This is a genomic window from Parafrankia elaeagni (assembly GCF_000374165.1).
Lineage (GTDB): Bacteria > Actinomycetota > Actinomycetes > Frankiales > Frankiaceae > Parafrankia > Parafrankia elaeagni.
This window is the reverse complement of the sequence record NZ_KB893794.1, coordinates 1-57,671: the sequence shown is the minus strand read 5'-3', so window position 1 is coordinate 57,671 and position 57,671 is coordinate 1. Positions and strand designations below refer to the sequence as shown.

Here is a 57,671-nt window from a genome sequence, read left to right as displayed (position 1 = left end):
ACGGCGAACTCGTCCGCGCCGACCCGGGCGACCAGGTCGGACGTCCGCACACAGTGCCGCAGCCGATGCGCGACGGTGCGCAGCAGGTGGTCGCCGGCAGCAGGCCCGAGGCTGTCGTTGAGGACGCTGAAGTCGTCCAGGTCGCAGTAGAGGACGGCGATGTCGGCGCCCGGGGCCGGAGCGCCGGAGCGCCGGCTGTCGGTCAGGGCACCGCGCAGCCGGTGGTGGAACAGCGCCCGGTTGGCCAGCTCGGTGAGCGGGTCGTGGAACGCCCGGTGGTGCAGCTCCCGCTCGGCGGCGTCGACACGCAGCACCAGCCGCCGCCCCGTGCGGGCGGCGGCCAGCCGGTCCGCGACCATGCCGGCGACCAGGGCGGCCGCCAGCCCGGCCTCGACGCCGTCGAGACGGTGGCCGCTGACGACGCCGGTGAGGACCACCGCGGCCGCGGCGCCGGCCAGCAGCGTGGGGACGGCCAGGAACGCCCGCCGCTCGGCCACCTTCGTGACAGCCGGGCGGCGGGTGGCGATGAGGATGAACGCGCACCCGGCGATCGGCACGACCCCGAGGAGGGCCGGGGGGGCGGCCGGCCCGGGGGTGCCCCGCAGCAGCGACGTCGACGCGGCGATCAGAACCAGCCCGACGGCCGCGGCGAGAATCCGGATCCGGTCGGTGAGCCGGCGCAGGGCGGACGCGTGGAAGGACGCGAGTACCAGCAGCATGGCGCCGGTCGGGTAGCCGAGCGCGACGGCGCGTTCCCACCCGTCCTGCGCCGTGGTCCGCAGTGCCGGGCGGATGCCCAGCGCCCAGCCGACGAGGATCACCGAGCAGGCCAGCAGAAACCGGTCCGCCAGCCCCCCGGCACCGCCGCCGGATCCTGGTGTCAGTGCGCCGAGAACGTTGGGGGCAGCGGGGGCGGAGCGGGCGGTGGCGGCGGTGAAGCCGCCGCCACCGTCACCGCGGCCACCATCGCCGGGAGGCCCGGCGGGCAGCGGGGGCAGATCCGGCTGGTCGGGCGGTCGGCGCGGTCGGGCGGTCGGCGCGGCCGCGAGCGCGGCCAGGGCAAGCACCGGCATGGTCAGATAGCCGGCGTCGGCGGGGGTGGGCCGGTGAGGGCGCTGGCCGTCCCGCCCGTCGATGACCCAGGCCGACTGGCCGGCGGCCCAGGCGACAAGGGCGGCCGCGACCCAGATCAGCCATCGGCCGCGGGCCCGTCCGAGCCGGCGGCCCGTCCAGACGCAGCCCGCCGCGGCGGCCAGACCTGCCGCGATCGCGACACCGTCGAGCAACAGCGGCACGCCCGCCCTCCTCCCCTGCGATCCGGTGGCCCGACCGGCTGTCCGGCCAGTCGCCCGGCCAGTCGCCCGGCCTCGGGCAGGCTCCCCCGCGCACGCCGGCCGGGCAGGGTCGGCCAGCTGCGGCGGAGGTCATGGCGGCTGGTCGGGGCTGACGGCGCGTCGCGGGCCGGCACCTCGGAGGTGATCCGGCCACTGCGAGGGGTCACTGACCGCGGCAGCCGGCCGCGGCACGCTCGTCGAAGTACTCCCGCGAACCAGGACATCCCATGCGTGGTCGACCATTCGACGCTGAGACACCAGCTCGGCGGAGAGCCCCACGCGTCACCGTATCTTGTGATCGGCCAAACACAAAGAGTGTCCACCTGTGGTGCGCGCGGCGCGTCGGTCCGCCTTCACCCCAGGTCACGGAGCTGGGGACCCCCAGATCGGACATCGCCTGCAGACATCCAGATCGGACGCCCGAACGAGAGGTGCGCGAACCGGCTGACGAGCTGCCCGTCACCAGCCCGTCCCCGACGCACCCCCGCCCCGCCGACGCACCTCGAGGACGTCCACCCGCTGGGTCGCGGTGAGGACGCCGCGGCCCGCGCCGACGTAGCGGCCCGAGGTGGGGGCGACGTCGTGATAGTCCCGGCCGACCGCGACCGTGACGTAGCGAAGGTCCGCGACCCGGTCATGGCAGGGGTCGAACGCCACCGCCGCCGCGGCCGCCCCACCGGGCGTCACCGCCGCCGGCCCGGACACCGGCACCGGCGAGGCGTCGGCCCAGGCTCCCAGCGGACCCACTCCTCCCGCCCGGAGGATGCCGGCCGGCACCACGACCTCCACCCAGGCGTGCGAGGCACCCTCACCGAGCATGTGCCCCGAGACGTAGCGGGCAGGGATCCCGACTGCCCGGCACATCGCGATCATGACGTGAGCCTGGTCCTGGCAGACCCCGCGGCCGCCGGTGAGAGCCTGGGCGGCGGTCGTACCCACATCCGTGCTGCCCGAGACGTACTCGATCCGCTGGTGCACCCAGCCGCAGACGCGGCGGGCCGTGGCCACCGGGTCGCCGCCGGCCAGCGAGCGGGCCGCGTCGATCATGGTGGTGGTGGGTGTCGTGAGCGGGGTGGGGGCGAGCAGCCGCCGGCTGCTCAGCACGGACGCGGGCAGCTCGGGCCAGCCGAGGCCCGCGAACCGTTCCACCACGAGGGTGATGTCGAAGTCCAGCGTCGGTGGGACCACGTCGACGCTGACGGTGGCGATCTGGAGGCCGTCGGGCCCACGAGCCCAGGTCGTCCGGGCGTCCGGGGCGGAGACCCGCAGGTCGACGGAGCGCCGCAACTGCCCGCCGTGGCGGGGCGGCGGCACGGCTATGAGGCGGTGTTCCAGGTCCGTCGCGAGGCCGTCGTAGGTGTAGCGGAACCGCTGGCGAACCCGGTAGGTGACCTGCTCGGCGCTGTCGAGATCACCTGGTTCGGGGGCGGCATCCCCCGCCGCGACCGCCTCGGATGCTCGCGCCACGCCCTCGATCGTCGCCCGGTCCTGTTTCCCGCCCGTTAACGGAAACCGTGCCGGTTCCGCCGTGTCACCGGACAACGCCAACACGGAACATCATCACTGCCCGGACGACACGCCTCATCCGCACGAAAACCTCACTTCGTCACACATCGCGGCTGCCGAGTTCATCCGAAGCTGGCAGCATGAGCAACCATGAGCGACCTCGTTGCGACCCGGCCGGACCAGCCGCAACGAAAAGCGCGGAGTGCGCTGCTGGAGCCCCTGGAGGCACCTCGGGCGCCGGCCCCGTCGGATCTTCCGCCGGACCGGTACATCAACCGGGAGAAGTCCTGGCTTGATTTCAACTCCCGTGTCCTCGCACTCGCCGAGGACGTCGCCACTCCACTGCTGGAACGGGCCAAGTTCCTGGCCATCTTCGCCAGCAACCTGGACGAGTTCTACATGGTGCGGGTGGCCGGACTGATGCGCCGGGACGCGACACGGCTCGCGGTCCGCTCCGCGGACGGGCTGACCGCCCGTGAGCAGCTCGACCTGATCAGCCGCACGACCGCCGAGCTGACCGCGCGGCACTCCCGCTGCTTCACCGACGAGGTCGCGCCGTCGCTCGCGCATGCGGGCATCACGATCAAGCTGTGGCATCAGCTCGGGCCGTCACAGCGGGAGGGGCTGCGGAACTACTTCCACGAACAGATCTTCCCGGTGCTGACGCCGCTGGCCGTCGATCCCGCCCATCCGTTTCCGTACATCAGCGGCCTGTCCCTGAACCTCGCCGTCGCCGTCCGTGCGCCCGGCGGGGCATCCGAACGCTTCGCCCGGGTGAAGGTTCCGCAGAACGTTCCGCGGCTGATCCGGGTGGGCCCCGACGAGCCGGCGGGCGAACGCCCCGGCGGGGAGATGCTCCGGCCCGCGCAGGACGACTCCGCCGCCTGCTTCGTGCCGCTCGAGGAGGTCATCGCGGCCCATCTCGGGCAGCTTTTCCCGGGTATGGAGGTAGTCGACTCGCACCTGTTCCGGGTCACCCGCAACGCGGACCTGGAGGTCGAGGAGGACGAGGCCGAGGATCTGCTGCAGGCGCTGGAACGCGAGCTGGCACGGCGCCGTTTCGGGCCCGCCGTGCGCCTCGAGGTCGACGCCGACATCGACGAGGACCTTCTCAGCCTGCTGATGCGCGAGCTGGAGGTCACCGACCGCGAGGTCCACCGGGTACGCGGCCCGCTGGACATGTCCGTGCTGTGGGCTCTCTACGATCTCGACCGCCCGGAGCTCAAGGACGCCCCGCGGGTGCCCGTCACCCATCCCCGGCTGCTCAACGACGAGGGCGAGCCGTCCGACTTCTTCAGCGTGCTGCGCGAGGCCGACGTCCTCGTGCACCATCCGTACGACTCGTTCACGACCTCGGTACAGCGGTTCATCGAGCAGGCGGCGGCCGACCCGCACGTCCTGGCCATCAAGCAGACGCTGTACCGGACGTCCGGCGACTCGCCGATCGTCGACGCGCTGGTCGCCGCGGCCGAGGCCGGCAAGCAGGTGGTCGTCCTGGTCGAGATCAAGGCGCGGTTCGACGAGAGCGCCAACATCCGCTGGGCCCGCGAGCTCGAACGGGCGGGATGCCATGTCGTCTACGGCCTGATCGGTCTCAAGACACACTGCAAGATCTGCCTCGTGGTGCGCCAGGAACGCGGTGGCCTGCGCCGCTACTGCCATGTCGGCACCGGGAACTACAACCCGAAGACCGCGCGGCTCTACGAGGACCTGGGCCTGCTCACCGCCGCGCCGGACGTCGGCGCCGACCTGACCGACCTGTTCAACGTCCTGACCGGGTACAGCCGCCAGACGGAGTACCGGTCGCTGCTCGTCGCGCCGCAGCACATGCGGGACGGGATCATCGAGCGCATCGAGGCCGAGGCCGAGGCCGCCCGCGAGGGCCGCGAGTGCGGAATCCGAATCAAGGTCAACAGCCTGGTCGACGAGAAGATCATCGACGCGCTGTACCGGGCCTCGATGGCCGGAGTGCCGGTCCACTGCCTGGTCCGCGGGATCTGCTCGCTACGGCCGGGGGTCCCCGGACTCTCCGAGACGGTGCATGTCCGATCGATCCTCGGACGGTTCCTGGAGCACAGCAGGGTCCTGGAGTTCGCCTCGGCCGGTGAGCACTGGATCGGCAGCGCCGACATGATGCACCGCAACCTCGACCGGCGGATCGAGGCGCTCGTGCGGGTTCCGCACGCCGAACGCCAGGCCACGGTGCGCGGGATGCTCGACCGCGCCTTCTCCGACGGCGTCTCCGCCTGGGTCCTCGCAGCCGACGGGCGCTGGGAGCGGCACACGACCGGTCCGGATGACGCGCGCCTGGCGGACTACCAGCAGGACCTCATGGGCCAGGCACACGAGCGCGGCCACCGCTGACCCGCCGGCAGGGTCCGCCCGCCACCGCCACCGAGCCGCTCCTCGCGCCGGCGCGTCCCGGCACGGCCTGTTCGGCCCAGGGCCGCGCCGGAACGCGGCCGCGCGAGGGCACGGCCGCGGCGTCGGTTTCAGTCGCTGCTCGTCGAGACGCTGGCCTTGAACTCCGAACCGGGACGGAACTTCGGCACCACGGACGCGGCGACGTGCACGGGCTCGCCGGTCGCGGGGTTGCGGCCGGTGCGGGCGGCACGCTCCACGCGCTCGAACACACCGAAACCGGTGATCGTGACCTTCTCGCCGCCGGCCACGGCTTCCTGGATCGCGTCGAACACCGCGTCGACGGCCTTGGTGGCGTTCGCCCGCCCGCCCTCGATCTGCTGAGCGATGCGGTCAACCAACTGGGACTTGTTCACAACAACCTCCGGACGCCCCCGCGCTTGACGGGGTGGGGAGCAGATCGGGCATCACACTGCGCTGCACCGTAGGCATCTCCACTGTCGAGGGCAATTCCCATGAGCGTGTCGCGTCACACAAACCCGCACGTCAGCGGGTTCGCGTCGAGTGGCTACCGCTTGCGCACTGTTCGACGAGCCCGTCGCATCCTGCAACTTCGTCACCTTGAGTAACTTTTGTCCGATGGCGATTCGAGCCGAAAGTCACGAATTGATAGCCCGCAGACGCCGGCCGAGAGGCGTCCTTACCCCAACACACCGGGGCACTACCCCACGCGGATGTGAGATCACACTCAGCATCGCGGCGACCACTGCGAGACGGGGCGGCCCGAACGGGTGCACCACCCCCCTGGGCGCGTGCGCCCGATGGCCGGTGATGTGATCAACGCAACATCGCCGCGGCACCCCCGGGCCGGCTCCCAGTAGCCCGAAAAGCCCTGTGCCGGGCCAGGTCACCCCGGCCCGGCACAGGTCCCGTCCGGCTCAGGCGGTGGTCGGCAGCCAGGCCGGCCGCTCCGCCTCGAAGACGGTGATGCGGTCCTCGTGCCGCAGCGTCAGGCCGACGTCGTCGAGACCTTCCATCAGCCGCCAGCGGGTGAAGTCGTCAAGATCGAAGCCGACGACCTGGCCGGCGCCGCGGACCTCCCGCGCCTCCAGATCGACGGTGATCTCCGTGGCCGGGTCGGCCTCCACGGCGGCCGTCAGCGCCTCGACGACGTCCGCCGGCAGCACGACCGGAAGCAGGCCGTTGCCGAGCGCGTTGCCGCGGAAGATGTCGGCGAAGCGGGGTGAGAGCACCGCGCGGAAGCCGTAGTCCTGCAGGGCCCAGACGGCGTGCTCACGGGAGGAGCCGGTGCCGAAGTCGGGCCCGGCGAGCAGGATCGACGCCCCGGCGTGAGCCGGGTCGTTCAGCACGAACGAGGGGTCGGCCCGCCATTCGGAGAACAGCCCGGCCCCGAAGCCGGTCCGCTCGATGCGCTTGAGCCACTCGCTCGGGATGATCTGGTCGGTGTCGACGTCGCTGCGCCGCAGCGGCACCGCCCGACCGGTGTGGATGGTGAACGCCTCCATCGAGGGCACGTTCCCTTCGGCGTCGTGGGAGAAGGTCCCGGGGAGAAGGTCCCGGAGAGCCCCCGGGAGAGGGTCTCCGGGGCAGGTCGTGGAGCGGAGTCGGTTTCGGCCGCGGCCGCCGGCCGCGTTACAGGTCGGCGGGCGCGGTGAGGCGACCCGTGACCGCGGTGGCGGCGGCGACCGCCGGAGAGACCAGATGCGTGCGCCCACCCGGGCCCTGCCGGCCCTCGAAGTTGCGGTTGGACGTCGACGCGCTGCGCTCCCCGGGGCGCAGGGTGTCCGGGTTCATGCCCAGGCACATCGAGCAGCCGGCGCTGCGCCAGTCCGCCCCGGAGGCGCGGAACACCTCGTCGAGGCCCTCCGCCTCGGCCTGGGCCTTGACCTCCATCGATCCCGGGACGACAAGGACCCGCAGGCCGTCGGCCACCTGCCGCCCGCGCAGGACGTCGGCGGCGGCCCGCAGGTCGGAGAGCCGGCCGTTGGTGCAGGAGCCGATGAAGACCGTGTCGACGGCGACGTCGGTCAACGGCGCGCCGGGGGTCAGATCCATGTAGGCCAGCGCGCGCTCCACCGAGGCGCGGGCCGCGGGGTCGACATAGCCGGCCGGGTCGGGCACGGCCGAGCTCAGCGGAGCAGCCTGGCCGGGGTTGGTCCCCCATGTGACGTACGGGCTCAGGCTGGGCCCGTCGATGACCACCTCGTGGTCGAACACCGCGTCGGCGTCGGTGGCCAGGGTCCGCCAGTAGGCCACGGCGGCGTCCCACTCGGCGCCGGTCGGTGCGTTCGGGCGCCCCTTCAGGTACTCGAAGGTCGTCTCGTCCGGTGCGATCATGCCGGCCCGGGCACCGGCCTCGATGGACATGTTGCAGACCGTCATCCGGCCCTCCATCGACAGCGCGCGGACGGCCTCGCCGCGGTACTCGATGACATAGCCGGCCCCGCCGCCGGTGCCGATCCGGGCGATCACGGCGAGAATGAGGTCCTTGGCGGTCACGCCGGGCGGCAGCTCGCCCTGCACCGTGACAGCCATCGTCTTCGGCCGGCGCTGCGGCAGGGTCTGGGTGGCCAGCACATGCTCCACCTGGCTGGTGCCGATGCCGAACGCCAGCGCGCCGAAGGCGCCGTGCGTCGACGTGTGGCTGTCGCCGCAGACGATCGTCATGCCCGGCTCGGACAGGCCGAGCTGCGGGCCGACGACGTGCACGATCCCCTGGCCCGGGTCGTTCATCGGGAACAGCCGGACGCCGAACTCTGCGCAGTTCTTGCGCAGAGCCTCCACCTGGGCCCGCGACACCGGGTCCGCGATCGGCAGCAGGGTGTCCGCCGTGGGCACGTTGTGGTCCTCGGTGGCGAGGGTCAGGTCGGGGCGGCGGACCGGGCGCCCGGCCAGCCGCAGCGCCTCGAACGCCTGTGGCGAGGTCACCTCGTGCACGAGGTGCAGATCGATGTAGAGCAGGTCAGGTTCCCCGTCGGCACGGCGGACGACGTGCGCGTCCCAGACCTTCTCCGCGAGTGTGCGCCCCATTGGCCCCACTCCCTCTCTCGCGCGGGCCGGGCCCACGCAGTCGGACATGCGGTTCGAACATCGGTGTCGTCACAGGACTGCCACCCCGAACGGCTGCGCCGCCCGAACGGCTGCGCCGCCCGAATGGCTGCGTCCCAAGGTTTGGGATGGCAGTATCAGACTATGGAACATAGTAGCGGCGTCGGCGTCCTGGACAAGGCCGCCCTTGTGCTGAGCGCCGTCGAGCACGGCCCGGCCGGCCTCGGCGAACTGGTCGCCCGCACCGGGCTGACCCGGGCCACCGCCCACCGGCTCGCCAGCGCGCTGGAGACACACCGCCTGCTCGCCCGCGACGCGGCGGGCCGGTTCGTGCCCGGCCCGCGGCTGGCGGCGGGCAGCCCCGCCGCGCTGCCCTGGGAGATGCTCGACGCGGCCGGGCGGGTTCTCACCGCGCTGCGGGACGACACCGGCGAGAGCACCCAGCTGTACGTCCGACGCGGCCCGGTCCGCGTGTGCGTCGCCGCCGCGGAGCGCTCCGCCGGCCTGCGGGACACGGTGCCGGTCGGCGCCGCCCTGCCGATGACCGCCGGCTCCGGAGCCCAGGTACTGCTCGCCTTCACCGACGCCACCGGGCCCGGGTCCGGGCCCGAGTCCGAGTCCGGGCTGCCAGCGCACACGGCGTTCACGGCCGAGGCGTTGGCCCGGGTTCGCCGGCGCGGTTGGGCGGAGAGCGTCGGCGAGCGGGAGCCCGGTCTCGCCTCGGTCTCCGCGCCGGTGTTCGGTCCCGCGGGCGTCGTGGCGGCGATCTCCCTGTCCGGCCCGGTCGAGCGGCTCACCCGGTCGCCGGGGCGGCGGCACGGGGCAGTGGTCGTCGCCGCGGCCCGCCAGCTGTCGTCGCAGGCCGGGCCCGTGATGACACAACCCGGCCCTCGCGTGACGGTTAACGACACAGTCGCACCTTCTCGAGCCGAAGGAGGTGTCGCAGGTCACTTCACATGAACGGGAATTGCCGCACGCGGAGCAGGCAAAAACGCCGCCCGCTTACCCGCCTAAACACCACTTCCTGACGCCCTGAAACACAATGCTTCCGCACCGGCCATCCGTACCGGCACCCCGGCGCGGCCAGGCAGGCTACGACGTCGTAGCCTTTGTCCTGTCACCAGAGCAGGATCGACGTACCGAGCAGTTGTTCACGTACAGGCACGGCGTGGCTGGTCCAGCGCTCCGCGTGGCTAGGCCGGTCACACCACGTGGCGTAGTCCGGCCAGACCGCCGATCTGCGGTCACCGGTCGGGCAGGGGCGCATTACCTGCACGTGTGGTCGACCCGCCGGGTGCTGTGCCAGCCGGCCTCACCACCCGCCGACGGGAGGATCCGCCGGAGTCCTCCGGCTTCCGCAGGCCCCGCCGCGGCAGCGTCACAGGCTCGCGCCGCAGGAGTTCCGACGGCGCTCAAAGGGGGAAAGGCGCAGTGCGCAAACTGGGTTCGCGGTACGTCCTGCACGAACTACTCGGGCAGGGAACGGCCGGCCAGGTCTGGCGCGGAGCCCACGTCTCCGACGGGGAGCCCGTTGCCATCAAGGTGCTCCGCCCGGAACTCGCCCACGACCCCGAGGTCGTCGACCGTTTCCTGCGCGAATGCGATCTGCTGGTCCAGCTCGACAGCCCCGACCTGGTGCGGGTCCGCGAGCTGATCCAGGAGCCCGGCACCCTGGCGATCGTCATGGACCTCGTCGAGGGCATCGACCTGCGGGCCCACCTCGACCAGGCTGGCCCGCGCCCGGTGACCGAGGCCGTCCGGCTCGTCGTCGGCCTGCTCTGGGCGTTGGACAGCGTGCACGGCGCAGGCATCATCCACCGTGACGTCAAGCCCGAGAACGTCCTCATCGACACCTCGGACCCCCGGCGGCCCTACGTGCGGCTCACCGACTTCGGGGTGGCGCGCATGATCCACACGCCGAGCCGGGCGTCCCTGACCGGCCCCATCGGGACCCCGCTGTACATGGCGCCCGAGCTGGCGGACGAGGTCCCACCGACGCCGGCCGTCGACATCTACGCCGCCGGCGTCGTTCTCTACGAGCTCATCGCCGGCAGCCCGCCGTTCGACGCGTCGCACCCGGCGGACCTCATGCGGGCGCACCGCGAGGACGTGCCGCAGCCGATCCAGGGCGTCCCGCCCGCGGTGTGGGACGTCCTGGCCGCCATGCTGGCGAAGTCGCCGCAGCAGCGCCCGGCGAGCGCCGCCGACGCCGCGGAGGACCTGCTCGACGCGATTGAGGACGAGGACCGGGACCACGACCTCGGCGAGGGCGACGACGATCAGCGCTGGGAGCGCGAGCAGGACCGCCGCGCCGATCCCCGCGACACCGGCGCCTCCCGGCAGCACGGCGGCCCCGGCCGCGGCGCGCCCCAGGGCAGCCCCGAAAGCCGGGACTCCGACTTCGACACCGCCCAGACCCGGATCGACCGGGACCGCGCGACAACGGGCGCGCCGCAGCGTGACCCGGCCCGTTCCGGCACGGCGGTTCGTCAGCCCGCAGTCGTCGGAGCCGGAGCTCTCGGAGCCGCAGCTCTCGGAGCCGGGGCCGCCTCCGGCGCGACCGCCGTGCTCTCCAGCGGGGACGCCACCGGAGCACACGGCGGTTGGGACGACGCGGCCCACACCCAGGTGGGGGGAATCCCCGCCACCCAGGCAGGCAGCCCACCCTCGGGCCGGGCCGGCTGGAACGACGACGCGCACACCCAGGTCGCCGGCATTCCCCCGGTCCGGCCGGGGCGGGGCGGGGCCGATCAGACCTGGGCCGGGCAGGCGCCCGGCGGCTGGAGCGACGGGGCGGACGCAGCCACCGGGGCCCAGCCCGCGGTCCGTGTCCCCGCCCGTTCGGCCGGCTCCGCCGCCGACCGCAACACGGTGATCTCAAGCAGCAAGGACTCGGCCCCCGCCGGCACGGTCAGTGGGCCGGGCTCCCCCGCAGCCCGGTCCGCTGCCGACCGGCGGCGACGCAGCCGCATCGCGGCTGGCGCCGGACTGGTCGTCGCCCTCGTCGCCGGTGCCGGCGGCTGGGCTCTCGCCGCCGCCGGTGACAGCGAGAGCGGGCTGACGGCGGACGGCCAGACCCAGACCCTGATCGACCCGTCGATCACCGCGACTCTGCCCGGAGGCCTCCCGATGCCGCCGGGAATGGATCCCGCGCAGGTCGGCCCCAGCGGCGATCCCAGCGGACCGGCCCGCACGAACCCGGCCGCGAGCCCCGGCCAGAGTGCCTCGCCGGGCGCCACGCCCACGCAGAGCGGGCCGGCCACCGCCAGCCCGAGCGCCACGACCTCGCCATCACCGACGCCCAGGGACGCGACCGTGCCCGACGTCCAGGGCCAGAGCCAGTCGGCGGCGTCGAACACACTGAGCGACAAGGGCTTCACCAACGTGTCGTCGAGCGAGAGCTGCCAGAAGGGCAAGAACGGCGGGGTCGTGCTCGACCAGAACCCCAACCCGGGCAGTGTGGTCCCCGTCTCCACGAAGGTGACGCTGACCGTGCAGGCCACGAACTGCGCCGAGGTCCCCAGCGTCGCTGGAAGCTCACTCGAGGCGGCGCGCAGCACCCTTGTCAGCAAGGGGTTCGGGGTCCTGAACGGCTCGGGCAACTGCTCGTACGGGCCGGGGCGCAACGCGGCCGGGACCAATCCCGCGGCCGGGACGATGATGCGCAAGGGTGAGAGCGTCTGGCTCGAGCCGTCCTGTGCCGCGTCGCCCGCGCCGGCACCGCCGCCGAGCTCCGCGCCGCCCGCCTCACCTGCCAGCTAGCAGGCAGACAGCGGCGGGCCGCTCGCGGTCGGCCCGGGCGGCCTGCCGCCCGGGCCGACTTTCACCGCTCCGGCCGCTCGGCCACCGCACAGCCACGGCTGCCGAGACCACGCCGATCCTGCGGATCCCTGAAGAGCCCGTGCGCCGCGCCCGGCACGACTCCGGTGAGAGCCCCGTGTCAGCCCTGCGCCCGAGGCGGCCCTCGTGCGTGCCTCCGCCCGCCGTGCCCGGGGGCTCGGGCATCGGCCGGTGTTTCCCGTGCTCGCCTGACGCGCAGCGCCTGTCACGTGAGCACGTGAGGGCGGCATTGGTCCGGCTCCGAGGAGCTCGTGCCCACGGCGGTCCAGCCGGGTCGGGTGGTCAGAGCAGCCTGTTGACCGTGGGTCCGGCGTGCACTTCTACCGCCAGTCCTGGGACTGGGAGACCGCCGCCGACCACGGGTCCCGGGCGGGCGCCGCGTGGGGCAGCCGGGCCGGAGCGGCGGCCGGCTTGGGGAAGTTCGCCGGTGTCGGCGTCGGTATGGCCGAGCCCGCGCCGTCGCCGGACGGCCCACCGCGGGGGTGCAGCAGCGCACCGGTGCCCGCCGGCAGGGCGGGCGGGTCAGGCAGGAGATCACCCCGTGTGCGCAGGCTGCGCGGGAGCGGCATCGGGACGGGCATCGGCGCCGGTTCGTCCGTCGCGGCGGTCGCCGTGGCCGTGGAGGCCGCCCACAGGTCGACCTCGACGATGATCTCGCCGTTCTCAGAGGACATCCGCAGGCGGCCGCCGTGCACCTCGACCAGCCGGCGCACCACATAGAGCCCCATCCCGGCGCCGTCGGTCTGCCGGGTCGCCGTCCCGTCCCGCTGGGTGAACGGCTCGAAGAGCTGGCGGATGGTGGCCGGGTCGAGGTCGGGGCCGGGGTTACGCACCCGCAGCACCACCTCGTCACCGACCCGGCCGGCGATGAGCCGCACCGGCGCACCCGGCCAGGAGTGCACCAGCGCGTTGTCCACGAGGTTCGCGACGACCTGGTGCAGGGCCTGGCGCGCCATCCGGACGGTGAGCTGGGGCGGGAGGTCCACAGTGACGCTGTTGCCGGCGTAGGACAGCCCGTCGATGACGTCCCGCACGACCTCGGGCAGGTCGGCGACCGTGTTGTCGCCGGTACCGGTGGCGGTGGCGGCCGTCAGCATGTTCTCCAGCAGCCGGGACAGCCGGTCGGAGTAGGTGACGGCGGAGTCGAGCATGCCGTCGAGCTGGGCGTCGGAGAGGCGGTCGCGGCGACGCCTGATCGTGAGCAGGGTGCCGCGGATGCCGGTCAGCGGGGTGCGGAACTCGTGCGAGACGGTGGCGACCAGGTCGCTGCGGATGCGGTCGGTCTCCTCCAGCCGGGCCATCAGGCTCTGCTGGCCCTCGTAGAGCTGCTGGCGGTAGTCCTCCACCCGGCGGCGGGACTGCTCGTTGTAGTGCCAGAAGACCATCTGGGCGCCCGCCAGGGCGCAGATGAAGCCCGCGTGCAGACCGGCCAGCAGCAGGGCGTTCTCGTCCATCCTGGAGGCCGCCTCGGCGGTGATGATGTCACCGATCGCGAGACTGGCCAGGAAGACGAACGCGATGGCCAGGAGGTAGACGCTCCAGTCCTCGTAGAGGGCGATGAGCGCCACCACGACGAAGAAGTGGAAGTACATGGGCGTCAGGCCGTCGGAGAGGTGCACGAAGACGACCGAGCAGCAGAGCAGACCCAGGCTCGCCGCGAGCGCCCGCACCCGGCGCATGCCGGGGGCCAGCGCGGCACCGAACAGCAGCGCCGGCGGAGTGGCCGCCAGCAGGCCGTGCGGCAGGCTGTGGTCACGCCACAGGCCGTACGCGACGATCACCGGCAGGTGCATCGCCAGCACCCAGCACATCAGCGCGTGGCGGGCGGCCCAGTCCTCCGTGGGCAGGCCCCGCCCGCGCGGGAACCAGGCGACCGGCCCGCGGGACGTCACTTCGGCGCTCGACGCGGCCAGGCCGGAGTCCGCCGCGAGGGTCCGGGCGGGCCGAGGCTTCTCGGGCCGGCGGGCGGCGCGCCCGACGTGGGCGCTGCCGTGACGGCGGCGCGCCCGTTCGGGCATGGAGGGTCGGGCGGAGGACATCCGAGCAAGTTTCTCCCGTTCCGGGCCCGGAGCGCCATGGCTGTCAAGGGTGGTGTCGTATGACGACTATGCCCAGCTTTGACTAGGCCATCAGTACCACTCGGTAAGGGGCTCAAAGAAGCATGGCGCAGTTGCCCGCATTCCCGACAGGCTGTGGTCCGCGAGGTGGCCCCCGGACGGCCGCCCGCGGAGGAGGACACGTGCCCCCAGTTGCCCTGACGACCGCGACCGCCGCCGCCTTCACCGTGCAGACAACGCCTCAGCCTGCGGATGTTCCGACGGACGGCGGTGTCTCGCTCGCGCTGGCGGCCCGCCCCGTGCTGCGCCTCGTCGGCTCCGAGCCGGTCGACCCGTCCGGGGAGGCGCAGGAGATCGTCCACGGTTTCGGTGGACCCAGCACCTGCAGCTGCCGTCCGTGTGCCATGGCCCGCCACCCCTCGTTCATGCCCCGCCTGCGCGCCGTCGACTGAGGGCACGGCCGAGAACTAGTCCTGTGTACCTACCACCATCCGGCAGGTGCCACATCGCGGGCCGGCCCCACGAGCTGGTCGGCCCCGCCCCGCCGCTGTGATCCGTCGCGATCCGACGTGATCCAGCCGCCGCCAGGGGCACCCGCATCAGTGATTCCGCAGTCAGCCGCACCCGTGCTCAGACAGGTCGGACCGGCGCTGCCCGCGCCGGTCGCCGGCAGACAGACCCCTTCCGGACGAAGCGCCGCATGTCCGCGGGCCGTCCGGTTCAGGTACGGGATGTGAGGTCAGTGCGCGGAGATGCGCGCCAACGCGTCACAAGGCCCGCCGGCCACAAAAGAAAAACGCCAACCTCGGAAGGTTGGCGCCATGAGATTCAGATGTAGCCGAGATTCAGATGTAGCCCCGACCGGATTCGAACCGGCGCTACCGCCTTGAGAGGGCGGCGTCCTGGGCCGCTAGACGACGGGGCCAAGACCGTTTTTGCAATATACAGCATGTTCGTACAAGTGGTGCAGCTGGGGTACCAGGACTCGAACCTAGACTAACAGAGCCAGAATCTGTTGGGCTGCCAATTACCCCATACCCCATGGGTCCCTCGCGGGCGATGCCTACTGTACCCCATCCACCGACCCGGTCAGCGACCGTGTCCCCGGCGGGTCTCCGGCGGGTCTCCGATTCCCGGCCCCGGGCCAGCCGCAGTGGGGCGGGCGGGCCGGAACACCGCCGCCCGCCCGCACTCCCCTACCGCGCGGTGACCGGATTTGTCAGCGTGCCGATGCCGTCGACCGTGACGGCGGCCGTCTGCCCGGCCCGCATCGGCCCCACCCCGGCGGGCGTGCCGGTCAGCAGCACGTCGCCGGGGAGCAGCGTCATCGCTCGCGACATGAAGGCGACGAGCGTGGGCACGTCGTGCAGAAGGTGCCTGGTTCGCGAGTCCTGGCGGACCTCGCCGTCCAGCGTCGTCCGCAGGGCCAGGTCGGACGGGTCGAGCTCGGTCTCGATCCACGGCCCGAGCGGGCAGAAGGTGTCGTGGCCCTTGCCGCGGGTCCACTGGACGTCCGCCGCCTGCTGATCCCGGGCGGTGACGTCGTTGGCGCAGGTGAACCCGAGAACGACCGACAGCGCCCGCTCCACGGGAACGTCCCGGCACAGCCTGCCGATGACGATGGCCAGTTCGCCCTCGTAGTCCACCCGATCGCTGTCGGGAGGGAGCACGATCGGATCGCCTGGGCCGGCCACGCTGGTCGAGGGCTTCAGGAACAGCACCGGGCCAGCCGGTGGCTCGCCGCCCATCTCACGCGCGTGGTCCGCATAGTTCTTACCGATGCAGAGAATCTTGCTGGGCAGGACGGGAGCCAGCAGCCGGACCTCGGCCAGCGGCCGCCGCACCCCGGTGAACGTGAACGGCGCGAACGGATGCGGTGTGATCCCGGCCACAATCGCGGTCCCGTCCTCCGGAGACCCCTCCACCACGCCGAATGCCGGCTCTGACCCGTCAGTGAACCTCGCTATGCGCACTGGGCGACCGTACCGACCGCGCCGCGCATCCGGTTCACCCGGCGACGCACCGGACACGGATGGAACGCACCCGGCCGGATGCCAGCGCCGGCAACGGGCCGCCCGCTCGGCGACCGCGTTCCGGTCCGGACAAGGTCCGGTGCACCACGGCCGGGAGGGGACGCCGAGAATCAGGCAGGATTGCCGGGTAAGGGCCAGCGCCCGGTCGAGGACGGCGTGGCCCGCCAGGTACCGGCCCGCTCTGGAAGGAGCACGATGACCGAGATCGACTCGACCCCCGTCTACGAGATTGGCGCGCCCGAACCCAAGCCCATCGACGAGGAGCTCAGCGTCCAGCTCGGCCATCTCGCCGAGGACGCCATCCTGCGTGGCAAGCCAAACGGCGACGAGCGCTGCGACAACTGCCTGTACTACCTCGACACCGACAAGGACATCACCTACTGCTGGCATCCGAAGCTGCGGATCCTCGTCGGCGGCGACTGGTGGTGCCAGTGGTGGGAGGAGATCCCGGACGAGGACTGACCACCCTGGACGCCCACACCCTGGGCGTCCACAGCCTGGGCATCCACAGCCTGGGCATCCGGCCCCGGGGCCGCGGTCGCGGCCTCGGGGCGCCGACCTCGGTCCGGTTCCCCGTCCTGGCCGTCCCTGCCGGGGGTGGTGAACGGCCGGCGTAGCCACAGGTCGCGCAGGATGTCAGTCGCCGCCACGGTGACCAGGCCGCGCGCCCCGTCGAGGATCTCGGCCATTTCCGGCTCCTGGGCGCCGCGGTCCGCCGCGTGCGTCAGCTCCTCCGACTCGTGGCAGGCCGCCTCGACCAGCCAGCCCCGCTCCGTCGCCGCTGACAGCAGCCCGAGAAGGTCCGGGCGAGCGTCCGGCAGGCGGCTCGCCAGCCGCCGGCGCAGCGCCCACAGCGCGGCCCGATCCGTGGTACGCCCCCAGGTCACCCTGATGAACCGCCCCTCGCCCACCGCCACCGGGACAGCTGTCACCGGAACAGTCCCCACCGGGACGGATGCCACCGCGCCGGTCGCCTCGCTGACCAGGTGGACGTGGGGGTGGTCGGTCGTCGTCGCACCGTCGAGCAGCCCGCCGAGCCGCTCCCAGAAGGACTCCGCGGGCCGGCCGGCGCCACCGATGTCGAAGAGGCCGACGAACATCCCGCTGCCCGAGACTCCGGCGATGGCACCGGGCCGGTCCGGGTCGCCTGGCCCCTCGCCGGCCCCTCCCGCCAGCTCACGGCGCAGCGCGTGGGTGTCCCCCACCCGGCCCCGGATCGCCCGCAGCAGCAGCATCGCCGCCTCCCCCCGTGACGGGGAGACTAAGACGTGCCACCAGGTCGGGCCACCTCACGCCAACGGCGGCCTCGTCACCGGCAGTGCGCGAACGGGCGATGCCGACGGGAAGGAGCCGACGGGAAGGAGCCACCGGAAGTGCCGGTTCAGGCCTCCGGCGACAGCGGCACGACGTCGAACGGCAGCTCGTCCTCATCCCCTCCCGCGCCGGCCGGCGCGGCTTCCGCCGGTACGGCCGAGGCGGGCTCCGCCTGCGCCCGCAGCGCTCCGGCGACGTCCCCGAGGCCCGTCCGCGCGTCGACGGCGATCTCGCCGATCCGGATCGCCACGGCGAGCCGGTCGAGGAACCGCGCGAGTTCCACCGGAGTCCGCACGGCCCCGTCCCCCGCCGGCAGCGTGGCCAGCAGGTCGGCGGCAGCCGTCGGGGTGATGCGACCGGTGTCGCGGTAGGTCTCCAGCCGACGTCGGAGGCTGGCCAGCGTCGACGGCGCACCCGCGAAGTCCGCCGCGTCGATGCCGGCGACCCGGGCACGGGCCTCGACCGCCGGGCAGTCCGGACCACCCGGCACCACCCGGACGACCACGTCGAACGGGCCCCGGTCGGACGCCCGACCGATCGCGAGCCCGTCGATCCTGCCCAACGAGTGGATCTCGTCGCCCTCCGGAAGGGTACGGGCGCTCAGCGCCGTCGCCACCGTCGCGCCCGCCTTGTCGAGCAGGCCGAGCTCGATGGTCACGGTCCGGTCCGCGGTGCCGCCGACCCGGGCGCGGACGTCCAGTGACTCGAAGTCCGACCCGGTCAGCAGGTCGCCTCCGACGCCGCCGGCGCTGATGGAGCCTCCGTCGACGACCGGTGTCACGCAGCCACCGCCAGCCGGGTCGGCGAGCGGCGTCAGGGCTGTCACCTCGAAAGGCTGATCGGTCGCCAGGTTCTCGGACCCCTCGCCCGCCGCGTCGCCGTCGGCCTCCGCCGTGCCGGCAGCGGGGTCGGCACCCAGGCTGGAGACCACCGTCGGGCCGACCGCGTACCAGGCCGCCCAGCCCAGCACCGAGCGGATGTAGGCGTCCGACGGGTTGTACGAGCGCACCGCCGCCACGACGTTGTCCGGAATACGCAGGTCCCCCGAACGGCACAGCAGATCCGCCGCGGCAAGCGCCGCGTCGTCGATGTCGTTCGGGTCGGCGCGGCCGTCCCCGTCGGCGTCCCGGCCGGCCCAGCGCCACACCGGCGGGGTGAACTGCATCGGGCCGACCGCGCGGTCCAGCCCACTGTCGCCGTCGAGCCAGCCGTCGTCGGTGTCGCGAATGTGGAACCTGCCCGCCGAGCCGTCGAGACGCGGGCCGACAACTGTCGGTGCCACTCGGCCGTCGGGGCCGATCGCCGCGCCCCTGCCATGACCGGACTCGATCGCGCCGAGACCCGCCAGTACCGACCAGTGGAGGAAGCAGCCGGGCTGTTCGGCCTTCAACCGATCAGCGGCGTCGGTGTACGCCACCAGCACGCGGGACGGGATCGTCGAGGCCTGGGCACCCGATCCGGGCGGGGTCGCGAGTGGCTCGTTCGGGACGGTGCTGCCGGTCACCGGGCCGGGCGCCTGCGCTCCGGCCGCGGCGGTACCGGTTCCGGCGGTACCGCCGGTGGCGACAACGGCCAACCCGTCACGGACGGGCAGCCGGACCTGCCCCGAGGCCCCGACGACACCCGCCAGGTCGGCCACGGTCGCGCTCCCGAAGGCCGCTCCCTCCTCAGGCAGGATCTCGTCCTGGTCGATCCGCCCGTTGACCGGGCCGGTCAGCTGCCAGGGAGCGGCGGCCGGGGCCGGGCCCGCCACCGCGGTCACCGCCAGGGCCAGCGCCGCCGCCCCCAGGGCGAACTTCGCCAGTGCCCAGGAGCTTCGCCGGGTGCCGGCCCGCCGAGCGGTCGGCCCGCCGGCCAGGTCCGCTCCGGCGGCACTGCCTGCCCTCTCGGCTCTGTCGGTGCTGCCCGCCCGGCTTGCCTTTCCCGCCCTGCCCGCCCTGCCCGCCCTGCCAGCTCTGCCCGCCCTGTCGATGCCGCCCGCCCGACTGGCGCCGCCTGTCCGGCCCGCCCGGCGCGATCCGGTCACCCGACGCGCACCGGACGGGGGGTCGACCCAGCCGGCGCCCGACGTGGACGTCGACGCGGACGATCGATGTGCCCCGGCCCGACGGGCACCAGCTCCACGGCGGGGAGTGCGGCTCATCGCCGGCTCCCCCGCATGCGGCCGCTCCTGGTCTGGCGCATCATCGCCGGACACCGCGACACGGCCGTCCCCTCTCCTCGGCCTCCAGAGCCGAGCTCGCATCTCGCCGCCGGATCCGAGCCGGGCATCCTGATCGCCTGTTATGCGACGGATGCCTCGGATGACCCGGAAGCGTCGCGGTCAGCGTAGCCGGCACCAAAGGATGGCCGGGCAGGGTTGGCGTCAGCGGAGAAATCTTTGACAGGACAGGCGTGCACCGCATGGTTCGCGTTGACGATGTTGGTCGCCCGATGTGGACGGACGTGCCTCACCTGACGGGCCGCGGGCGGGCGAAGCCGGTCAGACGGCGTCGGGGTCCGGTCGCTCGCCCTGGCGGCGCAGGCCGTAGGTGACCGCGTCCTGAAGCGCCACCCAGGAGGCGGCGATGATGTTCTCGTCGACACCGATGGTGTCCCAGCGACCGCGGCCGTCGCTGGTCTCGACCAGGACACGGGTGACCGCGCCGGTGCCGTGGCGCCCGTCGAGAATGCGCACCTTGTAGTCGACCAGGTCCAGGTCCGCCAGGCCCGGGTAGGCCTTCTCCAGGGCCGCCCGCAGTGCGGTGTCGAGCGCGTTGACCGGGCCGTTGCCCTCGGCGGTCGAGACGTGCCGCTCACCGTGCGAGTGGACCTTCACCGTGGCCTCGCTGACGACCTCGCCGCCGGCCCGCTGCTCGACGATGACCCGCCAGGACTCGAGCGTGAAGTAGCGCTCGCGCCCGGCCACCTCGTCAAGCAGGACCAGCTCGAAGGAGGCCTCGGCGGCCTCGTAGGAGTAGCCGGCGGCCTCGCGGTCCTTGACCAGCTCCAGCACCCGCCCGAGGGCCTCCCGCTCGCCGGAGAGATCCAGGCCCATCTCGCGGCCCTTGAGCTCGAGGGTGGCGCGGCCGGCCAGTTCGGACACCAGCATCCGCATGTCGTTGCCGACCTCGGCCGGGTCGATGTGCTGGTACATGTCCGGGTCGACCTTGACCGCGCTGGCGTGCAGACCGGCCTTGTGCGCGAACGCGCTCGCCCCGACGTAGGGCCGGCTGCTGTTCGGTGCCGAGTTGGTGACCTCGTCGATGGCGTGCGAGACCCGGACGAGCTCCCGGAGCCGCCCGGCCGGCAGGACCTGGCGGCCCAGCTTGGTCTCCAGACCGGCGATCACGCTGAACAGGTTCGCGTTGCCGCAGCGCTCGCCGTACCCGTTCGCGGTGCCCTGCACGTGGGTCGCGCCGGCCTCGATCGCGACCAGGCTGTTCGCCACGGCGCAGGCGGCGTCGTCGTGGCAGTGGATGCCCAGGCGCGCGCCGGTGCTCTCCAGCGCGGTGGCGACGACGTCACCGATGCGGGTCGGGAGCATGCCGCCGTTGGTGTCACACAGCACCACGACCTCGGCGCCGGCCTCGGCCGCCGTGCGCACCATCTCCAGCGCGTAGTCGGCGTCGGCGCGGTGGCCGTCGAAGAAGTGCTCCGCGTCGACGAACACCCGCTTGCCCTCGGCAGTCAGGTACCGCACGGTGTCGCGGATCATCGCCAGGTTCTCCGCGGGAGTCGTCCGCAGCGCGCGCTCGACGTGCCGGCGATCCGCCTTCGCCACCAGGCAGACGACCGCCGTGCCGGCGTCCCGCAGCGCGGCGACCTGCGGATCGTCGCCGACGGCCTTGCTGGCCCGCCGGGTCGAGCCGAACGCGGTCAGCAGCGCGCCACGCAGGTCCAGCTCGGTGCGGGCGCGGCGGAAGAACTCCGCGTCCTTCGGGTTGGAGCCGGGCCAGCCGCCCTCGATGAAGCCGACACCGAGCTCGTCGAGGTGGCGGGCGACGATGAGCTTGTCGGCCACCGACAGGGACAGGCCCTCCTGCTGGGTGCCGTCCCGCAGCGTCGTGTCGTAGATGTGCAGCGACTCACGGTCGAAGGTGGGCGCGTGCTCCTCCTCGACGGCGCCAGCGGAGCGCGCGCCTGCCGGAGCGGGGCTTGTCGTGGCTGGGACGTCGTGGGGCACAGCTGGAACCTCTCGCCGGAACCGTGTCTGGCCGTCACGCGCCCGGTCTGCCTGGTCAGTGACCGGAACGCGTGACGGGGACGGGTTCGCCGCCAGAGGCCGACCCTATGACGTAACACGCCGGACATAAAGCAAGTGTGGCGCGTGCCATGTGTCGCATGACCTGCGCGTTCCCTCTTCGGGACGCCCCGTGCCGCGAGCGACTGGACCCATACCCGACCCCCACGCTACGCACACCCGCCGGCCACGCAGCCGGCGGGCCGCCGGCCCGATCCCGCCGGCCCCGCCGACCGCACCGGATCCCACGACCGGAAGCACCACCGGCCGGGGGTGAGCCGGGCCGGCTCACCCAGGCCCGCTCAGGCCCGCTCAGGCCTGCTCAGTCGCCGGCGAACCGGCGCAGCCGGTCGACCTGCATGATCGTGATGGTCTGCCCCTCGGACAGGATCCAGGCCCTGCGCTCGAACTCGCGCAGCGCCTGGTTCACCGACTGGCGCGAACCGCCGAGCAGCGAGGCGATCTCGGTCTGGGTGAGCCCCAGCTCGATCACCGGGCGGCCGGCCTCCCGCATCCGCATGAGCAGCAGCTTCGCGACCCGGCGTGGCAGGTCGAGGAACACCAGGTCCGCGTTCGCGCCGGTGAGCCGGCGCACGTGCGCGACCAGGGCCCGGATGAGCTGCTCGGCGACCGCCGGACGTTCGCGGACCAGCTCCCAGACGGCGCTGCGCTCCAGCACCAGCGCGGTGCTCGGCTCCAGCGCCTCGACGCTCGCCGACCTTGTCCCGGCCTCGACGATGTTGAGCTCGCCCAGGGTCTCGCGCGGGCCGGCGATGTTCAGGACGTGGTCACGGCCGTCGTCAGCCTTGGTGAGGACCTTCAGCCGTCCCGAGGCGACCACGAGGAGGGTGTCGGCGGGCTCGCCCTCCGTGAAGACCACCTGACCTCGGCGGAACCGCCTCGTCACGGACCGGCTGGCCAGCCGTAGCAGGTCCTCCTCATCGAGTTCCTTCAGCAGCGTGGTCCCCCGCAGCAGGGTGACCGCCTCAGTGTCGTGCATGCCCGTGAACGTAGCGCCGCACGGGGACCCGATGCGGCGCAGATCCCCGAGTCGACCGATTCATCGCCGCACGGTCACACAGCGACCACATCTCGTCGCGGATGTTCGCCGCCGAGCTGTGGTCACACCTCGACCCGCTGCCGGCTCCAGCACCGCACCACATCGCGCATCGAGAGCACCCCCTCGACCTCCGCTCCGGAGGTGACGATGAGGTGGCGGAAGCCGCCGCGCAGCATCACCGCAGCGGCCTCGTCGAGCGACCAGTCGCGGTCGGCCACCACCACGTCCCGGGTGAGATGGTCGCCCACGACCTCGGTGTCCGGGCTCTGTCCGGCCGCGACCGACCGCAGGACGTCGCGCTCGGTGAGAATGCCGAAGCCCTGACCCTCGCTGTCGAGGACGACGGCCGCGCCGACCTGGCGGGCGGCCATCATCCGGGACGCCTGCCGCAGCGTGTGCCCTGGCCCCACCACGAGGACCAGAGCGCTCATTCCATCCGAAACCCGCATGACGACCTCCCGAACCGGCTCCCGACGCTTGTGCGTTCGTGAAACGACTACAGGAGACGGTAGGCGGCCAAGGTCGGGTTGACCAGAGCACACGCCCGACGAGAACCGCCGCGGCGTGACCGGGGACGCGCTCGGCACGACGGCGGCTGGCTGGCGCGCCTCAGCCCACCAGCTCGTTCCAGTCCTTGTACCGGTCGAGCTCACCGCGGGTGGCCTGGTGGAAGATGTCGATGATCTCCCGGGTGACCGGGCCGGGCCGGCCCGCGCCGACGCTGCGGTCGTCCACCTCGGAGATGGGAACGATCTCGGCTGCCGTGCCGGTGAAGAACGCCTCGTCGGCCAGATAGAGGTCCGTCCGCACGATGTGCTGTTCCAGCACCTCGTACCCCTGGTCGGCCGCGATCTGCATGACCGACGCCCGGGTGATGCCGCCGAGCGGGCCGTCGCTGAGCGGCGGGGTGATGACCCGCCGCCCGGAGACGATGAAGACGTTCTCCCCCGAGCCGTCGGCGATGTGACCGTTCGGGCTGGTCATGATCGCCTCGTCGTAGCCGGCCTTGATGGCCGCCACCTTCGCCAGCGAGGAGTTCAGGTACTGGCCGGACGCCTTCGCCGCCGGCGGGATGATGTTCGCGTCGTTGCGGCGCCAGGTCGAGATCGTCGCCCGGGCGCCGTTGCGCTCGGCGTCCTCACCGAGGTAAGAGCCCCAGGGCCAGACGGCGATCATGACCTCGACCGACGAGGGCAGCGGATTGAGCCCCATCTCGCCGTAACCGAGGTAGATCAGCGGGCGGATGTAGCAGGCCTCCACGCCGTTCTCGACGATGGTGTCCTTCGTCGCCTGGATGACCTCCTCCTGCGAGAAGGTCGGCTCCATCATGTAGATCTTGGCGCTTCGGTACAGGCGGGCGATGTGGTCGGTGAGCCGGAAGACCGCACTACCGGCGGATGTCGGGTAGGCCCGGATGCCCTCGAACACGCCCCATCCGTAGTGGAGGGTCGGGTTGAGCACGTGGATGCGGGCGTCGTCCCAGTCGACGAACTGGCCGCTCATCCAGATCTTCGAAGTGGGGGTAATCGGCATGACAGCTCCAGGACGGGCTACCTCAGGGCGCGTGTGAACGCGCAGGCGAACAGGGTGACGAACAGTCAGAGATGACGAAACTGCCGATCGTCGCCGTGGTCAGGCCCTGTCGGCTGCCGTCGTACCGGATCTACGGCTCCATCCGAGGATAGCCGGTGGACGACCGTTGGGAAAACGACCAACCAGACGGCGGGGAGCGACCGGCTCCCCGCCGCGGCCCGCGGGTCGCCCCGCGGCGGCCAGAGGGTCAGGGGGTCAGCCCGCGGCGCGCGCGGCCAGTTCCTCGCCGACCTCGCGGGTCGACCGGCGGCCACCGCCCGACGAGGCCCGCTCGGCCAGCGAGGCGGCGACGGCGGCATCCACCCGGGAGGCCTCTGCCGTGTGCCCGAGGTGCTCGAGCAGCAGCGCCACCGACGCCACCGTGGCGGTCGGGTCGGCCACGCCCTGGCCGGCGATGTCGGGCGCGCTGCCGTGCACCGGCTCGAACATGCTCGGGTGGGCACCGGAGGGATCCAGGTTCCCACTGGCCGCGAGCCCGATACCGCCGGCGATGGCCGCGCCGATGTCGGTCAGGATGTCGCCGAACATGTTGTCCGTGACGACGACGTCGAAGCGGCCGGGGTCGGTGACGAAGAACATCGACGCCGCGTCGACGTGCTGGTAGCCGACCTCGACGCCCGGGAACTCCGTGCCGACCTCGGCCACCGTGCGGGACCACAGGTCGCCCGCCTTGGTCAGGACGTTGTTCTTGTGCACCAGGGTGAGGTGCGCGCGCGGACGGCGGCTCGCCCGGGCGAAGGCGTCGCGGACGACGCGCTCGACGCCGAACCGGGTGTTGACGCTCTCCTCGGTCGCCACCTCGTGCGGCGTGCCGCGGCGCAGCGTGCCGCCGGCGCCGGCGTACGGGCCCTCCGTGCCCTCCCGCACCACGATCATGTCGATGGCGGGGTCACCGGCCAGCGGCGTCGTCACTCCCGGGTAGAGCCGCACCGGGCGCAGGTTCACGTGGTGGTCGAGCTCGAAGCGCAGCCGCAGCAGCAGCCCACGCTCGAGCACCCCGCTGGGAACCCCCGGGTCGCCGACCGCTCCGAGCAGGATGGCGTCGTGGCCGCGCAGCTCGTCGAGGACGCTGTCCGGCAGGGTCTCGCCGGTCCGGTGCCAGAGCCGGGCGCCCAGTTCGTACTCGGTCGTCTCGACCTTGGGGTAAACGGCGCGCAGCACGCGCAGCCCCTCCGCCACGACTTCCGGGCCGATTCCGTCGCCGCCTATGACCGCAAGCTTCATGAGCCCCGACTGTAGCCGGCCGTTCCCGCCCCACCTGGCCGGGCCGACCTGCCCGTCACCCTCTGTGCGCCGCCTGGCTCCCAGCACCCCCGAGCCCCACTGGCGCCTGTTCCCTGCGTCGCCGGCCGGTCCGGCCGGACCGGCCGCATAATCTGACATTCCGTTGGACGAGTGCGCTACATAGACGCCCGGCGACACACCGGCCTACGCGGAAGACCACATTGGACACGGCCAACATCAACTAAAACCCAATCATCCAGACGTCGAAAAATACTCCTCAGACAAGATTCGGACCACGCCGTCGCACAGCACCTCAACTCCACGCTGTCTCCACGCCCACGACGCGCTAAAAGTGATAGGAAATAAACAACATCGCTGATGCGACGTGCGGGGACACGAGGGGGTGCACGGCGCATGGGTTCTCAGCGCCTGACCAGTGAGCGTCCCACGGACACCGGGCCGCCGGCAGCCCCGGTGACAGCCAGCCACGAGGGCACCTCCGGCCTGGGCGGCGCCCAGCCGAGAGCACGTCCGTATCCGGCGGCGGCCCTGCCCGCCCGCCCGGACATCGACCGCCTGCTCGCCGACCCGGACGCTCCAAACCTTGTCTTCCAGCCAATTGTGGACCTGCGCCGCGGGGTCATCGCGGGCTACGAGGCGTTGGCCCGGTTCGGTGACGACCCGCGCAACGCCCCTCCTCTCGTCTTCGCCGAGGCCGACCGGCGCGGGCGCGGCGCCGAGCTCGAGGCACGGGTACTGCGCACGGCGATCTCGGCCCGCGACCATCTTCCGGACCGTTGCTTTCTTGCCGTCAACGTCTTCCCGCATCTCCTTTCCAACCCCGAGATCGAGGCGGTCTGGCGCCGCGCGGATCTCTCCCGCATCGTTCTGGAGCTGAACGAGGCGGTGGCGATCGACTGTTCCCCCGGCCTGGCCGCGACCTCGCAGGAGCTCCGGAACCGAGGCGCCTTCATTGCGATGGACGACGTCGGCTCCGGCTATGCGGGCCTGCGCCAGCTCACGCACATCCGGCCCGATTTCGTGAAACTGGACGGATCGCTGGTCACCAACATCGATGACGACCAGGTGAAGATCGCGCTCACCGAACTCGTCGGCGGGTTCGCCAGCCGTCTCAACGGGTGGCTCATCGCCGAGGGTGTCGAGCGGGTGGAGGAACTCACCATGCTCATCGCGCTGGGGGTGCCCCTCGGGCAGGGCTATCTCCTCGGGCGGCCGTCCGCGCGCTGGCAGTCCCTGGACCCGGCGGTCGCCCGTCGGATCCAGACGATCTCGAAGCGGGCCGACCGCTCCGCGCACATCGTCAGCCTGATGGAGCCGGCCCAGATCTCGACCGGAGACCACGGGCACTGCACCGACAACGCGACCTGCCCGCCGTGCGCGCATGCCCCGGCAGCCGCCCTGCCGGGCGGACCCGACACCGCCGGCAGGGCCACCATCATCGTCAGCAACCGCTGCCGGCCTGTCGCGCTGCGACTCCCCACCGGCCCCGGCACCGGATCCGGTGGCAGTTCCAGCGGCGGCGGCCCGGACGGCCGGTGGATCCCCACCTCGTTGTTCGCCCTGCCGGACGAACCAGTGACCGAGGTGGCGCGCCGGGCCATGACCCGCCCCCGCGGGTGCCGGTTCGACCCGGTGATAATCGTGACCGAGATGGGACGACCCCTCGGCCTGGTACGGATGGAGCGGCTGATGCTGCGTCTCGCGGAGCTGTCGGCGGTATGAGGCGGAACCGGTTCTGGACAGCGCAGGCTCTGATGGGCCCGCGGCCTGCCGGCGACGCGCCGGGGCGCGTCCGCGAGGTCACGGTGGTGCGTCCCGTGGCCATGAAGGAGTTCTACTGCGGCGCCATCATCCAGGGCTGCGAGACCCGCCTGGTCGCCGCCGGCGAGGAGGAGATCCTCGCCGCCGTCGACACCCACGCCCGGGTCGACCACGGGATGACCGACGTTCCCGACGACCTGGTCGAACAGGTCCGCCGTGGCATCAGGAACGTCCGGCCGGCCGCGTACAACGACTGACCGGCCGCCGGCCAGGCGGGCGGGCGAACCGCCACCCGACTGGCCGGCCGGTGCGTCAGCTGCTCCTGGCCGCCCGGTTGACCGCGCTCACGACGGCACGCATCGAGGCGGTCACGATGTTGGGGTCGATCCCGACCCCCCAGAGCACGACGTCGCCGACCTCGACCTCCAGGTAGGCTGCGGCCCGGGCATCAGCCCCGGAACCCAGCGCGTGCTCGTTGTAGTCGAGCACCCGCACCGGCAGCCCGCGCTCGGACAGCGCCGCGACGAAGGCGTCGATCGGGCCGTTGCCGCTGCCGCTGATGGCCGTCTCGACGCCGTGCAGGCGGACCGAGACCGTCACCTCGTCCCGCTCGCCACTCGCCGCCGTCGTCCGCGAGCCGAGCAGTTCCAGCGGGGCCCCCGTGTCGCCGCCCTCCGGGCGGTACTCCTGACCGAAGATCTCCCACAGCTGCTCGGCGGTGACCTCACCGCCGGTGTCGTCGGTGTACCGCTGGACCACGCCGGAGAACTCGATCTGCAGCTTGCGCGGCAGGTCCAGCGCGAACTCCGACTTCATCAGGTACGCCACGCCGCCCTTGCCCGACTGGCTGTTCACCCGGATGACGGCCTCGTAGGTACGGCCGACGTCCTTCGGGTCGATGGGCAGGTACGGCACCTCCCACAGCGTCTGCCCGGTGCGCTCCATCGCCTCGAAGCCCTTCTTGATGGCGTCCTGATGGGAGCCGGAGAAGGCGGTGTAGACGAGGTCGCCGCCGTAGGGGTGGCGGGGGTGCACCGGCAGCTGGTTGCAGTACTCCACCGTGCGGCGCACGCCGTCGATGTCGGAGAGATCGATCATCGGGTCGATGCCCTGGGAGAACAGGTTCATTCCCAGGGTGACCAGGCAGACGTTGCCGGTGCGCTCGCCGTTGCCGAACAGGCAGCCCTCGACCCGGTCAGCGCCGGCCATGACGCCCAGCTCGGCCGCGGCGACCGCGCAGCCCCGGTCGTTGTGCGGGTGCAGCGACAGCACCACCGCGTCGCGCCGGGTCAGGTTGCGGCTCACCCACTCGATCTGGTCGGCGTAGACGTTCGGCGTCGACATCTCCACCGTCGCGGGCAGGTTGAGGACGACGGGGTTCTCCGCGGTGGGCTCCCAGACATCCATCACCGCCTCGCAGACCTCGACGGCGTAGTCGAGCTCGGTGCCGGTGAACGACTCGGGGCTGTACTGCCAGCGGACGTCCGTCCCGTCCAGCAGCTTCTCGGCGTACTGGGCGCACCAGCGCGCGCCCTGCACGGCGATCTCGGTGATGCCGGGCCGGTCGAGCCCGAAGACGACCCGGCGCTGCAGGGTCGACGTCGAGTTGTACAGGTGGATCAGTGCACGGTCGGAACCGACCAGGGAGCTCGCGGTGCGCTCGATCAGCTCCTCGCGTGCCTGGGTGAGGACCTGGATGGTGACGTCGTCGGGGATCAGGTCGCCCTCGATCAGCTGCCGGACGAAGTCGAAGTCGGTCTGGCTCGCCGCGGGGAAACCGACCTCGATCTCCTTGTAGCCCATCGCGACCAGCAGCTCGAAGAGCTGCATCTTGCGCGTCGGCGTCATCGGGTCGATCAGGGCCTGGTTGCCGTCACGCAGGTCGACGCTGCACCAGCGCGGGGCGCGGGCGATCGTGGCGTTCGGCCAGGTGCGGTCCGGCAGCGCGACCGCCGGGAACGGGCGGTACTTCTCGATGGGCATGCCGGACGGTTGCTGCGGTGTGATCACTGCTCCTGCTTTCTCGGAAGAGCGGCCCGGCCCGCCGCCGAACGGGAGCCGGTGCTGACGCACGAGAACCGGCACACGAGAACCCCGCGACGGGGAAGCCAGCCACTAGTCCGGATCAGGAAGTCCGGATCAGGCCCCGCCGCGGCACCTAAGAAGCAGTAGCGCACGCATCGCCGGGTCAGCTTACCCGATGCCGCGGCCGACGGGCCCGGCCCGCCGACGCTGCCCACCACTGAGGGCCACCGCTGAGGCCCACCGGTGCGGCCCACCGGTGCGGCCCACCGGTGCGGCCCACCGGTGCGGCCCATCGGTGCGGCCCGCGGACCGGAACCGGCGGTCAGCTACGGACGATGCCGGTCGGCGCGAACCGCCCGCTGTTCGGGAGCAGGTCGTCCGCACGGATCGTGCAGATGATGCTGGTGACGCCACGCTCCCAGCTCGCCTGGTCCGGGCGCACCGAACCGACGACGTGGTGCGGGGCCACATCGAGCCCGCCGAAGTAGTCGCGCAGGGACTCCGCGCAGACATCCGCCGCCACCGCGCCCAGCCTGGCCGCACCGGGCCAGCCGCCGAACCGGCCGTCAAGATCGACGATCCGGGTGATCTCGTCGAGGTGCGGCTCCGCGCAGGCCACCGGCCTCGGCGCGGGTGCGCCCCCGGAGCCGGGGATGGCCAGCGGCGTCACGGACGTCACAGCCCAGGTCAGGCAGTCGCCGACCGCCAGGGAGCGGAACACGTCCGGGGCGAGGGCGAAGCCGCCGGGGGCACCCAGCGCGGGGTCGAGCGCCCCGCCTCCCACCGGGGACGACGTACTCGACGCGAGCCCGCTGGTCGCCCGGGCGAGCCCGTCGGCGGCGGCCGCGGAGGCCACCCCGGTACCGTCGGCGCTGATCCCGGACGGGGGGAGCGGCGTCGACGCGACCGGTATGCCCCGGGCGGTGTGGCGCAGGGCGACGAAGGTGAGGCTGATCATCCCCACCGCGAGCGTGAGGACCGCGAGCACCCAGGTCAGGCGCCGGGCCCTCGGCGCCGGGCGGGGCGGGGCGACGAAGAGCCGGTAGACCAGGCCCTGCAGGCCACGGGGCGCCGGCACCACCCCGCACCGCGCCCCCCGGGCCAGCGACATCTGGCCGGTGCGCTCCCGGGCCGACGGCTCCAGGAACCGTGCCGACCGGACGAACCGCTCGTCAAGCCGCACATCCTCGAACGGATCCGGGTGCTGCGAGGCCATGTCTGCCACGGTAACGCCAGCAGACGCCGCGAGCGGCGCTTCCGGCCAACGATCACTCACATGGGCCCGAGCCACTCCCAGCCGACGCAAAGACCCCGATTCCGACCTCCGGAGCCTCGCCGTGGACCGGGGTGCCCGGGGTGCCCGGGGCGGGCGGCCGCCCGCCCGGGCAGGCGGGCCGTCAGCCGACCGAGATGCTCACCGCACGCGCGTACGGCGCACCGATGATCTTCGCGATCTCGGTCAGGATGTCGGGCGCCACAGCATCGTCCAGCGACAGCGACATGAGCGCGTCACCGCCGGCGCTAAGCCGGCTGACCTGCGCGTTCGCGATGTTGATGTGCGCCTCGCCGAGCAGTGCGCCCACCGCGCCGACGATCCCCGGGCGGTCCTCGTAACGGAAGAACGCCAGGTGGTCCTCGGGGCGGAGGTCCACCTCGAAGCCGTCGATCGCCGTGATCTTCTCGACCTGCCGGGAGCCGACCAGGGTGCCGCTGACCGAGACAGCGGTGCCGTCGGGCAGTGCCCCGCGCACGGTGACGAGGTTGCGGTAGTCGGGGCTTTCCTCCGAGGTCTCCAGCGTGATCTCGACGCCGCGCTCCTTGGCGATCAGCGGCGCGTTCACGTAGGTGACCTGCTCGGCCACGATGTCGGTGAAGACACCCTTGAGCACCGCCAGCTGGAGCACCGACACGTCGTGCACGGCGATCTCGCCTCGCACCTCGACGGTGATCGCCGCGGCGACCCCGGAGGCCAGGCCGGAGAAGAGCTGGCCGAGCTTCTCGGCGAGCGGCAGGCCGGGCCGCACATCCTCGGCGACGACCCCACCGGCCTGCACGTTGACGGCGTCGGGGACGAACTCGCCGCTGAGCGCGAGACGCACCGACTTCGCCACCGCCAGGCCCGCCTTGTCCTGCGCCTCCTGCGTCGAGGCGCCCAGATGCGGGGTGACGACCACGTTCTCCAGGCCGAACAGCGGCGAGGAGGTGGTCGGCTCCTTCGCGTAGACGTCGATGCCGGCGCCTCCCACCCGGCCGGAACTGACCGCGTCGGCCAGCGCGGCCTCGTCGACCAGGCCACCGCGGGCGGCGTTGACGATGATCGCGCCCGGCTTCACCCGTGCCAGCTGCTCCGCGCCGATCAGGCCCAGCGTCTCCGGCGTCTTCGGGAGGTGGATCGTGATCACGTCACTGTTGGCGAGGAGCTCGTCCAGGTCGACCAGGCGCACGCCGAGCTGGGACGCGCGTGCGACCGAGACGTAGGGGTCGTAGGCGAGGATGGTCATGCCGAACGCGGCGAGGCGCTGCGCGACCAGGACGCCGATGCGGCCCAGGCCCACGACGCCCGCGGTCTTCTCCGTCAGCTCGACGCCGACGTACTTCGACCGCTTCCACTCGCCGTTCACGAGGGCGCCGTGCGCCGCCGGTACCCGGCGGGCAACCGAGAGCAGCAGGGCGATGGCGTGTTCGGCGGCGCTGACGATGTTCGACTGCGGCGCGTTCACCACCATGACACCACGGCTGGTCGCGGCCGGGACGTCCACGTTGTCCAGGCCGATGCCGGCGCGGGCGACGACCTTCAGCTTCGGAGCCGCGGCGAGGGCCTCGGCGTCGATCTTCGTGGCCGAGCGGATGAGGACCGCGTCGACGTCGGCCAGCGCTGGCAACAGCGCGGATCGGTCCGCCCCGTCGACGTGGCGGATCTCGAAGTCCCCGGAGAGGACCTCCAGCCCGGCCGGTGAGAGCTCCTCGGCGACGAGTACGACGGGCACGGTCTGCTCCTAGTAGCAGGCTCGCCGCCGGCCACCGATGAGGGACGCAGCGGCGTTGGCCGTGCTGCGCCACAGCCCGGGCGGACGACGACGGTGTCGAATCAGGTGGGCGTCGAATCAGGTGGGTGATGTCGAATCAGGTGGGCGTACGGTGCGGCTACAGCCTACCGACGCAGCCCGGCACGATCGGGCGCCCGCCGCGGTGTGCCCGCTCTCACCTGGGCAGCGAGCCGGTCAGGCAGGCGGGGGCGGTCGGGGCAACGGGGCCGGTCAGGACAGCGGGGCCGGTCAGGACAGCGGAGCCGGGTGGGGCGCACCCGTGCACCGGCCCCCGCCCCACCCGGCCCACCCGGCTCAGTCCTTGGCGATCCAGGACATCATCGGACGAAGCTTGCCGCCGACCTGCTCGATCGGGTGCTGCTTGCCCTCCTCGACCAGCTTGGTGAAGGTCGCGCGACCCGCGTCGTCCTCCGCGACCCACTCACGGGCGAAGGTCCCGTCCTGGATCTCGTCGAGGATCTTGCGCATCTCGGCCTTGACCGCGGGCGTGATCACGCGCGGCCCGCGGGTGACGTCGCCGTACTCGGCGGTGTCGGAGATCGAGTAGCGCATCTGGCTGATGCCGCCCTCGTACATGAGGTCGACGATGAGCTTGAGCTCGTGCAGGCACTCGAAGTAGGCGACCTCCGGGGTGTACCCGGCCTCGACCAGCGTCTCGAAGCCGGCCTGCACCAGCGCGCTGGCGCCGCCGCACAGCACCGCCTGCTCGCCGAACAGGTCGGTCTCGGTCTCCTCGGTGAAGGTGGTGCGCAGCGCGCCGGCGCGGGTGCCGCCGATGCCCTTGGCATAGGCGAGCGCGATGTCGAGCGCCTTCCCGGAGGCGTCGGCCTCGACGGCGACGAGCACCGGCACGCCCTTGCCCTCCTCGAACACCCGGCGCACCAGGTGGCCGGGGCCCTTCGGGGCGACCATGAAGACGTCCACGCCGGCCGGTGGCTCGATCAGGCCGTAGCGGATGTTGAAGCCGTGCCCGAACGCGAGTGCCTTGCCCTCGCTCAGGTGCGGCGCGATCGACTCGGCGTAGATCTTGCGGTGCGTGGTGTCCGGCGTGAGGATCATGATGATGTCGGCCTCGGCGGAGGCCTCCGCCGGGGTCACCACCCGCAGACCCTGCTCCTGCGCCTTGGCCCGGCTGGTGCTCGTCTCGGGCAGGCCGACCCGGACGTCGACCCCGCTGTCGCGCAGGTTCAGCGCGTGCGCGTGCCCCTGGCTGCCGAAGCCGATCACGGCGACCTTGCGGTCGGCCAGAATCTCGAGGTTCGCGTCGTCGTCGTAGTAGATCTCGACCATCGGTGGTGAATCTCCTAGTGGGAATTCCTGGTGGGAAAGGGGTGTACGTCAGGCCGAGCGCTCGACGGCGCGCAGGCTGCGGTCGGTGATCGACCGCGAACCGCGGCCGAGCGCGACCATGCCGGACTGGACCATCTCGCGGATCCCGAAGGGCTCGAGCATGCGGATGAGCGCGTCCAGCTTGTCACGGGTACCGGTCGCCTCGATCGTCACCGCGTCCGGCGCGACGTCCACGACCTTGGCGCGGAAGAGCTGGACGGTCTCCAGCACCTGGGAGCGGACCGCGAGGTCGGCCCGAACCTTGACGAGCAGGAGCTCGCGCTGCACGGAGACGCCGGAGTCCATCTCGACGATCTTGAGAACGTTGACGAGCTTGTTGAGCTGTTTGGTCACCTGCTCCAGCGGCAGGTCCTCCACCGCGACGACGATCGTCATCCGGGAGACGTCCGGGTTCTCGGTCGGGCCGACGGCCAGCGACTCGATGTTGAATCCGCGCCGCGAGAACAGGCCGGAGACCCGGGCCAGGACACCGGGCTTGTTCTCGACGAGGACGGAGAGGGTGTGCCGGGTCACAGGTTGACCTCCGCGTCGCCGGAGTAGTCGAAGTCGGGGGCCATGTCGCGGGCCACCTGGATGTCGTCGTTACTGGAACCGGCGGCGACCATCGGCCACACCATCGCATCCGGGTGGACCACGAAGTCGACCACGACCGGCGCGTCGTTGATGCTCATCGCCTTCTCGATCGTGGCGTCGATGTCCTCGGGGGACTCGCAGCGCAGGCCGACGCAGCCGAGCGCCTCGGCCAGGCGCACGAAGTCGGGCACCCGGGTCACCCCGGTGCGCGCCGAGGCGGGATGGGTGCCGAGGTCGGTGTTGGAGTACCGCTTGTCGTAGAACAGCGTCTGCCACTGGCGCACCATGCCCAGCGACCCGTTGTTGATGACCGCGACCTTGATCGGGATTCCCTCGAGCGCGCAGGTCGCGAGCTCCTGGTTGGTCATCTGGAAGCACCCGTCGCCGTCGATCGCCCACACGGTCGCCTCCGGCCGGCCGACCTTGGCTCCCATCGCCGCCGGCACCGCGTACCCCATCGTCCCGGCGCCACCGGAGTTGAGCCAGGTGTACGGGTGCTCGTAGGAGATGAACTGGGCGGCCCACATCTGGTGCTGCCCGACTCCGGCCGCGAAGATCGTCTCCGGGCCGGCGATCTGCCCGATCCGCTGGATGACCTGCTGCGGCGCGACCGCGCCGTCCGGCGGGGTGTCGTAGCCCACCGGGTAGGTGTCCCGCCAGCGGTCCAGTGTGTGCCACCAGGCCTCGAGGTCGGCGCGGGGCTCGGCCTGCAGCGCGACGGTCAGGTCGGCGATCACCTCCCGGCAGTCGCCGACGATCGGCACGTCCGCCACCCGGTTCTTGCCGATCTCCGCCGGGTCGATGTCGGCGTGGATGATGGCCGCCCCCGGCGCGAAGGACGCCAGCCGCCCGGTGACCCGGTCGTCGAAGCGGGCCCCCAGCGTGATCAGCAGGTCGGCCTTCTGCATCGCGGTGACGGCGGCGACCGACCCGTGCATGCCGGGCATGCCCAGGTGCTGGCGGTGCGAGTCCGGGAACGCGCCACGGGCCATCAGCGTGGTGACCACGGGGATGCCCGTCAGCTCGGCGAGGACCCGCAGCTCGGCCGCCGCGCGTGCCTTGAGCACTCCGCCGCCGACGTACAGCACCGGGCGGCGCGCGGCGCTGATCATCTTCGCCGCCTCGCGGACCTGCTTGGCGTGCGGACGGGTCACCGGGCGGTACCCCGGCAGGTCGAGGGTCGGCGGCCACACCTCGTGCGGCAGCACCGAGGTGAGGCCCTGCAGGATGTCCTTCGGCAGGTCGACGAGCACCGGACCGGGGCGCCCGGTCGCGGCGATGTGGAAGGCCTCGGCGATCGTGCGCGGGATGTCGTCCGCCGAGTGGACCAGGAAGTTGTGCTTGGTGATCGGCAGCGTGATGCCGCAGATGTCGGCTTCCTGGAAGGCGTCGGTACCGATCGCCGCGCTCGGCACCTGGCCGGTGATCGCCACCATCGGCACCGAGTCCATGTAGGCGTCCGCGATCGGCGTCACCAGGTTCGTCGCGCCCGGGCCGGACGTCGCCATGCAGACCCCGACCCGCCCCGTGGCCTGCGCGTACCCCTCGGCGGCATGCCCGGCGCCCTGCTCGTGGCGGACGAGCACGTGCCGGACCCGGGTGGAGTCGAACAGCGGGTCGTACGCGGGCAGGATCGCCCCGCCCGGGATGCCGAAGACCACGTCGGCACCAACCGCTTCCAGGGAATGGACGAGCGACTGGGCTCCGGTGATCTGTCTGGTCTCACTGGTCATCTGGTCGTCTTCCTTGACGGGGCCGGCAATGTGCGGACGGGACGTCGCTCACACGGCGGTACGCGGGCGGACGGCGGTCGTGTGCGGGCTGACTGGGTCGGACCGGCCGGGGCCGGGGCCGGACACGAAAAAGCCCCTCGTGCCGTGGGCACTGAGGGGCGGCGCGGGTGGTCGGAGACCGATCTGGTCCGACTACACGCGCTCCGAACGTACGAGGATGCCGGTAAGCACGCGCTCAACCATCCCTGACATCGGCCATCGCGTCAAGCGATCGGCCGCGGCCGATGGAAACCGGCCGCGGCCGCGCGCACGTCAGCCGGCCGGCGGCGGCGGGCCGGCGACCTGGCCGCCGTCGAGCGCGGTGAAGAACGACGCCACCACGGGTGCCGCCGACTCGGCGCCGAAGCCGCCGTCCTCGATGACGACCGCCACCGCGACGTCCCCCCGGTAGCCGACGAACCAGCCGTGGGTGGGCGGCGGGTCGCCGTCCGCGTACTCGGCCGTGCCGGTCTTGCCGTGGACCTCCCCCGGCATCGGCACGCTCGCGGCGGTGCCCTCGGTGACGACCGCGCGCATGAAGTCACGCAGCGGACCCAGCGCCTGCTCCGGAAGCGGGTTGCTCCGTGGCGACTCGCCGACGACGAACGGCTGGTGCCAGGTCCCGCTGGCCACGGCGGCGACGACGCTGGCCATCTGCAGCGGTGACGCGGCGACCCGGCCCTGCCCGATCGACGCGGAGGCCGACTCGACCTCGTCGCGCGGCGCCGGGAACGATCCGCCGACGCTGGCGATGGGCAGCGGCTCGACACCGTCGAAGCCGTACAGCTTCGCGGCCTGCTCCAGGGCCCCGTCGGGCAGCGACTGCTCGAGCCGGATGAAGGCGGTGTTACAGCTCTTCGCGAAGACGGTCCGGAACGGGATCAGTCCGAGCTGTTCGTCCTCGGCGTTCTGGAACTCCCGGCCGCCGACGCCCACGGTCTGGGTGCAGTCGATGGTGCTGTCCGCCGGCCGGCCGGTCATCAGCGCGGCCGTCGCCGTCACGATCTTGAAGGTGCTGCCGGGCGGGTAGGAGCCGCGCACCGCGCGCCCGTAGCCGTTGAGCGGGTGGTTCACCGCCGCGAGCACGCCGCCGGTGCGGGTGTCGATGGCGACGAGCGCCCCGTTCGGGCGGGACGCGGTGGCCATCGCCGTCTCCCCCGCCCGCTGGACGTCCAGGTCGATCGTGGTGCGGATCGCCTCGCCGTCACTGCTCGGATACGACTTGAGCGTCTCGACGGTCTCGTCGGCCTCGGTGCGGACCACGATCGCGCCGCCCTGGGGTCGCAGCCGCGCGTCGTAGACCCGCTGCAGGCCGGACGCCGGATCGACCCGGCCGATGAGGTTCCCGGCGAGCTCGGGGTTGGTGTCCATCGGACGCCCGTCCACGTCGACCAGCGTGCCGCGCTGGCCGGTGGACTCGGCACGGTCCAGGCGCAGCCCGGGCCGCAGTGCCGGGTGGACGGACGACGGCCGGGCCTGCACCTTCCAGTCCCCGCCCGTCTGGACCAGACCCAGCTCACCCGCATAGGCCAGCGGCTCGGAGAAGCCGGCGAGCGTCAGGCTGGCGGTGTAGGGCACCGTCGCACTCGCCCCCGAGCGGGCCACCTCACCCGCCGTGAGCTCGGCTCCGGTCACGTCGAGCCGATCGTGGACGTCAGCCATCAGCCCGACGAGCGTCGCGACCGGGATGTCGCCGTCCACGCTGACCGCGCGGACCGCGGCGCTCGCGCGGTCGCGGGCCTCGCTGGCGGCCGGCCGCGGGCCGCTCTGCTCCCCGGCGGCGCCGTCACCGGAGGTGGCACCCGCCTCGGAACCGCCGGCACTGCCGGACCCGGCAGCGCCGGACGACCCTCCGGACGACGCGTCGGCGGCCTCCTCGGCGGACGGCGAGGTCGTCACCGCCTTCCACCCGTCCAGGTAGGCCGCGGCGACCGCGGCCACCGACCGGTCCGCCTCCCGGGCGTCGGACCGGGACTTCAGCCAGTAGAAGACCCCACCGCCGACTGCCAGCAGGACCACGACGAGGGCAGCGGCCAGCAGGCCCTGCCGGCCCCGCCCCCGCCCCCGACGACGTGACCGGGACGGGCTGAACCCTGTGGGTGTGAGAGGCACGACGCTTCGCCTCCCCCCACCTCGACGGAATCGTCTGCAGAGCCATACGGCCCGAGCTCACCCTACGAAGGGTCACCCGGCTCCGCATCCGACGCGCCGTGCCCCGTCGGCAAGTCGACACACGGATGCACCAATGGTGGCAACACAGAGGACCACAGATGAGGTGCGGACCTTCGGGCTAAACCGCACCCTGCCGGTAGGGCCGCTGCGGCTGCGACGTGCGGACCGCCGGGGCAGCGGGAACGGGGCCGCCGGGCGCGCCAGGCGGAACCTGCAGCGCCGCGTGCTCCGACTCGTCGTGCGGGGCGCCCCACGGCGGAACGGGCTCGCCGGTCGGCGCGGGCAGGATCTGGCGCAGGACGGGCCGCCTGGTCCGCCACGAGCGCCACTCCCGCGGGTAGCCGACCGAGACCTCCTCGAACCGGACGCCGTCGTGGACGGTCGTCCGCGGGATGTGCAGGTGGCCGTAGACCACCGCGGCGACGTTGTAGCGGGTGTGCCAGTCCGCTGTCAGCTCGGTGCCGCACCACTGCGCGAACACCGGATAGCGCAGGATCCGGGTCGGCTCACGGACCAGCGGGAAGTGGTTCACCAGCACGAGCGGGACGTCGCGCGGACACTCGTCCAGGCGGGCCTGGGTGAGGGCGACGCGGGCCCGGCACCAGGCGTCCCGGGACGGGTAGGGATCAGGGTGGAGCACCGACTCGTCCGAGCAGACGACTCCGGCGGCGTAGGCGGCGGCGAGCGCCTCCTCCTTGGTGGACGTGCCGTCCGGGCGGAACGTGTAGTCGTAGAGCAGGAACATCGGCACGATCCGCGCCGGACCGCCCTGCCCCGTCCAGACCGGGTACGGGTCCTCCGGCGTGAGTACGCCCAGGCCCCGGCACAGCTCGACGAGGTGACGGTACCGGGCCTCGCCGCGCAGGTCGGCCGTGTCGCGGCTGAGGGTCCACAGCTCGTGGTTGCCGGGAACCCACACGACCTGCGCGAAGCGGCCGGCGAGCAGGCGCAGCGCCCATTCGACGTCGTCGAGCAGCTCCCCGACGTCACCGACGACGAGCAGCCAGTCGTCGTCGTGGCTCGGCCGCATCGCCTCGACCACCGCCCGGTTCTCCGGATGGCGGACATGAATGTCGCTGGTGGCGAGCAGTCGCCCCCGCGTGGTCCCAGGCATCAGAAACGATCGTCGCACATCGCGCCGCACCGGGCCTCCGCCCTGGGCGACCACGGTGATGTGACACACATCCCGTCCGCGGTCGCCCGTGAGCGGTCAGGACACGCCGAGCCGTTCCAGCAGGAGCCGGCGGACGGCCGCGGCGTCGGCCTGGCCACGCATCGTCTTCATGACCGTGCCGACCAGTGGGCCGACTGCGTTCAGCTTGCCGCCCCGGACCTTCTCCGCGATGTCCGGCGCGCCGGCGATCGCGGCGTCGACCGCGTCCCGCAGTGCCGAGTCGTCGGAGACCACGGCCAGCCCGCGGGCCGCGACCACCTCGTCGGGTGAGCCGTCCCCGGCGAGCACGCCGTCGACGACCTTGCGCCCGAGGGCGTCGGTGAGCTGCCCGGCGGCCACGAGCTCGCAGATCCGGGCCACCTGGGCCGGGCTGATCGCCAGCTCACGCGGCTCCACCCCGGCGTCCGCCGCTCGGCGGGCCAGCTCGTTGAGCCACCACTTGCGCGCCCCGGCCGGGCTGGCGCCGGCGGCGACCGTCGCCTCGACCAGGTCGAGGACCCCGGCGTTGCGCATCTCCTGCAGTTCCCGCACGGAGTAGCCGTGCTCCGCGATGAGGCGGGCCCGCCGCTGCGCCGGCAGCTCCGGCAGGACGGCACGCAGTGCCTCGATGTACTCCGACGTCAGCGCGATCGGCGTGAGGTCCGGCTCCGGGAAGTACCGGTAGTCGGTCGCCTCCTCCTTCGAACGACCGGAGGAGGTGCGCCCGGACGCCTCGTCGAAGTGCCGGGTCTCCTGGATGACGCGCTCGCCCGCGTCCAGCAGCGCCGCCTGCCGGACGACCTCGAACCGCACGGCCCGCTCGACCGAACGCAGCGAGTTCAGGTTCTTCGTCTCCGACCGGGTGCCGAACGGCGCGTCCGGCTCGCCCTTCGCCGGCCGCAGGCGCAGCGAGACGTTCGCGTCGCAGCGCAGCGAGCCCTGGTCCATCCGGACGTCGGAGACGGCCAGCGACCGGCACAGCTCACGCAGCTCGTCGACGTAGGCGCGGGCGACCTCCGGGGAACGGACGTCCGGCTCGGTGACGATTTCGACCAGCGGGATGCCGGCCCGGTTGTAGTCGACCAGCGAGTGGGTCGCCCCGTGGATGCGCCCGGTCGCCCCGCCGACGTGCAGCGACTTGCCGGTGTCCTCCTCCAGGTGGACCCGCGTGATCCCGACCCGGTGGATCTCGCCCTCGACCTCGACGTCCAGCCAGCCGTTCTCGCACAGCGGCTCGTCGTACTGGCTGATCTGGAAGTTCTTCGGCATGTCCGGGTAGAAGTAGTTCTTCCTGGCGAACCGGCACCAGGACGCGACCGTGCAGTTCAGCGCCAGCCCGATGAGCGTCGCGAACCGCACCGCGGCCTCGTTCACCACCGGCAGCGCACCGGGCAGGCCCAGGCAGACCGGGCACACCTGGGTGTTCGGGGCCGCCCCGAAGGCCGTGGCGCACCCGCAGAACATCTTGGACACGGTGCCGAGCTCGACGTGTGTCTCCAGCCCGATCACCGCCTCGTAGCGGGCCAGGGCGTCCTCGTAGGACGGGGTGGCGATGACGGGAGCCGCTGTGCTCACCGGGATGACTCCTCTTCGATGCCGTCGTCGAGTGCGCCGGGTTCCGCCCCGCCGTCCGGCCGGGCGGCGCGCACGGTTTCGTCGCCGGACGTCGCCGCCGCGGGCGCCGTCATGCCCGGCGTGGTGCCCGCCTCGGCGGCGCCCTGGGTGGTCCGCGCCGCGGCCCGGCGGGTGTCGCGGAGGTGGACGTAGCCCAGCGCGACCGCGGCCGGCAGCCCGATGATCCCCCAGACCAGCAGGATCGGGCTCAGCGTCAGCGCGCCGAGGACGAGCACCACGAGCGTGAGCCCCCACACGACCAGCAGAAGTGCGCGGTCCTGACGACCGCTGCGCAGCTCGACCATGTCCTCCTCGTCCTCCTCGTCGTTCCCGCTCACAGTTCCCGCTCACAGTTCCCGCTCGCAGGCCCGCGGCATCTCGCCCGCTCGTTCGGCGGGTGGCGTGCTAGAGCGCGGGTGCCTCGTCGAGCAGCGGGTGCCCGCGCCGGGCGTCCAGAGCCGCCTCCAGCGCGCCGCCGACCAGGTAGAGGCGGTCGTCCGCGAAGGCGGGCGCCATGATCTGGATGCCGACCGGCAGCCCGCCCGCCAGCCCGGCCGGCAGGCTCATCGCCGGCCCGCCGGCGAGGTTCGACGGGATCGTGCACAGGTCCGACAGGTACATCGCGACCGGGTCGTCGACCCGGTCACCGAGCGGGAAGGCCGGCGTCGGCGTGGTCGGCGAGACCAGCACGTCCGCCTGCTCGTAGGCGGCGGCGAAGTCCCGGCTGATCAGCGTCCGCACCTTCTGCGCCTGCCCGTAGTAGGCGTCGTAGTAGCCCGAGGACAGCGCGTAGGTGCCGAGCATCACCCGCCGCTTCACCTCGGCGCCGAAGCCGAGGTCACGGGTGCGGCTCATGACCTCCTCGGCGCCGGCGCGGCCGTCGTCGCCGGCCCGCAGGCCGAAGCGCATCGCGTCGAAACGGGCCAGGTTGGACGAGCACTCGCTCGGCGCGATCAGGTAGTACGCCGCCAGCCCGTAGGTGAAGTGCGGGCAGCTCACCTCGACGACCTCGGCGCCGAGCCCCGCCAGCTCCTCGACGGCAGCGGTGAACGCCGCCTGCACACCGGCGTCGTAGCCCTCGCCGGACAGCTCGCGGACCACGCCGATGCGCATGCCGCGGATGTCGCGGCGGGCGGCCGCCTCCACCACGGGCGGCACCGGCAGGTCGACGCTGGTGCTGTCCCTCGGGTCGTGCCCGGCGATCGCCGCGTGCAGCAGTGCGGCGTCGCCCACGGTGCGGGTGATCGGGCCCGCCTGGTCCAGCGAGCTGGAGAAGGCGACCAGGCCGTACCGGCTGACGCCGCCGTAGGTCGGCTTCACGCCGACCAGGCCGCAGACCGCCGCCGGCTGCCGGATCGACCCACCTGTGTCGGTGCCGATGGACAGCGGCGCCTCGAAGGCCGCGACCGCCGCCGCGCTGCCACCGCTGCTCCCGCCCGGGATGCGGGTGAGATCCCACGGGTTGCGGGTCGGGCCGTAGGCGGAGTTCTCGGTGGACGAGCCCATCGCGAACTCGTCCATGTTCACCTTGCCGAGGACGATGACATCCGCCGCGCGCAGCCGGGAGACGACAGTCGCGTCATACGGCGGCCGCCAGCCCTCCAGGATGCGGCTGCCGCAGGTCGTCGGCATGCCACGGGCGGTGAACACGTCCTTGAGCGCGAGCGGGACGCCGGCGAGCGGGCCCAGCTTCTCCCCGCCCGCCCGGCGGGCGTCCACCGCGCGCGCGGCGGCGAGCGCGCCGTCGGCGTCGACATGCAGGAACGCGTGCACCGCGTCGTCGACCTTGGCGATCCGGTCAAGAGCGGCGCGGGTGGCCTCCTCGGCGGAGAGCTCACCGGCGGCGATCGCAGCCGCCGTGGCGGCGGCGGTCAGCCGGACGACGTCGTCCGTCCGGCCGGACGCGGGGCCCGCGGACGCGGCGGACGTCGGGGTGCCTGAAGCGTCGGTCATCTGCGGCCTGGTGCCCTTCACTCTTCCGGATCGAGGATGCGCGGCACCCGGAACCGACCCTCCTCGGCGGCGGGCGCGCCGGCGAGAACGTCGGCGACCGGCAGCGACGGGCGGGTCACGTCCGCGCGGAAGACATTGGTGAGCGGTACGGCGTGCGAGGTCGGCGGAATATCCGCCGCCGCCACCTCGGAGACCCGGGCCACGGCACCGAGGATCGCCTCGAGCTGGGGTGCGAGCGCGTCGAGCTCGGCCTCGGACAGGGACATCCGCGACAGGCGGGCGAGGTTCGCGACCTCGTCCCGGGTGATCGCCATTCCGGTGGACCCCTCGTGGGCGGTGGGCACAGGCCCGACATCGGCTAGGTCATCGCGCGGTCGCCGCGCGCCCGCGGTGCGGGGCACGGACGTGGCGGCCGGCCCGGCCGGCAGCGTGCGCGCCGAGCCGTCACCGCCGCCCCGGCCGCTGCCATGCCGGACGCGGCCGGACCTGTACGACCGGCTGCGCACCGGCGTGCGCGGCGTCGGCGTCGTCCTTCATCGTACGGGTCGGCGTCGCGAACCGGACGCGGCGCGTCCCGAAGCGGGCGCGGCGGGACACGAGAAGACCCGACTTTTCCGCGGCAGCCCCTTGACCTGGGCCGACATCCGCCCGTGACATGATCGCCATGACAGTGTCACACCCCTTGCGCATGCTCAGCCGCATGTCGTACCTGCTCAGGCTCGTCCTCCCCGATCACCCTGGCGCGCTGGGCGCGGTGGCGACGGCGCTCGGCGCGGCAGGCATCGACATCGTGAGTCTCTCGGTGGTCGAACACACCCCCGCCGGCGCGGTCGACGACATGATCGTCCTGCTGCCCCCGGGCGGGCTGGCCGACCGGGTGTACACCGCGGCCCAGTCCGTTCCGGGCGTCACCGTCGAGGCACTGCGGCCCTTCCTCGCCGACGGCGCCGGGATCGGCGACGACCTGGAGCTCGTCGACGCGCTGACCGAGCGCCCCGCCCAGGCCGCGGCGGTGCTGACCGAGCTGGTCGCGGGGGTCTTCCACGCTGACTGGGCGCTGTTGCTGGAGCATCTGGCGCCCGGCGACGCCCGGGTCAGGGAAGCCTCGGTCGGCGCCCCCAGCCTCGGCGGCGCCGACCTGGGAGTGCCGGAACGGGTCCGCTTTCCGCTGCCGTGGCTGCCGCTGCCCGCAGCCCGGCGCGTCGGGCCCGGCGACGGCGAGTTCCCCGCCCGCTGGGAGGCGGTCAACATGGAGCTCGTCGCGGCGCCCGTGGGCCACGAGCGGCTCGCCCTGCTCCTCGGCCGGCCGGGCGGCCCGGCGTTCCGCTCCTCCGAGATCGCCCGGCTGGCCCACCTGGCCGGCATCGCCGCCAGCCTCGCCCGCGCCGCCGGCAACGGTCAGCGCGGTCGCGAGTGAGTGACGGCGGCGGCGCCGGGCCCGTCCGGGCGGGCGGCGCCGGCCCGGACGTCGTCACGCCGAGGCTGCCCACAGCAGGCGAGCTCGCCCCAGGCCTCCCCGGACGATCGCCCGGCGAGCTGTCCGGCCTCAGGCCCGAGGCCGGACGCGGGCGCCGCTCCGTTTCCACCCGCCACCCCGTTCCCACCCGCCACCCCGTTCCCGCCCGCCGCTCCGAGCCCGCCCGCCGCTCCGAGCCCGCCCGCCGCTCCGAGCCCAAGCCCGGTCAACCCGTCGGCGGGCTCGGCGAGCCAGGGCGTGAGCAGCGTCGCAGGCAGCGCCGGCGCAACATGCCAGCCCTGCGCCGCGTGCGCACCGAACCCGGCGAGCCGACGCCACTCCGCGGACGTCTCGACCCCCTCCGCGACAACCCGCAGCCCCAGGTCGGAGGCGAGGCGGACCACGGCGCGGACGAAGGCGGCGTCACGTACAGCGGTCTCCATCCGGCGGATCACCGTCCGGTCGATCTTGATCTCGTCGATCGGCAGGCGCCGCAGGGTCTCGAGCGAGACCAGGCCGGTACCGAAGTCGTCCAGGCTCACCGAGATGCCCAGCTCCGTGAGGTCACGAAGGGCGCTGGCCGGGTCTCCCCCGGCCGCGGTGAGAGCCTTCTCCGTCACTTCGAAGGTGAGTGCGTCCGCCGGGAGGTCGCTGGCGGCCAGTGCACTCGCGACGGAGCCCACGAACCGGGGATCCCCCAGATCACGCGAGGACACGTTCACCGCGATGGCGACCGGGATGCCGGCCGCGCGCCAGTGGGATGTCTGTGCCAGCGCCGCGTCGATCGCCCACGAGGTGAGCGGGCGCATCAGGCCGGTGGACTCGGCGAGCGGCACGAACACCTCCGGCAGCAGCAGGCCACGGCTGGGGTGCCGCCAGCGCAGCAGCGCTTCGGCCCGCCGCACCCGCCCGTCGATGATCTCCGCCTGCGGCTGGTAGTGCAGCTCGAGCTGCCCCTGGTCGAGGGCATAGCCGAGCTCGGCTGCCGTGCGGGCGCGCAGCCGTGCCCGGCGGGCGTCCTGCGGCCCGTAGGCCTGGACGCCCAGCCGGTGCTCCTTCGCCGCGTACATCGCGACGTCGGCGCAGCGCGACAGCGCCGGCAGATCGCTGCCGTCATCCGGGTACAGCGCCACGCCGACGCTCACGTCGATCTCGCAGGACTGGCCGTCGATCTCGTAGCCGGCACGCACGACCCCGCGGACCCGGCCGGCCACCTCGGCGGCGACCGCCCGGCCCGCCGGGCCCGCCGGCAGGGCGGGGAGCAGCACGGCGAACTCGTCCCCACCGAGCCGTGCGACGACGTCCCCGGGCCGCAGCGCGGCTGTCAGGCGGGCCGCCGCGACGACCAGCAGCCGGTCCCCGACCTCATGTCCCAGCCGGTCGTTGACCTCCTTGAACCGGTCGAGGTCGAGGAGCAGCAGCCCGACGCGTGTCCCGCTGTGCTCGGCCGCGGCGAAGCCGAGCGCGGCACGCTCGGCGAGCGCCGCCCGGTTCGGCAGCCCGGTGAGCCCGTCGTGGCGGGCCTCGTACTCCTTCTGCCGAACGGCCTCGCCGACCCGGCCCACCACCCGCAATGCGGGCAGCAGCAGCAGCGCGAGCCATGGGCCACGATCGGCGGCGATCACGATCAGCGGCGCGAGCGAAAGCACTGCCGCCCCGGCCGCCACCCGCCGACGCAGCTCGACGAGTACCACCCGACGACGGCGGGCCGGCCGCCGCGGGCCTGCCGACAGGCTCGGCTGCGAGCTGGACGACAGGCCGGATACCGGACCCGGCACGGCGCAGGGCAGGTCCTCGATGACGAAGAGCACCAGCGCGGCGAGTGCCACGGCGGGCAGCTCCGCGGTGCCGAGATCGTGGTCGACACCGCAGGCGACGACCACCGCCCCCGCCGCCGCGAGACCGAGGGCACGCTGCCCCACCCGTGCCATCACCTGCCAGGCGGGGGCCCTCCGCCGCCGGACCGGCAGGGCGACGACCAGGTGGACGGCGAGCGCCGCCGGAGCACCCCAGCCGAGCAGGATCGCGAACAGGAAGGTCACGCTCAGGTCCGGGCCGCCGCGCCCCGCCCGGCCGGCCCCCGGCGCACCGGACAGGAGCGACAGCTGTGTCTGCGGACGGACGACCAGCGCGAGGCCGGCGAGGGGCACGAAGGCGACACCCAGATCGCTGAAGCCGCCGTGCCAGAGGCCCACTCCGATGACCAGTAGCGCCGTGAGGCCTCCGACCGTGCCGAGCACCCGGGCCCGGGCCGGTCCTGGCGGTTTCGGCGACGCAGCGGGCACGCCAGCCAGCCGGAGCCCACGGCCGCGCATCAACAACGTCCTGGTTCGTCCCGAGTCGAGCTGGCGACGCGTTGCAGGGGCACGCCGGAGCCGCCCAGCCGGCGCACCGGAACGCGACAGTACATATGACTGCTCACCGTGATGAACCTTTCGCTGCCAGGATCCGAAGGCTACCCTTCATCCCCTTCGAGCACGGCATGCACCCTGGCCGCATCCACTCCGTCATCAAGGAGGGCGGTGAATCCGATCTCGTCCAGCAGCGGGATCTTCAGACTGCGTGCCTTCTCGTACTTCGCCGTTCCGGGGTCCGCACCGGCCACCACGAAGGTCGTCTTCCTGCTGACCGACCCGGTGACCTTGCCGCCGCGGGCCTGCACCGCCTCGGCGGCGGTGTCACGGCTCCACCCGTCCAGCGTGCCGGTGATGACCAGGGTGACGCCGTCGAGCGGCCCGGGGCCCTCGCCCGCCCCCTCGTCCGCGAGCCGGGCGCCGCCGGCAGCGAGCCGGGCGACCAGATCACGATGGCGGGGATCGGTGAACCAGTCGACGACGGCGTCGGCGATCTTCGGTCCGACCCCGTCGACAGCGGCGAGCCGCTCGGCCGGCGCCGCGGCGATCGCGTCGAGGGACCGCAGCTCGCGGGCCAGCGCGCGGGCGGCCGTCGGCCCCACATGCCGGATCGACAACCCGACCAGCAGCCGCCACAGCGGCCGGTCCCGTGCCGCGTCGACTCCGCGCAGGATCTGCTCGATCTTCCGGTCGGCAAAGCCGCGCAGCCCGTCGAACGACTCCGCCGTCAGGTGGAAGACGTCACCGATGTCGCGGATGCGGCCCTCGGCCAGCAGGACCGTCGCCGTCTCGTAGCCCAGCCCGTCGATGTCCAGCGCCCCGCGGGACGCCAGATGGAACACGGACTCCCGCAGCTGCGCGGGGCACGACACCGTGTTGGGACACCGGATGTCCACCTCGCCCTCGGGGCGGCCCAGCTCGGTGCCGCACTCGGGGCAGTGCGTGGGCATGACGAACGCCCGCTCGGAGCCGTCCCTCAGGTCGACGACCGGGCTGACGATCTCCGGGATGACGTCGCCCGCCTTGCGCACCACGACGGTGTCGCCGATGAGCACACCCTTGCGCCCGACCTCGTCGATGTTGTGCAGGGTGGCCATCGCCACCGTCGAGCCCGCCACCCTGACCGGCTCGAGCACCCCGAACGGGGTGACCCGGCCGGTGCGGCCGACGTTCACCTTGATGTCCCGCAGCCGGGTGGTGACCTCCTCCGGCGGGTACTTGAACGCGACCGCCCAGCGGGGCGCCTTCGACGTCGCGCCGAGCCGCCGCTGCTGGGCGAACTCGTCGACCTTGATGACCACCCCGTCGATCTCGTGCTCGACGTCGTGCCGGTGCTCACCCCACTCGCGGATGAACGCCAGCACCTCGTCGACACCCGCGAACACCCGGTGGCGGGCCGAGACCGGCAGGCCCAGCTCGGCGAGCCGCGCGTAGGCCGCCGCCTGGGAGGTCACCTCGAACCCCCGGTGGGCGCCCACCCCATGGACGATCATGTCCAGCGGGCGGCCCGCGGTGACCCTGGGATCCTTCTGCCGCAGCGACCCCGCGGCGGCGTTGCGCGGGTTCGCGAACGGCGCCTTCCCCGCCTCGACCAGCGACGCGTTCAGCTCGGTGAAGCGCGCGGTCGGGAAGAACACCTCACCACGCACCTCCAGCAGCTCCGGCACGCCCGCCCCCCGCAGCCGGGCCGGCACGCTGCGCAGCGTGCGCACGTTCGGCGTGATGTCCTCCCCCGTGCGCCCGTCACCGCGGGTCGCCGCGCTCACCAGCACGCCGTTGTCGTAGACGAGGTCGACCGCGAGCCCGTCGATCTTCAGCTCGCACAGCCACGCCGTGACCGGCTGCTCCCGCGCGGCGCGCGCCGCCCAGGCGTGGAACTCCTCCTCGGTGAACACGTTGTCCAGCGACAGCAGGCGCTCGAGATGCTCGACCGGCGTGAACAGCGTCGAGTAGGAGCCCGCCACCTTCTGCGTCGGCGAGTCGGGCGTGCGCAGGTCCGGACGGCGCTGCTCGATCGCCTCGAGCTCGCGCATGAGGGTGTCGTACTCGGCGTCGGAGACGGTGGGCGCATCGAGCACGTAGTAGCGGTGGGCGTGCTCCTCCAGCTCCCGGGCCAGGTCCGCGGCCCGCGCCCGGTCATCCGGGTCAGCTCCGCCGTCGGCCTCCGCCGCATCGCTCACACTGGCACTCATCGGCTCGGCAGCCACCTCCTCAACACTCACCGCGCTCGCTCCCGCGGCACTGCGGCGGACATTCTCACTCCGGAGATTCCACCAGGACGCGCGCCGCCTGACGGCAGTGGCGCAGAACAGACCGCGCGTCGTCCAGACTGGCATTGGCCAGGCCACACGTTGGTGTCACCGCCACCACCTCTCCGAGCCGGTCCGGTGCGAAGCCGAGCCGGCGCCACAGGTCCACCGCCACCGTGACCGTACGGCGAGGGTCCGACAGATTCGCGCCGCGCGAGGTCGGTACCAGACCGAACATGAGGCCGAGGCCGGCGTCGACCGCCTCGCCCACGGCGTCGTCCTCGGCCCGGGTGAGCAGGGTCGCGTCCAGGCCGACGAACCGCGCGCCGGCGCGGCGCAGCAGGTCGAGCGGCACCTGCGGCGCGCAGCAGTGCACGCCGGCCACGGCCACGGATCCCACCGCCTCGGTGGCACCGAGCACTGCGGCGAGCCGCTCGGTGGCCGGGCCCTCCTCGACCGCGGGCACCACCGAGAAGCCGCTGGGGGTGCGGATCCGTCCGGAGAGCACCGCCGGCAGGGACGGCTCGTCGATCTGGACGAGCAGGCGCGCGCCCGGGATCCGGCGGCCGAGGTCTGCGAGGAGGAGTGCCAGCCCCTCCGCGAGGGCCTCGGCGATGTCGCGGACGGCCCCCTGGTCGGAGAGCGCCTTGTGGCCACGCGGCAGCTCCACCGAGCTCGCCAGCGTCCAGGGGCCGGCGAAGGCGACCTTGAGTGGGCCGGTGTAGCCCGCGGCGGCCTCGGTGAACACGTCGAGGTCGTGCTCGAGGAAGTCACGGGCCCGGCGCAGCTCGAGCCCCGGGCGGGGCACCAGCCGCCAGCCGGAGGGCTGGTGGTCGGCCGGCATCTCCACCAGCACGGCCAGGCTCCGGCCGATCATGTCAGCCCCCAGGCCGCGGCCCGGCAGCTCCGGCAGGAACGGCAGCTCCGGGACCTCTCCGAGGACATACCGTGCGGCCTCGACCGGGTCGACGCCCGGCAGCGAGCCGACACCGGAAACGCACCCCGCCGCCCACGGGAGCCCCTTCGGGGCGGCCGGCGCACCATCGCCGCGGTCCTGACCGGCGCCATCCGCCGCCGGGACCCGCTCGGGCTCCCGCTCCACCGCAGACCAGTTCATCGCCACATCGACTCCTTCGTTCCGCCTGCGTCCGCCCCGGATCGCCGGCAGCGGACCACAGCGGATCACAGCTGGCCAGCCACGCCCGCACCGGCACCACCGTGCGGCGGTCGGAGCCGGCAACGCGCGGGCCCGCGCCAGGCCAGGGGACCGGTGCGACGGGTCAGCCGGGAACGGGTCAGCCGGCGACGAGTCAGCCGATGAGGGAGCTGGTCAGCCGGCGAGGGAGCGGATACGCCCGCCGCCGAGGACCCGGTCCCCGTCGTAGAAGACCACGGCCTGGCCCGCGGCAGTGCCGCGCACCGGTTCGGCCAGCCGCGCGTCGAGCTCGTCCCCACGGGCCGTCACCATCGCCGGGACGACACCGCCATGGGCCCTGACCTGCGCGGTGCATGACACGGAGCCCTCGTGGGGCCACACGATCCGCTCCGCGACGAGGCTGCGCATATCCAGTGCCTCCGCCGGCCCGACGGTCACCGTCGATGTCACCGGGGACAGCTCGAGGACGTACCGCGGGCGGCCGTCCGGGGCGGGACGGCCGAGCCGCAGGCCCCGGCGCTGCCCGACCGTGAAGGCGTAGGCACCGTCGTGCTCGCCGAGCGTCTCGCCGGTGCCCGCGTCCACGATCGGGCCCGGCCGCGGGCCCAGCCGCTCGCGCAGCCACGCCCCGGTGTCGCCGGAGGCGACGAAGCAGATGTCATGGCTGTCCGGCTTGTCGGCAACGCCCAGGCCACGGCGCGCCGCCTCCGCGCGGACCTGCTCCTTCGTCGAGTCCCCGAGCGGGAAGCTGGCCGCGGCCAGCTGCTCCGGGCGCAGTGTGCCGAGCACGTAGGACTGGTCCTTGGCCAGGTCGACCGAGCGGCGCAGCGTCCCGTCCGGGTCGAGACGGGCGTGGTGGCCGGTGACGACCGCGTCGAAGCCGAGCGCCAGCGCCCGGTCCAGCACAGCGGCGAACTTGATGCGCTCGTTGCAGCTCACGCACGGGTTGGGGGTGCGGCCGGCGGAGTAGTCGGCGACGAACTGATCGATGACCTCGGACTCGAACCGGTCGGCGAGATCCCAGACGTAGAAGGGGATGCCGAGCACGTCCGCGGCCCGGCGGGCGTCGCGGGCGTCCTCCAGCGTGCAGCACCCACGGGAGCCGACCCGGTCGGAGGCCGGGGTCCGGGCCAGCGCGAGGTGGACGCCCGTCACATCATGGCCGGCGTCCACAGCCCGCGCCGCGGCCACCGCCGAGTCGACCCCGCCCGACATGGCCGCGAGCACCTTCATCCTGCCCACGATCCCACTCCCTCTGCGGACCTCAGCCTCGGGAACTGAGCCCGGCGAGTTCACCGGCCCGGGCGGCGCGTTCCACCACCGGGCCGATCACGGCGACGAGCGCATCGACATCCCGCGCCGTCGAGCCGTGCCCGAGCGAGAAGCGCAGCGACCCGCGCGCGTGCGCCTCGCCGGCCCCCATAGCCAACAGCACATGCGAGGGCCTCGCGATTCCCGCCGAACAGGCGGAACCCGTCGAGCATTCCACACCGTGCGCGTCCAGCAGCATGAGCAGCGAGTCCCCCTCGCACCCCGGGAAGGTCAGATGGGCGTTGCCCGGCAACCGGCCCGGCCCGGACGGCGCGCCGTTCAGGGTCGCCCCGGGAACCTCGGCCAGAACCCTGTGCACGAGGTCGTCGCGCAGTGCCGCGAGCCGGGCCTGTTCCGCGGGCAGTTCCGCCCGCGCGGCCCGCGCGGCCGCCGCGAACGCGGCGACACCGGGGGTGTTGAGGGTGCCGGACCGGATGTCGCGCTCCTGCCCGCCTCCGTGCGCGAGGGGCTCCAGTTCCAGACCGCGCCGCACCAACAGCGCACCCACCCCCACCGGTCCGCCGATCTTGTGGGCGCTGATCGTCAGCGCGTCTGCCCCGCTGGCGGCGAAGGACGTCTCGACCTGCCCGAACGCCTGCACAGCATCGGTGTGGAAGGGGATGCCGCAGCCATGCGCGACCCGGGCCAGCTCGGCGACCGGCTGGATGGTTCCCACCTCACTGTTCGCCCACATCACCGAGATCATCGCGACGGAGGCGGGGTCGTCGCCCACCGAGGCGCGCAGCACCTCCGGCGTCACCAGGCCCGTCCCGTCCACCGGCAGCAGCTCCAGGACGGCTCCCTGGTGCCTGGCCAGCCAGGACGCCGTGTCCAGCACCGCGGGATGCTCGACGGCGCTCACCAGCAGCCGCCGCCGCCGCGGGTCGGCGGCACGACGCGACCAGTACAGGCCCTTCACCGCGAGGTTGTCGCTCTCCGTCCCGCCCCCGGTGAAGACCACATCGGATGGTCGCGCGTCGAGCACCTCGGCCAGGGACTCCCGCGCCTCCTCGACGGTCCTGCGCGCGCGCCGGCCGCCGGCGTGCAGCGAGGAGGCGTTTCCCGCGTCAGCCAGGGCGGCGGTGAACGCCTCGACCGCCTCCGGGCGCATGGGCGTGGTCGCCGCGTGGTCGAGGTAGGTCACGTCTGTAGAGGGTAGCTGTCGCCCGCATCACCCACCGGGACTCGCGGGCCCACCCGGACCAGGCCCCGCCCCATTGCTCACTGTGGCCGGGGTGCCCGTCGCGGGAGGCTGCGGCCGGCGCCGCGGCACGGCGCGAAGGACACCACGGCCCGGCCCGGGCGGCGTCCGCGAAGACCGGGCCGAGCCGGCGCGGGCCGAGCCGGCGCGGGCCGCGGGGAACGGGGAACGGGGAACGGTCAGAAGTCGCCGGCGCGGCTCCGCAGATCGGTCAGCAGGTCGACCAGTTCGGTCACCCCGTTCTCGGGCAGGCCCGGGTCGGCGAAGACGCTCTCGTTGAGGCGGGTGGTCGCGGCGAGTGCGGTCGCGCGACCTTCGTCCGTGATCTCGGCGAGGACGGCCCGCCGGTCGGTCGGATGTGGCTGCCGGCGCACCTGCCCACGGGCCTCCAGACGGTCGACCGCACTGGTGACGCTGGTCGGATGGACCTGCAGCAGGCTTCCGATGCGACTCAGCGGCAACGAGCCCCTCCGGCTGAACAACAACAGCATGAGGAGCTCGTACCGGGCGAAAGTAAGATCGAGCGGGCGAAGCACCTCGTCAACCCGGGCAAGCAGGATCTGTTGTGCACGCATCACCGATGTGACGGCGGCCATACCATCCGCCACGCCGCCCCATCCGTGTGCTTTCCACTGCCGGTGCGCCTCCGCGATCGGGTCGGCCGGAAGAGGCTTCGGCTGCGTCACGGGTGCGGTTCTCCAAATGCGGGTCGTCGGACAGACGGCGCCATCCACTATGCCATTCCGACCCACCCGCGCGGATCCCGGCCAACGGACGCTGCGCCGCGGCAGCCCAGCGGGACAACAGCTGCGGCGACATCCCAGGGGCGCGGCACACGATCGGTGTGACCGGGCCCCCGGACCCGGCCACCCGGCAGTGGCACAGACGGCCTGCCGGCACCGCGACGGTGCGCCCGCGTCAGATGTTGCGTCGGTACTGACCGCCGACGTCGAAGAACGCCGCACTGATCTGGCCCAGCGAGCACACCCGCGCCGCGTCCATCAGCACCTCGAATGTGTTGCCACCGGCCGCGGCCACCTTCCGCAGGCGGTCGAGCGCCAGCGCGGCTGCGTCCGCGTTACGGCTGTTGAAGTCCGCGAGGCGCCGCAGCTGGGACTGCTTCTCCTCTTCCGTGGCCCGGGCGAGCTCCAGCGGTCCGGCATCGCTCTCGTCGACATCCGGCCCAAGGAATGTGTTGACCCCGACGATCGGCAGCGAACCGTCGTGCTTACGCCGCTCGTAGAGCATCGACTCGTCCTGGATCCGACCGCGCTGGTAGCCGGTTTCCATCGCGCCGAGAACACCGCCCCGTTCCGAGATCCGCTCGAACTCGACGAGGACGGCTTCCTCGACCAGGTCGGTGAGTTCCTCGATCACATGGGAACCCTGCAGCGGGTTCTCGTTCCCGGCGAGGCCCCACTCCTGATCGATGATCATCTGGATTGCCAGCGCGCGCCGGACCGACTGCTCGGTGGGCGTCGTCACCGCCTCGTCGTAGGCGTTGGTGTGCAGGCTGTTGCAGTTGTCGTAGATCGCGCACAGCGCCTGCAAGGTCGTTCGGATGTCGTTGAAGTTCATTTCCCTCGCGTGCAGCGAGCGGCCCGAGGTCTGCACGTGGTACTTGAGCTTCTGGGAGCGTTCCGAGGCGCCGTAACGCTCGCGCATCGCCACTGCCCAGATCCGCCGGGCGACCCGGCCGATCACGCTGTACTCGGCGTCCATGCCGTTGGAGAAGAAGAACGACAGGTTCGGCGCGAAGTCGTCGATGGCCATGCCGCGTGCCAGGTACGCCTCGACGTAGGTGAATCCGTTGGCGAGAGTGAACGCGAGCTGGCTGATCGGGTTCGCGCCGGCTTCCGCGATGTGATAGCCGGAGATAGACACCGAGTAGAAGTTCCGCACCCGGTTGTCGATGAACCACTGCTGCATGTCCGCCATGCAGCGCAGCGCGAACTCGGTGGAGAAGATGCAGGTGTTCTGGCCCTGATCCTCCTTGAGAATGTCAGCCTGCACCGTGCCCCGCACGTTCGCCAGCGCCCACGCCGCCGCCTCGGCCGCCTCGGCCGCCGAGGGCTCGCGGCCGTGCTCCGTCCGGAAGGCCTCGATCCGCTGGTCGATCGCGGTGTTGAGGAACATGGCGAGGATCGCCGGCGCCGGCCCGTTGATCGTCATCGAGACACTTGTCGTGGCCGCGCACAGGTCGAAGCCCGCGAAAAGGACCTTCATGTCGTCGAGGGTCGCCACCGACACCCCGGAGGTGCCGATCTTCCCGTAGACATCGGGCCGGGCGCCGGGATCCCGCCCGTACAGCGTCACCGAATCGAACGCCGTGCTGAGCCGGGTCGCCGGAGAATCAGCGGAGAGCAGGTGAAAGCGGCGGTTCGTCCGGAACGGGTCGCCTTCGCCGGCGAACATCCGGGCCGGGGCCTCACCGGTCCGTTTGAAGGGGAAGACCCCCGCGGTGAAAGGGAACATCCCGGGCAGGTTCTCCCGGCGGCGGAAACGCACCAGCCGCGCATCGTCGTCGATGTCCGGAACAGCGACCCGTGGCACGGACGTCCCGGAGAGTGTGACCCGCCGCAGCGGCGTGCGGATCTCCTGGCCGCGCACCACGTAGACCATCTCGTCCCCGGAGCGCTCGGCGAGCAGCGCCGGCCAGGAATCGAGCAGCTCGCGGGTCTCGCGGTCCAGCCCGGCGCCGGCGGTGTCCCGCAGCTCTCGCAGCCTGTCCGCCGAGCCGACCGAACGCGTGGACCCCTCGGATCCATCTCCGTCTGCCTCCGCGGAGCCGACGTACCGATCGAGCTCGGTGATGGCAGTCGTCAGATGCTGCCGACGGCGTGCGGCGGAGGCCTGCTCCTCAGTGTGCGCGTGATAACCGCGCACCGCATCCGCGATCTCGGCCAGGTAGCGCACCCGACCAGGAGGCACGACGGTCGTGAGACCCGAGGAGACCCGCCCGTCGACCGGTGCCAGCACGCCCGCGTCGAGCTTCAGACCGTGATCGTGCAGCAGCGCGCGCAGGAACAGGTAGAGCGCGGTGACGCCGTCGTCGTTGAAACGCGCCGCCGAGGTGCCGTACACCGGCATGTCCTCCCACGCGGCGCCGAAGTCCTCCCGGTTGCGGACCATCTGACGAGCGACGTCACGCCGCGCGTCCTCCGCGCCCCGGCGCTCGAACTTGTTCACGGCGACGACGTCGGCGAAGTCGAGCATGTCGATCTTCTCCAGCTGGGAGGCCGCACCGTACTCGGGCGTCATCACGTACATCGAGACGTCGCAGAAGGGCACGATGGCTGCGTCCCCCTGGCCGATGCCGGGGGTCTCCACGATCACCAGGTCGTACCCGGCGACCTTGCAGGCCGCGATGATGTCGGCGAGCTGCTCTGGCAGCTCCCGCCCCGCCTTACGGGTGGCCAGCGAGCGGAAGAACGCCCTCGGTCCGGCCGCAGGCGTGGACGCGCCGACGGCCTCGGCGCCATCGGCGCCATCGGCGCCGGACGCCAGTGCGGCATCCGCAACTGCGCCAGCGCCGTTGTCCGGCAGCACCGCCAGTGCGTTCATCCTGATCCGGTCGCCGAGCAACGCACCGCCCCCACGGCGTCGGGTCGGGTCGACCGCGAGGACCGCGATCCGCAGCGCATCCCCCTGGTCCAGCCGGAAGCGGCGCAGCACCTCGTCGGTAAGGGACGACTTCCCGGACCCGCCGGTGCCCGTGATGCCCAGCACCGGGACCTTGGGGCCACGGTCGGCCGCGTCCCGCAGCCCGGCCGCGAAGGCCTCGTCCCGCCCCGCCTCCAGGACGGTGATCGCCCTGGCGAGCACCGTCTCGTCGCCACCGCGCACCTGCGCGACCGAGGGGACGTCGACGGCCAGGTCGATGTCGCTCTCGCGAACAATGCTGTTGACCATGAGTGCGAGCCCGAGCCGCTGCCCGTCCTCAGGGGAGAAGATCCGCGCGACGCCACGGGAATGCAGTAGCTCGATCTCCTCAGGGACGATCACGCCACCGCCACCGCCGTAGACCCGGACGTGCCCGGCACCCCGGGCCCGGAGTCGCTCGATCAGGTAGCTGAAGTACTCGACATGCCCGCCCTGGTAGGACGAGATCGCGATGGCCTGCGCGTCCTCCTGGATGGCGGCACTCACGACCTCGTCCACGCCCCGGTCATGCCCCAGGTGGATCACCTCGACGCCCTGCGCCTGCAGGATCCGTCGCATGATGTTGATCGCCGCGTCGTGCCCGTCGAACAGGGCCGCGGCGGTGACGACTCGCACCGGCCATACGGGCACGTGCAGGGTGGGGGTCTCGTGACCCGCCACGGTGACTGCGCTCATGCGGCTCGCTCCCCTGGACGGAACCTCGACGCCAACGCCTCTCGTTGGCACTCCGATAGTAGGACGTCCATCAAACTGGAGCCACCGGAGCCCGCCTCAACCCTCACCGCACCACTTGCCGTGAAGGCTCCCGACCAGCAGCGTGAGGGCCTGCAGCCGCCCCAGCCCAGTGCATGTGGCTGTGAGGTCCAAGTGCATGCTGTGAGGTAGGGCACCAGGGACAGAGCATGACCAGTGCTCATTCGGCCGCACCAGCCGCACCAGCCGCACCAGCACGAGCATGGCTCGTCACACGGCTCGTCGGCTGCAGGAAACGTGCCCCCAATACAGGTAGGGGCTGCTCCCGGCCCAAGCCAGAAACAGCCCCCACCAAAAGAAGTCCGGCGGCGTCCTACTCTCCCACGCGGTACCCCGCGCAGTACCATCGGCGCTGAAGGGCTTAGCTACCGGGTTCGGAATGGAACCGGGCGTTTCCCCTTCGCCAAAACCACCGAAACACTATCAGACCCGACCCGGAACCGGTCGCAGCCCGAGAACCGCACAGTGGACGCA

Annotated in this window: 41 protein-coding genes, 2 tRNA genes and 1 rRNA gene (1 of these 44 running past the window's edge); 8 read left to right on the top strand and 36 right to left on the bottom strand. The window is 72.6% G+C overall.

All coding sequences use genetic code 11. From position 1 onward, the window contains the following. Both B207_RS0130925 and B207_RS0130920 read right to left on the bottom strand, forming a co-directional pair. A protein-coding gene (locus tag B207_RS0130925) for a putative bifunctional diguanylate cyclase/phosphodiesterase (protein ID WP_018640569.1) crosses the window boundary here: on the bottom strand, positions 1-1,295 show its 5' portion. 1,105 nt of this gene lie to the left of the window's left edge; 1,295 of the gene's 2,400 nt are visible here — the first part of the coding sequence; its start codon is at positions 1,293-1,295; its stop codon lies off the left edge, out of view. A 498-nt stretch (positions 1,296-1,793) separates the two neighbouring features. After that, on the bottom strand, positions 1,794-2,801 hold the full coding sequence (locus B207_RS0130920; protein ID WP_018640568.1) for a transglutaminase family protein: 1,008 nt from the start codon (positions 2,799-2,801) through the stop codon (positions 1,794-1,796). A gap of 189 nt (positions 2,802-2,990) precedes the next feature. On the opposite strand from B207_RS0130920, the gene B207_RS0130915 reads away from it, so the two are divergent. Next, positions 2,991-5,204, top strand: a complete 2,214-nt coding sequence (locus tag B207_RS0130915) for an RNA degradosome polyphosphate kinase (protein WP_018640567.1) — start codon at positions 2,991-2,993, stop codon at positions 5,202-5,204. A 128-nt stretch (positions 5,205-5,332) separates the two neighbouring features. Here the strand turns inward: B207_RS0130915 and B207_RS0130910 are convergent, their stop codons facing one another. From B207_RS0130910 to leuC, 3 genes are all read right to left on the bottom strand, one after another. Further along, a complete protein-coding gene (locus tag B207_RS0130910) occupies positions 5,333-5,617 on the bottom strand; it encodes an HU family DNA-binding protein (RefSeq protein WP_018640566.1) in 285 nt (94 codons plus the stop codon). 522 nt (positions 5,618-6,139) lie between these two features. Continuing rightward, positions 6,140-6,727 carry a 3-isopropylmalate dehydratase small subunit gene (gene leuD / locus B207_RS0130905; protein ID WP_018640565.1) on the bottom strand — a complete coding sequence of 196 codons (588 nt, stop codon included), beginning with the start codon at positions 6,725-6,727 and terminating at the stop codon, positions 6,140-6,142. Positions 6,728-6,854: 127 nt separating this feature from the next. Beyond that, the gene (gene leuC / locus B207_RS0130900) at positions 6,855-8,252 is read right to left on the bottom strand and encodes a 3-isopropylmalate dehydratase large subunit (protein WP_018640564.1); all 1,398 of its coding nucleotides are present in this window, start codon (positions 8,250-8,252) and stop codon (positions 6,855-6,857) included. 162 nt (positions 8,253-8,414) lie between these two features. Between leuC and B207_RS0130895 the strand changes: the two genes are divergently transcribed. Then, positions 8,415-9,230 (top strand): IclR family transcriptional regulator, encoded by an 816-nt coding sequence (locus tag B207_RS0130895; RefSeq protein WP_018640562.1) that lies wholly within the window; start codon positions 8,415-8,417, stop codon positions 9,228-9,230. 471 nt (positions 9,231-9,701) lie between these two features. Continuing rightward, positions 9,702-12,032: a serine/threonine-protein kinase gene (locus B207_RS42485; RefSeq protein ID WP_018640561.1), complete on the top strand. Its 2,331-nt coding sequence runs from the start codon at positions 9,702-9,704 to the stop codon at positions 12,030-12,032. A 398-nt stretch (positions 12,033-12,430) separates the two neighbouring features. Here B207_RS42485 and B207_RS36475 read toward each other — a convergent pair whose 3' ends face one another. After that, positions 12,431-14,149: a sensor histidine kinase gene (locus tag B207_RS36475; protein ID WP_051102728.1), complete on the bottom strand. Its 1,719-nt coding sequence runs from the start codon at positions 14,147-14,149 to the stop codon at positions 12,431-12,433. A gap of 200 nt (positions 14,150-14,349) precedes the next feature. On the opposite strand from B207_RS36475, the gene B207_RS0130880 reads away from it, so the two are divergent. Continuing rightward, positions 14,350-14,619 carry a hypothetical protein gene (locus B207_RS0130880; RefSeq protein ID WP_018640558.1) on the top strand — a complete coding sequence of 90 codons (270 nt, stop codon included), beginning with the start codon at positions 14,350-14,352 and terminating at the stop codon, positions 14,617-14,619. 400 nt (positions 14,620-15,019) lie between these two features. On the opposite strand, the gene B207_RS0130875 is transcribed toward B207_RS0130880, so the two are convergent. The 3 genes from B207_RS0130875 to B207_RS0130865 form a co-directional block, all read right to left on the bottom strand. Continuing rightward, positions 15,020-15,092, bottom strand: a tRNA-Glu gene (locus B207_RS0130875). Positions 15,093-15,137: 45 nt separating this feature from the next. Next, positions 15,138-15,209: transfer RNA gene (locus tag B207_RS0130870), tRNA-Gln, on the bottom strand. Between the two features lie 154 nt (positions 15,210-15,363). Next, on the bottom strand, positions 15,364-16,140 hold the full coding sequence (locus B207_RS0130865) for a fumarylacetoacetate hydrolase family protein (protein WP_026311622.1): 777 nt from the start codon (positions 16,138-16,140) through the stop codon (positions 15,364-15,366). Positions 16,141-16,395: 255 nt separating this feature from the next. On the opposite strand from B207_RS0130865, the gene B207_RS0130860 reads away from it, so the two are divergent. After that, positions 16,396-16,662 (top strand): hypothetical protein, encoded by a 267-nt coding sequence (locus B207_RS0130860; RefSeq protein ID WP_018640555.1) that lies wholly within the window; start codon positions 16,396-16,398, stop codon positions 16,660-16,662. On the opposite strand, the gene B207_RS0130855 is transcribed toward B207_RS0130860, so the two are convergent. The 7 genes from B207_RS0130855 to B207_RS0130820 form a co-directional block, all read right to left on the bottom strand. Continuing rightward, positions 16,578-17,435 (bottom strand): hypothetical protein, encoded by an 858-nt coding sequence (locus B207_RS0130855; RefSeq protein ID WP_018640553.1) that lies wholly within the window; start codon positions 17,433-17,435, stop codon positions 16,578-16,580. The genes B207_RS0130860 and B207_RS0130855 overlap by 85 nt on opposite strands. Before the next feature lie 146 nt (positions 17,436-17,581). Then, on the bottom strand, positions 17,582-19,540 hold the full coding sequence (locus tag B207_RS0130850) for a hypothetical protein (protein ID WP_018640552.1): 1,959 nt from the start codon (positions 19,538-19,540) through the stop codon (positions 17,582-17,584). A gap of 456 nt (positions 19,541-19,996) precedes the next feature. After that, on the bottom strand, positions 19,997-21,679 hold the full coding sequence (cimA, locus tag B207_RS0130845; RefSeq protein ID WP_018640551.1) for a citramalate synthase: 1,683 nt from the start codon (positions 21,677-21,679) through the stop codon (positions 19,997-19,999). A 379-nt stretch (positions 21,680-22,058) separates the two neighbouring features. Continuing rightward, a complete protein-coding gene (locus B207_RS0130835) occupies positions 22,059-22,736 on the bottom strand; it encodes a Crp/Fnr family transcriptional regulator (RefSeq protein WP_018640550.1) in 678 nt (225 codons plus the stop codon). A gap of 122 nt (positions 22,737-22,858) precedes the next feature. Continuing rightward, entirely contained in the window at positions 22,859-23,245 is a 387-nt protein-coding gene (locus tag B207_RS0130830) for a CBS domain-containing protein (protein WP_026311620.1), read from the bottom strand. 160 nt (positions 23,246-23,405) lie between these two features. After that, positions 23,406-24,329, bottom strand: a complete 924-nt coding sequence (gene ilvE, locus B207_RS0130825; RefSeq protein WP_018640548.1) for a branched-chain-amino-acid transaminase — start codon at positions 24,327-24,329, stop codon at positions 23,406-23,408. 255 nt (positions 24,330-24,584) lie between these two features. Beyond that, entirely contained in the window at positions 24,585-25,613 is a 1,029-nt protein-coding gene (locus tag B207_RS0130820) for a 3-isopropylmalate dehydrogenase (RefSeq protein ID WP_018640547.1), read from the bottom strand. Between the two features lie 414 nt (positions 25,614-26,027). Between B207_RS0130820 and B207_RS0130815 the strand changes: the two genes are divergently transcribed. Both B207_RS0130815 and B207_RS0130810 read left to right on the top strand, forming a co-directional pair. After that, on the top strand, positions 26,028-27,356 hold the full coding sequence (locus tag B207_RS0130815) for an EAL domain-containing protein (RefSeq protein WP_018640546.1): 1,329 nt from the start codon (positions 26,028-26,030) through the stop codon (positions 27,354-27,356). Beyond that, positions 27,353-27,652 carry a DUF1059 domain-containing protein gene (locus tag B207_RS0130810; RefSeq protein ID WP_018640545.1) on the top strand — a complete coding sequence of 100 codons (300 nt, stop codon included), beginning with the start codon at positions 27,353-27,355 and terminating at the stop codon, positions 27,650-27,652. Before B207_RS0130815 ends, B207_RS0130810 begins: the two co-directional genes overlap by 4 nt. 55 nt (positions 27,653-27,707) lie before the next feature. Here B207_RS0130810 and leuA read toward each other — a convergent pair whose 3' ends face one another. From leuA to gatC, 12 genes are all read right to left on the bottom strand, one after another. Then, on the bottom strand, positions 27,708-29,378 hold the full coding sequence (gene leuA / locus B207_RS0130805; RefSeq protein WP_051102732.1) for a 2-isopropylmalate synthase: 1,671 nt from the start codon (positions 29,376-29,378) through the stop codon (positions 27,708-27,710). A 364-nt stretch (positions 29,379-29,742) separates the two neighbouring features. Further along, a complete protein-coding gene (locus B207_RS0130800; RefSeq protein WP_018640543.1) occupies positions 29,743-30,636 on the bottom strand; it encodes an SCO2583/SCO2584 N-terminal domain-containing protein in 894 nt (297 codons plus the stop codon). A 181-nt stretch (positions 30,637-30,817) separates the two neighbouring features. Then, positions 30,818-32,407, bottom strand: a complete 1,590-nt coding sequence (serA, locus tag B207_RS0130795) for a phosphoglycerate dehydrogenase (RefSeq protein WP_018640542.1) — start codon at positions 32,405-32,407, stop codon at positions 30,818-30,820. 354 nt (positions 32,408-32,761) lie between these two features. After that, on the bottom strand, positions 32,762-33,757 hold the full coding sequence (ilvC, locus tag B207_RS0130790) for a ketol-acid reductoisomerase (RefSeq protein WP_018640541.1): 996 nt from the start codon (positions 33,755-33,757) through the stop codon (positions 32,762-32,764). Positions 33,758-33,805: 48 nt separating this feature from the next. Continuing rightward, positions 33,806-34,330: an acetolactate synthase small subunit gene (gene ilvN / locus B207_RS0130785; protein ID WP_018640540.1), complete on the bottom strand. Its 525-nt coding sequence runs from the start codon at positions 34,328-34,330 to the stop codon at positions 33,806-33,808. After that, the gene (locus B207_RS0130780; RefSeq protein WP_018640539.1) at positions 34,327-36,123 is read right to left on the bottom strand and encodes an acetolactate synthase large subunit; all 1,797 of its coding nucleotides are present in this window, start codon (positions 36,121-36,123) and stop codon (positions 34,327-34,329) included. The genes ilvN and B207_RS0130780 overlap by 4 nt, the downstream gene beginning before the upstream one ends. A gap of 312 nt (positions 36,124-36,435) precedes the next feature. Then, a complete protein-coding gene (locus tag B207_RS0130775) occupies positions 36,436-38,274 on the bottom strand; it encodes a penicillin-binding transpeptidase domain-containing protein (RefSeq protein ID WP_026311619.1) in 1,839 nt (612 codons plus the stop codon). A 178-nt stretch (positions 38,275-38,452) separates the two neighbouring features. After that, positions 38,453-39,448, bottom strand: coding sequence for a metallophosphoesterase family protein (locus B207_RS0130770; protein ID WP_018640537.1), 996 nt, complete (start codon positions 39,446-39,448; stop codon positions 38,453-38,455). 96 nt (positions 39,449-39,544) lie between these two features. Next, a complete protein-coding gene (gene gatB / locus B207_RS0130765) occupies positions 39,545-41,062 on the bottom strand; it encodes an Asp-tRNA(Asn)/Glu-tRNA(Gln) amidotransferase subunit GatB (RefSeq protein ID WP_018640536.1) in 1,518 nt (505 codons plus the stop codon). Next, on the bottom strand, positions 41,059-41,439 hold the full coding sequence (locus B207_RS0130760) for a hypothetical protein (protein WP_018640535.1): 381 nt from the start codon (positions 41,437-41,439) through the stop codon (positions 41,059-41,061). Before B207_RS0130760 ends, gatB begins: the two co-directional genes overlap by 4 nt. Before the next feature lie 67 nt (positions 41,440-41,506). Next, positions 41,507-43,054 (bottom strand): Asp-tRNA(Asn)/Glu-tRNA(Gln) amidotransferase subunit GatA, encoded by a 1,548-nt coding sequence (gene gatA / locus B207_RS0130755; RefSeq protein WP_026311617.1) that lies wholly within the window; start codon positions 43,052-43,054, stop codon positions 41,507-41,509. Positions 43,055-43,071: 17 nt separating this feature from the next. Then, positions 43,072-43,368 (bottom strand): Asp-tRNA(Asn)/Glu-tRNA(Gln) amidotransferase subunit GatC, encoded by a 297-nt coding sequence (gatC, locus tag B207_RS0130750; RefSeq protein WP_026311616.1) that lies wholly within the window; start codon positions 43,366-43,368, stop codon positions 43,072-43,074. 374 nt (positions 43,369-43,742) lie between these two features. Between gatC and B207_RS0130740 the strand changes: the two genes are divergently transcribed. Continuing rightward, the gene (locus B207_RS0130740; protein ID WP_018640532.1) at positions 43,743-44,471 is read left to right on the top strand and encodes an ACT domain-containing protein; all 729 of its coding nucleotides are present in this window, start codon (positions 43,743-43,745) and stop codon (positions 44,469-44,471) included. On the opposite strand, the gene B207_RS0130735 is transcribed toward B207_RS0130740, so the two are convergent. The 8 genes from B207_RS0130735 to rrf all read right to left on the bottom strand — a co-directional run bounded on the left by B207_RS0130735 (position 44,453) and on the right by rrf (position 57,614). Continuing rightward, positions 44,453-46,795: a putative bifunctional diguanylate cyclase/phosphodiesterase gene (locus tag B207_RS0130735; RefSeq protein WP_230205334.1), complete on the bottom strand. Its 2,343-nt coding sequence runs from the start codon at positions 46,793-46,795 to the stop codon at positions 44,453-44,455. The two genes, B207_RS0130740 and B207_RS0130735, sit on opposite strands and share 19 nt — an antisense overlap. Positions 46,796-46,965: 170 nt before the next feature. Then, positions 46,966-49,056, bottom strand: a complete 2,091-nt coding sequence (gene ligA, locus B207_RS0130730; protein WP_018640530.1) for an NAD-dependent DNA ligase LigA — start codon at positions 49,054-49,056, stop codon at positions 46,966-46,968. Between the two features lie 64 nt (positions 49,057-49,120). Then, positions 49,121-50,230 carry a methionine synthase gene (locus B207_RS0130725; RefSeq protein WP_035743205.1) on the bottom strand — a complete coding sequence of 370 codons (1,110 nt, stop codon included), beginning with the start codon at positions 50,228-50,230 and terminating at the stop codon, positions 49,121-49,123. A 213-nt stretch (positions 50,231-50,443) separates the two neighbouring features. Further along, positions 50,444-51,502, bottom strand: coding sequence for a tRNA 2-thiouridine(34) synthase MnmA (gene mnmA / locus B207_RS0130720; RefSeq protein WP_018640528.1), 1,059 nt, complete (start codon positions 51,500-51,502; stop codon positions 50,444-50,446). A 31-nt stretch (positions 51,503-51,533) separates the two neighbouring features. Next, positions 51,534-52,724 carry a cysteine desulfurase family protein gene (locus B207_RS0130715; protein WP_018640527.1) on the bottom strand — a complete coding sequence of 397 codons (1,191 nt, stop codon included), beginning with the start codon at positions 52,722-52,724 and terminating at the stop codon, positions 51,534-51,536. Between the two features lie 236 nt (positions 52,725-52,960). Further along, positions 52,961-53,467: a MarR family winged helix-turn-helix transcriptional regulator gene (locus tag B207_RS0130710; RefSeq protein WP_018640526.1), complete on the bottom strand. Its 507-nt coding sequence runs from the start codon at positions 53,465-53,467 to the stop codon at positions 52,961-52,963. A gap of 232 nt (positions 53,468-53,699) precedes the next feature. Further along, entirely contained in the window at positions 53,700-57,119 is a 3,420-nt protein-coding gene (locus B207_RS0130705) for a methylmalonyl-CoA mutase family protein (protein WP_018640525.1), read from the bottom strand. A 378-nt stretch (positions 57,120-57,497) separates the two neighbouring features. Beyond that, positions 57,498-57,614: ribosomal RNA gene (rrf, locus tag B207_RS0130700) — 5S ribosomal RNA — on the bottom strand. Between the last annotated feature and the right edge of the window lie 57 nt (positions 57,615-57,671).

Bases quoted from the DNA above. Each gene is read 5' to 3' on its own strand.
- B207_RS0130915 (WP_018640567.1), top strand. From the start codon at position 2,991: ATGAGCGACCTCGTTGCGACCCGGCCGGACCAGCCGCAACGAAAAGCG.
- leuD (WP_018640565.1), bottom strand. From the start codon at position 6,727: ATGGAGGCGTTCACCATCCACACCGGTCGGGCGGTGCCGCTGCGGCGC.
- leuC (WP_018640564.1), bottom strand. From the start codon at position 8,252: ATGGGGCGCACACTCGCGGAGAAGGTCTGGGACGCGCACGTCGTCCGC.
- B207_RS0130895 (WP_018640562.1), top strand. From the start codon at position 8,415: ATGGAACATAGTAGCGGCGTCGGCGTCCTGGACAAGGCCGCCCTTGTG.
- B207_RS36475 (WP_051102728.1), bottom strand. From the start codon at position 14,149: ATGTCCTCCGCCCGACCCTCCATGCCCGAACGGGCGCGCCGCCGTCAC.
- B207_RS0130860 (WP_018640555.1), top strand. From the start codon at position 16,396: ATGACCGAGATCGACTCGACCCCCGTCTACGAGATTGGCGCGCCCGAA.
- B207_RS0130855 (WP_018640553.1), bottom strand. From the start codon at position 17,435: ATGCTGCTGCTGCGGGCGATCCGGGGCCGGGTGGGGGACACCCACGCG.
- B207_RS0130835 (WP_018640550.1), bottom strand. From the start codon at position 22,736: ATGCACGACACTGAGGCGGTCACCCTGCTGCGGGGGACCACGCTGCTG.
- B207_RS0130830 (WP_026311620.1), bottom strand. From the start codon at position 23,245: ATGCGGGTTTCGGATGGAATGAGCGCTCTGGTCCTCGTGGTGGGGCCA.
- ilvE (WP_018640548.1), bottom strand. From the start codon at position 24,329: ATGCCGATTACCCCCACTTCGAAGATCTGGATGAGCGGCCAGTTCGTC.
- B207_RS0130820 (WP_018640547.1), bottom strand. From the start codon at position 25,613: ATGAAGCTTGCGGTCATAGGCGGCGACGGAATCGGCCCGGAAGTCGTG.
- B207_RS0130815 (WP_018640546.1), top strand. From the start codon at position 26,028: ATGGGTTCTCAGCGCCTGACCAGTGAGCGTCCCACGGACACCGGGCCG.
- B207_RS0130810 (WP_018640545.1), top strand. From the start codon at position 27,353: ATGAGGCGGAACCGGTTCTGGACAGCGCAGGCTCTGATGGGCCCGCGG.
- leuA (WP_051102732.1), bottom strand. From the start codon at position 29,378: ATGCCCATCGAGAAGTACCGCCCGTTCCCGGCGGTCGCGCTGCCGGAC.
- B207_RS0130800 (WP_018640543.1), bottom strand. From the start codon at position 30,636: ATGGCCTCGCAGCACCCGGATCCGTTCGAGGATGTGCGGCTTGACGAG.
- ilvC (WP_018640541.1), bottom strand. From the start codon at position 33,757: ATGGTCGAGATCTACTACGACGACGACGCGAACCTCGAGATTCTGGCC.
- B207_RS0130780 (WP_018640539.1), bottom strand. From the start codon at position 36,123: ATGACCAGTGAGACCAGACAGATCACCGGAGCCCAGTCGCTCGTCCAT.
- B207_RS0130770 (WP_018640537.1), bottom strand. From the start codon at position 39,448: ATGCCTGGGACCACGCGGGGGCGACTGCTCGCCACCAGCGACATTCAT.
- gatA (WP_026311617.1), bottom strand. From the start codon at position 43,054: ATGACCGACGCTTCAGGCACCCCGACGTCCGCCGCGTCCGCGGGCCCC.
- gatC (WP_026311616.1), bottom strand. From the start codon at position 43,368: ATGGCGATCACCCGGGACGAGGTCGCGAACCTCGCCCGCCTGTCGCGG.
- B207_RS0130740 (WP_018640532.1), top strand. From the start codon at position 43,743: ATGCTCAGCCGCATGTCGTACCTGCTCAGGCTCGTCCTCCCCGATCAC.
- ligA (WP_018640530.1), bottom strand. From the start codon at position 49,056: ATGAGTGCCAGTGTGAGCGATGCGGCGGAGGCCGACGGCGGAGCTGAC.
- B207_RS0130725 (WP_035743205.1), bottom strand. From the start codon at position 50,230: ATGAACTGGTCTGCGGTGGAGCGGGAGCCCGAGCGGGTCCCGGCGGCG.
- mnmA (WP_018640528.1), bottom strand. From the start codon at position 51,502: ATGAAGGTGCTCGCGGCCATGTCGGGCGGGGTCGACTCGGCGGTGGCC.
- B207_RS0130705 (WP_018640525.1), bottom strand. From the start codon at position 57,119: ATGAGCGCAGTCACCGTGGCGGGTCACGAGACCCCCACCCTGCACGTG.